Annotated in this window: 57 protein-coding genes, 1 pseudogene and 1 riboswitch (2 of these 59 cut by a window edge); of the genes and pseudogenes, 43 read left to right on the forward strand and 15 right to left on the reverse strand. The window is 54.2% G+C overall.

Going from position 1 to position 56,902, the window contains the following annotated elements; genetic code table 11:
• The 19 genes from HMPREF9162_RS11720 to HMPREF9162_RS02110 all read left to right on the forward strand — a co-directional run.
• A protein-coding gene (locus HMPREF9162_RS11720) for a hypothetical protein (RefSeq protein WP_139057069.1) crosses the window boundary here: on the forward strand, positions 1-1,302 show its 3' portion. 144 nt of this gene lie to the left of the window's left edge; 1,302 of the gene's 1,446 nt are visible here — the last part of the coding sequence; its start codon lies off the left edge, out of view; it ends in the stop codon at positions 1,300-1,302.
• A 1-nt stretch (position 1,303) separates the two neighbouring features.
• The gene (locus HMPREF9162_RS02025) at positions 1,304-2,470 is read left to right on the forward strand and encodes a nucleotide sugar dehydrogenase (protein WP_009752681.1); all 1,167 of its coding nucleotides are present in this window, start codon (positions 1,304-1,306) and stop codon (positions 2,468-2,470) included.
• A gap of 86 nt (positions 2,471-2,556) precedes the next feature.
• The gene (locus HMPREF9162_RS02030) at positions 2,557-3,510 is read left to right on the forward strand and encodes a glycosyltransferase family A protein (RefSeq protein WP_009752625.1); all 954 of its coding nucleotides are present in this window, start codon (positions 2,557-2,559) and stop codon (positions 3,508-3,510) included.
• Positions 3,452-4,498: a glycosyl transferase gene (locus tag HMPREF9162_RS02035; protein ID WP_254655339.1), complete on the forward strand. Its 1,047-nt coding sequence runs from the start codon at positions 3,452-3,454 to the stop codon at positions 4,496-4,498. Before HMPREF9162_RS02030 ends, HMPREF9162_RS02035 begins: the two co-directional genes overlap by 59 nt.
• Positions 4,482-5,363: an SDR family NAD(P)-dependent oxidoreductase gene (locus HMPREF9162_RS02040; protein ID WP_009752709.1), complete on the forward strand. Its 882-nt coding sequence runs from the start codon at positions 4,482-4,484 to the stop codon at positions 5,361-5,363. The genes HMPREF9162_RS02035 and HMPREF9162_RS02040 overlap by 17 nt, the downstream gene beginning before the upstream one ends.
• 119 nt (positions 5,364-5,482) lie before the next feature.
• A complete protein-coding gene (locus HMPREF9162_RS02045; RefSeq protein WP_009752774.1) occupies positions 5,483-6,589 on the forward strand; it encodes a DegT/DnrJ/EryC1/StrS aminotransferase family protein in 1,107 nt (368 codons plus the stop codon).
• A 35-nt stretch (positions 6,590-6,624) separates the two neighbouring features.
• Complete coding sequence (locus HMPREF9162_RS02050) at positions 6,625-7,467, forward strand: TIGR04325 family methyltransferase (protein ID WP_009438300.1); 843 nt, start codon at positions 6,625-6,627, stop codon at positions 7,465-7,467.
• 94 nt (positions 7,468-7,561) lie between these two features.
• Positions 7,562-8,545: a UDP-N-acetylglucosamine 4,6-dehydratase (inverting) gene (gene pseB / locus HMPREF9162_RS02055; protein WP_009752693.1), complete on the forward strand. Its 984-nt coding sequence runs from the start codon at positions 7,562-7,564 to the stop codon at positions 8,543-8,545.
• Positions 8,542-9,699, forward strand: coding sequence for a UDP-4-amino-4,6-dideoxy-N-acetyl-beta-L-altrosamine transaminase (gene pseC, locus HMPREF9162_RS02060; RefSeq protein ID WP_009752587.1), 1,158 nt, complete (start codon positions 8,542-8,544; stop codon positions 9,697-9,699). Before pseB ends, pseC begins: the two co-directional genes overlap by 4 nt.
• Positions 9,700-9,748: 49 nt before the next feature.
• The gene (gene pseF, locus HMPREF9162_RS02065) at positions 9,749-10,468 is read left to right on the forward strand and encodes a pseudaminic acid cytidylyltransferase (protein WP_009752547.1); all 720 of its coding nucleotides are present in this window, start codon (positions 9,749-9,751) and stop codon (positions 10,466-10,468) included.
• A gap of 80 nt (positions 10,469-10,548) precedes the next feature.
• Positions 10,549-11,439: an aldo/keto reductase gene (locus tag HMPREF9162_RS02070; RefSeq protein WP_037350088.1), complete on the forward strand. Its 891-nt coding sequence runs from the start codon at positions 10,549-10,551 to the stop codon at positions 11,437-11,439.
• Entirely contained in the window at positions 11,436-11,993 is a 558-nt protein-coding gene (locus tag HMPREF9162_RS02075) for a GNAT family N-acetyltransferase (protein WP_009752670.1), read from the forward strand. Before HMPREF9162_RS02070 ends, HMPREF9162_RS02075 begins: the two co-directional genes overlap by 4 nt.
• Positions 11,990-12,793 carry a cytidylyltransferase domain-containing protein gene (locus HMPREF9162_RS02080; protein ID WP_009438315.1) on the forward strand — a complete coding sequence of 268 codons (804 nt, stop codon included), beginning with the start codon at positions 11,990-11,992 and terminating at the stop codon, positions 12,791-12,793. The genes HMPREF9162_RS02075 and HMPREF9162_RS02080 overlap by 4 nt, the downstream gene beginning before the upstream one ends.
• Positions 12,766-14,061: an aspartate aminotransferase family protein gene (locus tag HMPREF9162_RS02085; protein ID WP_009752622.1), complete on the forward strand. Its 1,296-nt coding sequence runs from the start codon at positions 12,766-12,768 to the stop codon at positions 14,059-14,061. Before HMPREF9162_RS02080 ends, HMPREF9162_RS02085 begins: the two co-directional genes overlap by 28 nt.
• Positions 14,062-14,168: 107 nt before the next feature.
• On the forward strand, positions 14,169-15,197 hold the full coding sequence (gene pseG, locus HMPREF9162_RS02090; protein ID WP_009438319.1) for a UDP-2,4-diacetamido-2,4,6-trideoxy-beta-L-altropyranose hydrolase: 1,029 nt from the start codon (positions 14,169-14,171) through the stop codon (positions 15,195-15,197).
• A 186-nt stretch (positions 15,198-15,383) separates the two neighbouring features.
• Complete coding sequence (locus HMPREF9162_RS02095; protein ID WP_009752510.1) at positions 15,384-16,019, forward strand: bifunctional 2-polyprenyl-6-hydroxyphenol methylase/3-demethylubiquinol 3-O-methyltransferase UbiG; 636 nt, start codon at positions 15,384-15,386, stop codon at positions 16,017-16,019.
• Between the two features lie 5 nt (positions 16,020-16,024).
• Positions 16,025-16,267: a hypothetical protein gene (locus HMPREF9162_RS02100; RefSeq protein WP_139057071.1), complete on the forward strand. Its 243-nt coding sequence runs from the start codon at positions 16,025-16,027 to the stop codon at positions 16,265-16,267.
• Positions 16,264-16,962 (forward strand): SDR family NAD(P)-dependent oxidoreductase, encoded by a 699-nt coding sequence (locus tag HMPREF9162_RS11725; protein ID WP_009752661.1) that lies wholly within the window; start codon positions 16,264-16,266, stop codon positions 16,960-16,962. Before HMPREF9162_RS02100 ends, HMPREF9162_RS11725 begins: the two co-directional genes overlap by 4 nt.
• Positions 16,959-17,660 (forward strand): metallophosphoesterase, encoded by a 702-nt coding sequence (locus HMPREF9162_RS02110; protein ID WP_009752589.1) that lies wholly within the window; start codon positions 16,959-16,961, stop codon positions 17,658-17,660. The genes HMPREF9162_RS11725 and HMPREF9162_RS02110 overlap by 4 nt, the downstream gene beginning before the upstream one ends.
• On the opposite strand, the gene HMPREF9162_RS12485 is transcribed toward HMPREF9162_RS02110, so the two are convergent.
• The gene (locus HMPREF9162_RS12485; RefSeq protein WP_175282235.1) at positions 17,637-17,915 is read right to left on the reverse strand and encodes a hypothetical protein; all 279 of its coding nucleotides are present in this window, start codon (positions 17,913-17,915) and stop codon (positions 17,637-17,639) included. The two genes, HMPREF9162_RS02110 and HMPREF9162_RS12485, sit on opposite strands and share 24 nt — an antisense overlap.
• Before the next feature lie 80 nt (positions 17,916-17,995).
• On the opposite strand from HMPREF9162_RS12485, the gene HMPREF9162_RS02115 reads away from it, so the two are divergent.
• The 6 genes from HMPREF9162_RS02115 (at position 17,996) to HMPREF9162_RS12305 (ending at position 24,624) form a co-directional block, all read left to right on the forward strand.
• Positions 17,996-18,835: an ATP-grasp domain-containing protein gene (locus tag HMPREF9162_RS02115; RefSeq protein WP_254655349.1), complete on the forward strand. Its 840-nt coding sequence runs from the start codon at positions 17,996-17,998 to the stop codon at positions 18,833-18,835.
• On the forward strand, positions 18,754-19,416 hold the full coding sequence (locus tag HMPREF9162_RS02120; RefSeq protein WP_037350092.1) for a formyltransferase family protein: 663 nt from the start codon (positions 18,754-18,756) through the stop codon (positions 19,414-19,416). Before HMPREF9162_RS02115 ends, HMPREF9162_RS02120 begins: the two co-directional genes overlap by 82 nt.
• Before the next feature lie 18 nt (positions 19,417-19,434).
• The gene (gene pseI, locus HMPREF9162_RS02125) at positions 19,435-20,460 is read left to right on the forward strand and encodes a pseudaminic acid synthase (RefSeq protein WP_009752724.1); all 1,026 of its coding nucleotides are present in this window, start codon (positions 19,435-19,437) and stop codon (positions 20,458-20,460) included.
• Positions 20,461-20,598: 138 nt separating this feature from the next.
• Positions 20,599-21,984: an SIR2 family protein gene (locus HMPREF9162_RS02130; RefSeq protein WP_037350094.1), complete on the forward strand. Its 1,386-nt coding sequence runs from the start codon at positions 20,599-20,601 to the stop codon at positions 21,982-21,984.
• On the forward strand, positions 21,981-24,074 hold the full coding sequence (locus tag HMPREF9162_RS02135; protein ID WP_009752615.1) for an ATP-binding protein: 2,094 nt from the start codon (positions 21,981-21,983) through the stop codon (positions 24,072-24,074). Before HMPREF9162_RS02130 ends, HMPREF9162_RS02135 begins: the two co-directional genes overlap by 4 nt.
• A 94-nt stretch (positions 24,075-24,168) precedes the next feature.
• On the forward strand, positions 24,169-24,624 hold the full coding sequence (locus HMPREF9162_RS12305; RefSeq protein ID WP_139057072.1) for a ParB/Srx family N-terminal domain-containing protein: 456 nt from the start codon (positions 24,169-24,171) through the stop codon (positions 24,622-24,624).
• Between the two features lie 118 nt (positions 24,625-24,742).
• Here HMPREF9162_RS12305 and HMPREF9162_RS02140 read toward each other — a convergent pair.
• Positions 24,743-26,075: pseudogene (locus HMPREF9162_RS02140) on the reverse strand (sugar phosphate nucleotidyltransferase).
• Between the two features lie 310 nt (positions 26,076-26,385).
• Here HMPREF9162_RS02140 and HMPREF9162_RS02145 point away from each other — a divergent pair.
• The 5 genes from HMPREF9162_RS02145 to HMPREF9162_RS02160 all read left to right on the forward strand — a co-directional run bounded on the left by HMPREF9162_RS02145 (position 26,386) and on the right by HMPREF9162_RS02160 (position 29,356).
• Positions 26,386-26,973: an AAA family ATPase gene (locus HMPREF9162_RS02145; protein ID WP_009752517.1), complete on the forward strand. Its 588-nt coding sequence runs from the start codon at positions 26,386-26,388 to the stop codon at positions 26,971-26,973.
• Positions 26,973-27,476, forward strand: a complete 504-nt coding sequence (locus HMPREF9162_RS12665; RefSeq protein ID WP_254655340.1) for an AAA family ATPase — start codon at positions 26,973-26,975, stop codon at positions 27,474-27,476. The genes HMPREF9162_RS02145 and HMPREF9162_RS12665 overlap by 1 nt, the downstream gene beginning before the upstream one ends.
• A 456-nt stretch (positions 27,477-27,932) precedes the next feature.
• Positions 27,933-28,661, forward strand: coding sequence for a Fic family protein (locus tag HMPREF9162_RS02150; RefSeq protein WP_009752564.1), 729 nt, complete (start codon positions 27,933-27,935; stop codon positions 28,659-28,661).
• Positions 28,662-28,683: 22 nt separating this feature from the next.
• Positions 28,684-28,989 (forward strand): nucleotidyltransferase family protein, encoded by a 306-nt coding sequence (locus HMPREF9162_RS02155; protein WP_009349429.1) that lies wholly within the window; start codon positions 28,684-28,686, stop codon positions 28,987-28,989.
• Positions 28,970-29,356 carry a DUF86 domain-containing protein gene (locus HMPREF9162_RS02160; RefSeq protein ID WP_009752764.1) on the forward strand — a complete coding sequence of 129 codons (387 nt, stop codon included), beginning with the start codon at positions 28,970-28,972 and terminating at the stop codon, positions 29,354-29,356. Before HMPREF9162_RS02155 ends, HMPREF9162_RS02160 begins: the two co-directional genes overlap by 20 nt.
• Positions 29,357-29,496: 140 nt before the next feature.
• Here HMPREF9162_RS02160 and HMPREF9162_RS02165 read toward each other — a convergent pair whose 3' ends face one another.
• The 7 genes from HMPREF9162_RS02165 to HMPREF9162_RS02195 all read right to left on the reverse strand — a co-directional run bounded on the left by HMPREF9162_RS02165 (position 29,497) and on the right by HMPREF9162_RS02195 (position 36,613).
• Positions 29,497-30,384: a fructose bisphosphate aldolase gene (locus HMPREF9162_RS02165; protein ID WP_009752682.1), complete on the reverse strand. Its 888-nt coding sequence runs from the start codon at positions 30,382-30,384 to the stop codon at positions 29,497-29,499.
• Between the two features lie 228 nt (positions 30,385-30,612).
• Positions 30,613-31,518 (reverse strand): succinate--CoA ligase subunit alpha, encoded by a 906-nt coding sequence (gene sucD / locus HMPREF9162_RS02170; protein ID WP_009438285.1) that lies wholly within the window; start codon positions 31,516-31,518, stop codon positions 30,613-30,615.
• Between the two features lie 13 nt (positions 31,519-31,531).
• A complete protein-coding gene (gene sucC / locus HMPREF9162_RS02175; RefSeq protein WP_009752629.1) occupies positions 31,532-32,722 on the reverse strand; it encodes an ADP-forming succinate--CoA ligase subunit beta in 1,191 nt (396 codons plus the stop codon).
• A gap of 139 nt (positions 32,723-32,861) precedes the next feature.
• Positions 32,862-33,935: an aldose epimerase family protein gene (locus HMPREF9162_RS02180; RefSeq protein WP_009752544.1), complete on the reverse strand. Its 1,074-nt coding sequence runs from the start codon at positions 33,933-33,935 to the stop codon at positions 32,862-32,864.
• 71 nt (positions 33,936-34,006) lie between these two features.
• Entirely contained in the window at positions 34,007-34,234 is a 228-nt protein-coding gene (locus tag HMPREF9162_RS02185; RefSeq protein ID WP_037350096.1) for a ferredoxin, read from the reverse strand.
• A gap of 283 nt (positions 34,235-34,517) precedes the next feature.
• Positions 34,518-36,254: a phosphoenolpyruvate--protein phosphotransferase gene (gene ptsP, locus HMPREF9162_RS02190; RefSeq protein ID WP_009752643.1), complete on the reverse strand. Its 1,737-nt coding sequence runs from the start codon at positions 36,252-36,254 to the stop codon at positions 34,518-34,520.
• Positions 36,255-36,346: 92 nt separating this feature from the next.
• Positions 36,347-36,613 (reverse strand): HPr family phosphocarrier protein, encoded by a 267-nt coding sequence (locus HMPREF9162_RS02195; RefSeq protein ID WP_009658598.1) that lies wholly within the window; start codon positions 36,611-36,613, stop codon positions 36,347-36,349.
• 283 nt (positions 36,614-36,896) lie between these two features.
• Here HMPREF9162_RS02195 and HMPREF9162_RS02200 point away from each other — a divergent pair, with 283 nt between their 5' ends.
• From HMPREF9162_RS02200 to cytX, 3 genes are all read left to right on the forward strand, one after another.
• Complete coding sequence (locus HMPREF9162_RS02200; RefSeq protein WP_009658691.1) at positions 36,897-37,709, forward strand: hypothetical protein; 813 nt, start codon at positions 36,897-36,899, stop codon at positions 37,707-37,709.
• Between the two features lie 26 nt (positions 37,710-37,735).
• Positions 37,736-38,713 carry a PRC-barrel domain-containing protein gene (locus HMPREF9162_RS02205; protein ID WP_037350098.1) on the forward strand — a complete coding sequence of 326 codons (978 nt, stop codon included), beginning with the start codon at positions 37,736-37,738 and terminating at the stop codon, positions 38,711-38,713.
• 28 nt (positions 38,714-38,741) lie between these two features.
• A riboswitch (TPP riboswitch) is annotated at positions 38,742-38,850 on the forward strand.
• Positions 38,851-38,907: 57 nt separating this feature from the next.
• A complete protein-coding gene (gene cytX, locus HMPREF9162_RS02210) occupies positions 38,908-40,086 on the forward strand; it encodes a putative hydroxymethylpyrimidine transporter CytX (protein WP_009438314.1) in 1,179 nt (392 codons plus the stop codon).
• A gap of 15 nt (positions 40,087-40,101) precedes the next feature.
• Here cytX and HMPREF9162_RS12580 read toward each other — a convergent pair whose 3' ends face one another.
• On the reverse strand, positions 40,102-40,281 hold the full coding sequence (locus tag HMPREF9162_RS12580; protein ID WP_009438222.1) for a hypothetical protein: 180 nt from the start codon (positions 40,279-40,281) through the stop codon (positions 40,102-40,104).
• Between the two features lie 75 nt (positions 40,282-40,356).
• Here HMPREF9162_RS12580 and thiM point away from each other — a divergent pair, with 75 nt between their 5' ends.
• From thiM to thiW, 3 genes are all read left to right on the forward strand, one after another.
• On the forward strand, positions 40,357-41,181 hold the full coding sequence (gene thiM / locus HMPREF9162_RS02215) for a hydroxyethylthiazole kinase (RefSeq protein WP_009438258.1): 825 nt from the start codon (positions 40,357-40,359) through the stop codon (positions 41,179-41,181).
• Positions 41,182-41,364: 183 nt separating this feature from the next.
• Entirely contained in the window at positions 41,365-42,174 is an 810-nt protein-coding gene (gene thiD / locus HMPREF9162_RS02220) for a bifunctional hydroxymethylpyrimidine kinase/phosphomethylpyrimidine kinase (RefSeq protein WP_037350100.1), read from the forward strand.
• Between the two features lie 43 nt (positions 42,175-42,217).
• The gene (thiW, locus tag HMPREF9162_RS02225; protein WP_009658620.1) at positions 42,218-42,706 is read left to right on the forward strand and encodes an energy coupling factor transporter S component ThiW; all 489 of its coding nucleotides are present in this window, start codon (positions 42,218-42,220) and stop codon (positions 42,704-42,706) included.
• Positions 42,707-43,844: 1,138 nt separating this feature from the next.
• Here the strand turns inward: thiW and HMPREF9162_RS02230 are convergent.
• The gene (locus tag HMPREF9162_RS02230) at positions 43,845-44,840 is read right to left on the reverse strand and encodes an IS5 family transposase (RefSeq protein WP_175282240.1); all 996 of its coding nucleotides are present in this window, start codon (positions 44,838-44,840) and stop codon (positions 43,845-43,847) included.
• A gap of 231 nt (positions 44,841-45,071) precedes the next feature.
• On the opposite strand from HMPREF9162_RS02230, the gene HMPREF9162_RS02235 reads away from it, so the two are divergent.
• The 5 genes from HMPREF9162_RS02235 (at position 45,072) to HMPREF9162_RS02255 (ending at position 49,875) form a co-directional block, all read left to right on the forward strand.
• Positions 45,072-46,577, forward strand: a complete 1,506-nt coding sequence (locus HMPREF9162_RS02235) for an aldehyde dehydrogenase family protein (protein ID WP_009752642.1) — start codon at positions 45,072-45,074, stop codon at positions 46,575-46,577.
• A gap of 181 nt (positions 46,578-46,758) precedes the next feature.
• Complete coding sequence (locus HMPREF9162_RS02240; protein WP_009752705.1) at positions 46,759-47,394, forward strand: hypothetical protein; 636 nt, start codon at positions 46,759-46,761, stop codon at positions 47,392-47,394.
• A gap of 55 nt (positions 47,395-47,449) precedes the next feature.
• On the forward strand, positions 47,450-48,049 hold the full coding sequence (locus tag HMPREF9162_RS02245; RefSeq protein ID WP_232208081.1) for a hypothetical protein: 600 nt from the start codon (positions 47,450-47,452) through the stop codon (positions 48,047-48,049).
• A 64-nt stretch (positions 48,050-48,113) separates the two neighbouring features.
• Entirely contained in the window at positions 48,114-49,199 is a 1,086-nt protein-coding gene (gene mqnE, locus HMPREF9162_RS02250; RefSeq protein WP_009752658.1) for an aminofutalosine synthase MqnE, read from the forward strand.
• 46 nt (positions 49,200-49,245) lie between these two features.
• On the forward strand, positions 49,246-49,875 hold the full coding sequence (locus tag HMPREF9162_RS02255) for an LUD domain-containing protein (RefSeq protein WP_009752513.1): 630 nt from the start codon (positions 49,246-49,248) through the stop codon (positions 49,873-49,875).
• Positions 49,876-50,292: 417 nt separating this feature from the next.
• Here the strand turns inward: HMPREF9162_RS02255 and HMPREF9162_RS02260 are convergent, their stop codons facing one another.
• From HMPREF9162_RS02260 to HMPREF9162_RS02275, 4 genes are read right to left on the reverse strand one after another with little or no spacing between them, the layout of a single operon-like run.
• Complete coding sequence (locus HMPREF9162_RS02260) at positions 50,293-51,699, reverse strand: hypothetical protein (RefSeq protein WP_009438226.1); 1,407 nt, start codon at positions 51,697-51,699, stop codon at positions 50,293-50,295.
• 14 nt (positions 51,700-51,713) lie between these two features.
• Positions 51,714-53,009, reverse strand: coding sequence for a DUF4253 domain-containing protein (locus HMPREF9162_RS02265; protein ID WP_009658590.1), 1,296 nt, complete (start codon positions 53,007-53,009; stop codon positions 51,714-51,716).
• An 18-nt stretch (positions 53,010-53,027) separates the two neighbouring features.
• Positions 53,028-53,435 (reverse strand): hypothetical protein, encoded by a 408-nt coding sequence (locus tag HMPREF9162_RS02270; RefSeq protein WP_009438266.1) that lies wholly within the window; start codon positions 53,433-53,435, stop codon positions 53,028-53,030.
• Between the two features lie 9 nt (positions 53,436-53,444).
• Positions 53,445-54,530: a hypothetical protein gene (locus HMPREF9162_RS02275; protein ID WP_009658661.1), complete on the reverse strand. Its 1,086-nt coding sequence runs from the start codon at positions 54,528-54,530 to the stop codon at positions 53,445-53,447.
• 372 nt (positions 54,531-54,902) lie between these two features.
• On the opposite strand from HMPREF9162_RS02275, the gene mqnE (HMPREF9162_RS02280) reads away from it, so the two are divergent.
• A complete protein-coding gene (gene mqnE / locus HMPREF9162_RS02280) occupies positions 54,903-56,000 on the forward strand; it encodes an aminofutalosine synthase MqnE (RefSeq protein ID WP_009752633.1) in 1,098 nt (365 codons plus the stop codon).
• On the forward strand, positions 55,997-56,902 hold the 5' portion of the coding sequence (gene mqnC / locus HMPREF9162_RS02285) for a cyclic dehypoxanthinyl futalosine synthase (protein ID WP_009752646.1). Its footprint extends 120 nt past the window's final position; only the first 906 of its 1,026 coding nucleotides appear in the window; it begins with the start codon at positions 55,997-55,999; its stop codon lies off the right edge, out of view. The genes mqnE (HMPREF9162_RS02280) and mqnC overlap by 4 nt, the downstream gene beginning before the upstream one ends.

Consider the following 56,902-nt stretch of genomic DNA (forward strand, 5'->3'; position numbering starts at 1 on the left):
CTTGGTACGGATAAAGGACATGGCGTCATTGATTATGATTATGGAGTCTTGACGAGAGAAGAAATACAAAAAGAAATAGCGATGTCTTGTCCACCTGCGGTTTATGATTCAGTATATGGAGGTTTGTATCGTTTTCTTGATATGGCGTATCGTAACGGTACACGCCCTATTTATGAGTATGTAAATCTATTTAATTTGTGGCTGTCTTTTTATTATGGTCTTTTTCAAAAGAAAAAACCGGATGTGTTAATTTTTAGCGATATACCCCATTTTGGCGTGGATTCTATTGCAAAGGATCTTGCCAATGCGATGGGAATTCCGGTCGTTATGGTTCAGCAGGCGTTGGGGCAGGATATGTTTTTTGCATTTTCCAATATAGAGGATATTGGCATCTATGAGAGCCTTGCTAACCGTGAAGAAGTAGAGATTGAGCTTAAAAAGGAGTTTGAAAAAGACCTGTTTTATATGAAGAATACGAATGTCGTGGTGCCGGGTAGCAGCGAGAAAGGCTCTGGGAAAGAGCGCCTTAAGAAATTATGGAAGAAAATCCAACATAATCGAGGCAGAATTTATACAAAGGGCCGCCTGTTTGCTCTTAGAAAAGCGGGAGGTTATTTTTCGACGAAGGAGGAAAGGCTCGCATCCCTACTGGAAGCAAAAAGGATGTTTGGGAAGTGCAGTGTTGACCTTACAGAGAACTTTGTCTATTTTCCCCTTCATTTGCAGCCGGAACTAACGACTTCTGCGTTGGGTGGAAAATTCTGTGATCAGATTTTGGCAATTGAAAGACTGCGTGAGTTCATTCCGGAAGACTGGAAAATTTATGTAAAAGAGAATCCTAAACAATCGTATTACATGCGGGGGGAGTTATTTTTTCGTCGCTTGAACAACATTAAGAATGTCGAGTATGTGCCGCGCAGTGTGAATACGTATGATTTGATACGGGGGGCGAAATTCGTTGCAACGATTACGGGGACGGCAGGCTGGGAAGCTGTCTCCGGGGGGAAACCTGTACTTGTTTTTGGACTTGCATGGTATCGGTCTCTTCCGGGAGTTTTTGAATATCGGCACTGTAAGTATAACGCTGAGGAAATTGCAAACTTCTCAATTGATCATGAAGCCGTGAGCGCTGCCTACAATGCGCTCTTGAGCAAAGCTTATCCCGGCATCATCGAATGCGGCCACGAAAAGGCGTTGGAGATATATTCGGAAAGGGAGAATCATAAAAAAATTTATGATTCTATGGAGAAGATTCTTGCCAAGGTTGCGGAGATGCTCCCAAATTATGGAGGAGGGCAGTAGATTGAACATTGCCGTTGCGGGACTAGGTTATGTGGGACTGTCCAATGCAATATTGCTTGCACAGCATCATCATGTGATTGCATTGGATATTATTCCCGAGAAAGTCGCTATGCTGAATCGTGGAGGTTCGCCGCTTCGTGATCCGGAAATAGAAGAATATCTTTCCATGGGGGCGCTGGATTTTCATGCAACTTCAGATGAAAAAGAGGCTTTTTCAAAGGCTGACTATATTCTTATCGCAACGCCCACAGATTATGATCCCAAGCAGAATTTTTTTGATACATCTTCTATCGAAGCGGTGTTGGAAAAAGTCGTGGAACTTGCACCGTCGGCAGCCGTTGTTGTCAAGTCTACGGTACCGGTCGGCTATACGAAGGAGATTCGAAAAAAATATCAAGGTGTAGAGATATTCTTTGTCCCGGAGTTCCTGCGTGAGGGGCGGGCACTCTATGATAATCTTTACCCTTCGCGGATCATCATCGGATCGTCGTCAAAACGGGCGCACGTATTTGCGACGCTTTTGCTGGAAGGGGCGAAAAAGAAGGATGTGCCCGTGCTTTTCTTGGATTCGACAGAAGCGGAGGCTGTAAAACTTTTTTCTAATACCTATCTTGCACTGCGTGTCGCATATTTTAATGAGTTAGACAGTTATGCAGAACTGAGAGGGCTTAACACAGCGCAGATCATTGAAGGCGTATCGCTTGATCCGCGCATTGGCGGAAACTATAATAATCCTTCCTTTGGATACGGCGGATATTGTCTGCCAAAGGATACGAAACAGCTGTTGGCGAATTATCATGATGTCCCTCAAAATCTGATCACGGCGATTGTCGAGGCGAACCGTACACGCAAGGAGCATATAGCGGAGATGATTCTGGCACGTCGTCCAAAGACGGTCGGCATTTATCGTCTCACGATGAAGAGCGGTTCGGATAATTTTCGTGCCAGTGCGATTGAAGGCATCATAAAAAGACTAAAAGAGGCAGGGATAGAAATCCTCATTTACGAACCTATGACAGAAAGAACAGAGATTTTTTGCTGCCCGGTGACAAAGGATTTTGAGACGTTTGTGGCCTCTTGTGATTGTATCGTGGCGAACCGATGGGCGGATGAACTAGCGCCTGTCCGGGAGAAGGTTTATACGCGGGATATTTTCCATAGAGATTAATTTAGCTTCTGTAATTTATAGGATAGGGGCTTAGAGGAAAAGTTCGAGTATATGATATTGATAAAATGCGCAAAGGGAGACTTGGTATGAAATACCGCGATCTGCCATGGGATCATGATGAAGAGGCACATAAAGAGTTTATATCACAGTTAGCACCTGTCGTTCTTTTTGCCTATAATCGTCTTGCACATACTCAAAAAACAATTGAGGCATTAAAGGCGAATATCTACGCGAAGGATACTGAGCTTTTTATCTATTCAGATGCGGCAAAGAATGACGAAGCAAGAGTTGCAGTTCATGCGTTGCGTGAATATCTTCATAGCATAAAAGGCTTTCGCTCTGTCAATATTATCGAACAAGATGAAAATCAAGGGCTTGCCAAGAGCATCATTACGGGAGTAACAGAGATTGTTAACCGTTACGGCAAGGTTATTGTTTTAGAAGATGATATCGTAACATCACAATATTTTCTCAAATATATGAATGATGCCCTGAAGCTGTATGAGAAAGAGCCCGCAGTAATGGAGATCTCTGGCTATATGCCGGAGATTGAGCGAGCGGGGCTTGGCGAGACGGCTTTTTTACGGTTTGCAGACTGTTGGGGATGGGCGACATGGCGGGATGCATGGTCGTACTTTGAACAAGATCCGGAAAAGCTAATATCGTCCTGTACCAGAGAAGATATTAAGAATATCAATTTTGATGATTCGACAGATATTTGGCAGCAGGTCGTTGATAATAAAGAGGGGCGTCTTCATACGTGGGCGATCTTTTGGCATGTTGCCGTTGTGCTGCGGAATGGGCTTATGCTTGCTCCAACACAAAGTCTGACGCAGAATATTGGTATGGATGCGACAGGCGAACACTGCGGGATAGAGACTGCCTACCATACAAAATTATATGACCAGCCGGTTAGCAAATTTTCTGTTGAAGTTTTAGAAGACCAACAAACACGTGAAGCACTGAAAAAATTTTTTTACGATGTTCGCCCTTCTTTATGGAAAAGAATACGAAGAAAAATACACGCATTTTTTTGTTGACAAGAGACGTGAAAATGGAGAGCTTATGAACTACTTCTGCACACTGTTTGATTCGAACTATTTGACGCGGGGATTGGCTCTATATGATTCATTGGAGAACACCGGGGCGCCGTTTATGCTCTATGTTTTTGCTTTTGATGATTTGGCTGCCGATATTTTGGACAAACTTTCATTCGCGCATCTTACAGTGATACGGCTGCAGGAGTTTGAGGATGAGCGGCTGCTTGCCGTAAAATCTACGAGAAGTCGAGGCGAGTACTGCTGGACATGTTCTTCGTTCTCGATCCTTTATGTGCTCCGGAATTTTAATGTGCCGGAGGTAACCTATCTCGATTCAGATTTGTATTTCTTTCAGTCCTCGCAAATACTGTTGGACGAATTTCATGCCTCGGATAAAGACGTACTGATTACGAGCCATAGGTATACGCCGGAATATGATCAGTCTGCGACATCTGGGATTTACTGTGTGCAGTTTATGACGTTTCGAAATACGGAAAATGGGCTGCGTGTATTGAACTGGTGGTGTGACCGCTGTGAGGAGTGGTGCTATAATCGGTTGGAGGATGGTAAATTTGGCGATCAAAAATATTTGGATGATTGGCCGACACGGTTCCCCGGCATGATACACGAACTGAAACATATAGGCGGGGGAGTCGCGCCGTGGAATATACAGCAGTATAGTTGTACAGAGGGACCCACAGTTGATGGAAAACCCGTTGTTTTTTATCATTTTCACCAATTACAATGGCTGAATTTGCATACATTTGATTTGAGCAGTTATCGACTTTCTCCGGAGGCTATCCGGTATATTTATCTCACCTATCTTGATGCGCTGCAAGAAGCACTGAAAATTGTACGGGATACATATGATCCTGCGTTTTCGAAAGGATTTGCTGCAAAAGAACACGGAATTCTAGCAAGACTTCGGCATTATAAATCCGTTGTTGCTAGGATACTCAGGGGGGGGTACAATGTCGTTCGCAGGTAAAAATGTCCTCATTACAGGGGGCGTCGGATTTATCGGCAGCAATTTAGCGCGTCGACTTGTCAGGGAGGGAGCCAATGTCACCCTGCTTGACTCCATGCTCGACGAATACGGAGCAAATCTTTTTAATATCAAGGATATCAAGGACGATGTCGTACTAAATTTCTCGGACATGCGCGACGAGCACAGTCTGCGCTATTTGGTACGGGATAAGGACTACATATTTAACCTTGCCGGTCAAGTGAGCCATCAGGACAGTATGCGGGAGCCCTTTATGGACATGGAGGTCAATACGAGGGCACAGCTTACGCTCCTGGAGACGTGCCGTTATTATGCTCCTCAGACAATCATTGTCTTTTCAAGTACGCGGCAGATCTATGGGCATCCGCAGTACCTGCCGGTGGATGAGAATCACCCGCTCGCGCCTCCCGATGTGAACGGCATCAATAAATTGGCTGCGGAACACTATCATCAGCTTTACACGAAGGTCTACGGCGTGCGCACTGTGTCGCTGCGGCTTACGAACACATACGGCCCCGGACAACTGATCAAAAATGCACGGCAGGGCTTTATCGGCTGGTTTGTGAATCGTGCGGTTACGGGGGAGACGATTCAACTCTTCGGTACGGGAGAGCAGCTGCGTGACTTCAACTATGTTGATGATGTTGTGGAGGCGATGTGCCTTGCCGCGCTCCATGAGGATGCCTATGGAGATGTGTTTAACCTGTCCGGAGAGCGGGCTTCTCTGAAGACCGTTGCCGAGACGCTCATACGCCTCTCGGGGAAAGGGAATTTGCAGATTGTTCCATTCCCCGAAGAACGAAAAAAATTGACATCGGAGATTTTTACGGCACCAGTGAGAAGATAGAAAAACGTATCGGTTGGAAGCCTAAAGTCGGACTGGAAGACGGCCTTCGGCGTATGGTAGAATACTATATGAGATATATGGATGAATATCTGAACTAACGGCGGGGAGGATATGATACAATGATTATGGCGAATAACCTTCTGCGGCAGTTTTCTCTCCATGCGGAAGAATATGAAAAGAAGGCGGTCGAGGTTCTGCGCTCGGGATGGTATGTTTTGGGCAATGAGGTGACTTCGTTCGAAAACGAGTGGGCAACCTATATCGGAGCTAAATATTGTGTCGGGCTTGCAAGCGGTTTAGATGCTCTTTGGATTTCTTTTCGTTTACTGGAGATCAAGGAAGGCGACGAAGTCATTGTATCGGCTAACGCGTATATCGCGTGTGTGATGGGGATTACCATGAACGGAGCGACCCCCGTCTTTGTCGAGCCGGATCGTTATGATAATATTGATGCGGAGAAAATCGAGGCTGCCGTTACGCCGCGGACGAAGGCGATCCTCGCCGTGCATCTCTACGGTCAGGCGTGCGATATGACAAAGATTATAGATATTGCTCGGCGACATCATCTGGAGGTCGTAGAGGACTGTGCACAGAGCCATGGCAATCGGTGGCAAGGAAAAATTGTCGGCACATTTGGGCGTGTCGGATGTTTTAGTTTTTATCCGACGAAAGGATGTGGAGCATTCGGCGATGCCGGGTGCATCGTGACCGATGATGAAGACCTGGCGAAAAAGTTCCGGGTGTTTCGCAACTATGGGAGCGAAAAGAAATATCATAACACCGTAGTCGGTTGCAACAGCAGGTTGGATGAACTGCAGGCGGGACTATTGCGCGTCAAATTGGCGCATATGGACGAATTAAATGCGGAAAGAAACCGGATTGCAGACCGATATTTAGAGGGAATTACAAATCCTCGCGTGAACTTGCCTCAAATGTGGCCGGGCGCAGATTCCACGTGGCACCAGTTTGTGATCCACACGGCGCTGCGGGATGAACTGCAAGAATATCTTACCGCACGCGGCATTGGCACCATGATCCACTATCCGATTCCGCCCCATCTTTCTGAGGCCTATCGGTACCTGGGGCATCAAAGAGGCGATTTCCCCATTGCCGAGCGGTATGCCGACGAAGTGCTCAGCCTCCCTATGTATAACGGCATGACGAAGGATGAACAGGACGAAGTGATCCACGCGGTGAATAAATTTTCACCGGCGGATGATTTATAGGGTGGAAGACCCTGCGGTTAAAAGAGGGATGACGTTTGCTGAAACAAATTATCAAGGCGCTAACCCCGCCGGTACTCCTGCAATTGCGACATCTTGTGCAGCCTTTTTACGGGATCAAAGGAGATTTTGCCTCATGGGAAGAAGCAGAGGCATTTCTGCGGGATCGTGGATTGAAAAACTACGAGGCCGATAATATTCTTCAAACAGTGTGGGAATCCATTCGTCAAGTACGCGAAGGAAATGCCGTATTTGAACGGGACGGTGTTCTGTTCTATGAACAAGCATATAATTATCCTCTTTTAGCAGCCCTGTTGTATGCGTTAAGGAACCTTGGCGGTGATGTTGATATTTTAGATTTTGGCGGCAGTCTAGGCAGTACCTACTATCAAAATCGCGAACTGTTATCCGCCGCATCAAATGAAGTTCGTTGGAGTATCGTTGAACAGGAAAAATTTGTCAGGTTGGGCCAGGAAAAACTGCCTGAAATAAGTTTTTTCACGACGATTGATGAATTTTTGGCAGCCGGAAAATCTCCGGACCTATTATTACTTTCCGGTATACTGCAGTATTTTGACGATCCTTATGCATATGTTGCACAAATGCTCAAGGCGAACTTTCAATACATTATCATCGATCGGACGTTTTTCAATTTTGACACGGATAAAGATCGGCTGGCGATACAATATGTTTCCCCAGAGATTTATGAAGCACAGTACCCGGTTTGGCTGCTTTCCTACGAAAAGATGATGCGCATCATGACAAAGGCCGGCTACCGGGAAATTTTCCATTGGGATTCTTTTGACCGTATGCCTGTTCGGATAGGATGGGGAAGGACAAGAGCACTTTCGTCGAAAGGGATATTGATGAAGTATGTGTAAGATAAATTAATTGTACCGCATATATAGTATTCACATAAGGGAGATTTTCTTTAGGAAAATACAATACGGAATAGACGTTGAAAGGGGTATTATCTTGTTCAATGATAAATCTATTTTAATCACCGGGGGAACAGGGTCATTCGGGAAAAAGTTTATTGAAATCCTGCTTGCAAGATATGCTCCGAAGAAGGTCATTGTATTTTCGCGGGACGAGCTGAAGCAGTTTGAGATGCAGCAGGTGTTTAACGACAAGTGCATGCGGTATTTCATCGGCGATGTGCGCGACGAGGCGCGGCTGAAGCAGGCGATGTACCAAGTGGACTACGTTGTACACGCGGCGGCGCTCAAGCAGGTGCCGGCGGCGGAGTACAATCCGATGGAGTGCATCAAGACGAACGTGAACGGCGCGCAGAACGTCATCGACGCCGCGATTGCGTGCGGCGTGAAGAAGGTGATCGCGCTCTCGACGGATAAGGCGGCGAACCCGATCAACCTGTACGGGGCGACAAAGCTCTGCTCGGATAAGCTCTTTACGGCGGCAAACAGTATTGTGGGAGATCGCCAGACACGGTTTTCCGTCGTGCGCTACGGCAATGTCGTCGGTTCGCGCGGGTCGGTTGTGCCGTTCTTTAAGAAGCTCATCGCGGACGGCGCTGCGGAGCTGCCCGTGACGGATGAACGCATGACGCGCTTTTGGCTGCGCCTTGAGGACGGCGTATCATTTGTGCTAAAGAATTTCGAACGCATGCATGGCGGCGAACTCTTCATCCCAAAGATTCCATCGATGCGAATCACAGATCTCTGTGAGGCGATTGCGCCCGGTGTGCCGACGAAGGTGATCGGCATTCGCCCGGGGGAGAAGTTGCACGAGGTGATGTGTCCTGCCGACCTCTATTACGATACGATTGAATTTGATGATCATTTTGTTATTCAGCCGTCGACACCGATCCTTGGCGTCGACTATACAAAGAATGCACTTGGAGAAGAGGGGCATCCGGTTTCCGACGGCTTCGCCTACGATTCCGGTTCTAACCCTCACTTTTTGACGGTAGAGGAACTCCGGGAGATGAATCCATGATTTACTATGGGCGGCAGAGTGTTGATGAAACGGATATTGCGGCGGTCGAAGCCGTTCTCCATTCGGACTTTCTGACGCAGGGGCCTGCGATCGAACAGTTCGAGCGTTGCGTTGCGGATTACTGCGGCACAAAATATGCGGTCGCGGTCTGCAATGCGACGGCAGCGCTGCATATTGCATGCCGTGCGGCAGGACTTGGTGCGGGCGATATCCTCTGGACGAGTCCGATCACCTTTGTCGCGTCGGCGAACTGTGCGCGGTATTGCGGTGCGGATGTCGATTTTGTCGACATTGATCCGAATACTTATAACATGAGTGTTGATGCGCTTGAGGAAAAACTCTGCCGGGCAAAGGCGGAGAATCGGCTGCCGAAGGTCGTTGTTCCCGTCCATCTCGCGGGTCAGTCCTGTGAGATGAAACGCATCCGGGAGCTCGCCGAGGAGTACGGCTTTACAGTTCTTGAGGATGCCTCACATGCAGTGGGCGCGGATTATCTCGATACGAAGGTCGGCGGCTGTGCCTTTTCGGATATGACGGTGTTCAGCTTCCACCCCGTGAAGATCGTCACGACGGGCGAAGGCGGCATGATACTGACGAACAATCGGGATCTCTACGAGAAACTCACGCTCTATCGGAGTCACGGCATCACGCGCGATCCGGAGAAAATGACGCACACCGCTGACGGCGCGTGGTATTATCAGCAGATCGACCTCGGCTATAACTATCGCATGACCGACTTGCAGGCGGCGCTCGGATACAGTCAGATGCAGCGGCTGGATGCGTTCGTTGCGCGCCGCAGAGAACTTGCCGCGCACTATGACGAGCTGCTCCGTGACCTGCCGCTCAGGACGCCGCACGTTATGGAGGGGGCAGAACCCTCGTGGCATATCTATGTCGTGCGGCTCGATTTTGCGCGGATCGCTAAGACCAAAGAGCAAATCTTTAGCGAGATGAAAGAGCAGGGAATCATTCTGAATCTGCACTATATCCCCGTCCATTTGCAGCCGTATTATGAAAATCTCGGCTTTGCGCAGGGAGATTTCCCGCATAGCGAATCCTATTATGAGGAGGCGCTGACGCTGCCGCTCTATTATGACTTGACGGATGCGCAGCAGGATGAGATCGTGGCGGCGCTCCGAGATGTTCTAGCGTAGCGCTCTAGATACAAGTAAAACACAGTCGATCCGGCAGGAAGGAAAGCATATGAATCATATTGCGATTATCACTGCACGCGGCGGGAGCAAGCGCATCCCAAAGAAAAACATCAAAGATTTTTGCGGGCGTCCCATCATTACCTATTCGATTGAAGCCGCTCTGAAAAGCGAGCTCTTTGACGAAGTGATGGTGTCGACGGACAGTGAAGAGATTGCGGCTGTTGCTAAACAATATGGAGCCGTTGTGCCGTTCATGCGCAGTAAGGCGACCTCCGATGATTATGCTACGACTGCCGATGTTTTGCGTGAAGTCCTAGATCGCTACAAGGAAAACGGACGTGTGTTTGAAGCGATGTGCTGTATCTATCCGACAGCGCCGTTTGTGACTGCCGGGAAACTTTGTGCGGCATATCAGGATTTTGTCGCTACAGGCGCAGAGATGCTTCAGCCCGTCGTGTCGTATTCATATCCGCCGCAGCGGTCGTTTTTGCTGCGCGACGGTCTCCTTGTGTGGCAGTTTCCGGAGCATATCCGCACGCGCTCGCAGGATTTGGAACCGTGGTATCATGATGCCGGGCAGTTTTATTTTTATCGTACGGAGGCGTTTATGGGCTCTATAAAAGACAATTGTACGCGGGGGGGGCACACTCTTCGCTGTATTCCCTTCGTACTGGATGAGATTGAGGTACAGGATATCGACAATCTCTCCGACTGGGAACTGGCAGAAGCGAAGTACCGTATTTTGCAGCGCCGTAGAAAAATGCCGTAAGGCAGAGAGCGAGTAAGACTTCTCTCTTTGGACAGATTGTGAGATATTCTCATGAATGTCGGAAGGAGGAGTCTTTTTTGATGGAAAAAAAGAGCGCGCAACTTTGCTTGGGAACGGTACAGCTGGGAATGGAATATGGTATCAAAAATAGTTTAGGGCGTCGACCGGTTCGGGAGGAGGCGTTTTCGATACTCGATGCGGCGCTGTCGGTAGGTATTGAGACGTTCGATACGGCAAGTTCTTATGGCGTTGCGGAGGATATTCTAGGCGCGTTTCATTTGGCAGAGAAGGGCGGGAAGATTGTTTCGAAATTACGAGCCGGCTGCACGAGCCGCGGAGAGGTCGTGGGGGAAGTCGAAACCTCGCTTGAACGACTCCATGCAAGGAGAATTTCGGCGTATCTGCTTCATGATGCGGGGGATATGGGAAGAATTTTCATTATGGAGGGACTCCGGCAGGCGCAGGAAGACGGTCTGATCGAGTCGATAGGCGTATCTGTCTATACACCGGAGGAGGCACTTCTTAGCGCACGGGATCAACGCATTGACTGTGTGCAGGTTCCGTATAATGTGCTTGACCAACGGTTGGATCAATGCGGTTTTTTCGAAACAGCAAAGGAAAACGGGAAGGCAATCTATGTACGCAGCGTATTCCTGCAAGGTCTGTTGCTCATGGATCCTGAGACCGCCGAGGCGCGTGTCGTAGGCGCAGGGCAATATGTGGAGCAGTTCCGGCGTATTTCCACCGACTACGGCTATACGGCGTCTGAGGCGGCGTTTCTCTATGCGGTGTTGCATCCGTATGTCGATTATGTCGTTTTTGGTGTGGATACGGCGGATGAGGTGTCGGAAAATGCCGCAATCATGGATCGTGCCGAGACTGCCAAGCCGCTTTGTGACGCTCTGCAAACGGCGTTTCAAGATGTGCCGCAGGAAGTTCTTGTACCAATGTTATGGAGGTCGAAGACATGACTTTTCTTCAAGGAGCGAAGGTTTATCTGCGTGAGGTTCAGATCGAAGATGTCAACGATGATTATTATGTATGGATGAACGATTGGGAAATTAATCGGTACATGGAAACACATTTTTTCCCACAGGGAAAAGAAACAATTTGTGCCTATGCAAAGGAACATATAGGAAAGAGCAGTGAGCCGTGGTGGGCGATCTGTGAACGGGAGACGGATCGGCACGTAGGCAACATAAAACTAGGACCCATAAATTATTATCATCGGACGGCGGATGTTAGTTACTTTATCGGTGATAAGAAATGTTGGGGGAAAGGATATGGGAAAGAGGCTCTTAGTCTTGTCACAGCATTTGCTTTTGAGGTGTTGAATCTCGAAAAAATTATGGCGGGGGCTTATGCGCCGAATATCGCAAGTCAAAAGATGCTGGAAACGACCGGATTCCGATGCGAAGCGACCTTTAGAAAACAGGTTTATTTTGAGGGGCGGCGCATCGATACATACGAGTTTGGCTTGACGCGTGAAGATTATGAAGCGTGGAAAGAAGGTCGTCGCGTATGATCCTTGCCATCGTACAGGCGCGTGTCTCGTCGAGCCGGCTGCCGGAGAAGGTACTGCGCCCACTCATGGGGCGCGCGATGATTTTATACGAGCTGGAGCGGCTTTCCCGCAGCAGGAGCATTGATCAAATCGTACTCGCGACGAGCGAAGATGAGCGCGATGATCCTCTGGCAGAGACCGTGCGTGATGCAGGTTTTGCTGTCTTTCGCGGGAGCCTCGGCGATGTGCTCGGGCGGTATGAGGCGTGTGCAAAGGCGTTCGGCGCGGCGCATGTCGTGCGCATCACGGGCGACTGCCCGCTGATCGATCCTGCGATCGTAGATGCAGTTATTGACCGTCACCTCAGCGAGGGGAATGATTACACGAGCAATACGCTCGGGGAGGCGACCTATCCGGACGGACTTGACACCGAAGTGATGCGCTTTGCGGCACTCGAACGTGCACATAGGGAAGCCCGGCTGCCTTCGGAGCGCGAGCATGTCACGCAGTACATCGTCAAGCATCCGGAGCTGTTCAAACATGGCGGACTTCGGTATGCAGGGGAGAGCTTAGGACATCTGCGCTGGACGGTGGACGAACCGGAAGATTTTCGCTTTGTTGAGAGCGTATATGAACGGCTGTACCCCGAGCGCAAGGATTTTGCCATGCGGGATATTCTCGGCCTGCTCGAAAAACAACCTGATTTGACACATTTGAACGAAGGATTTACACGTAACGAGGGAATGAAAAAATCGCTCGAAGAGGATAAATTGTGGAAAGGTGAGGTATCGTCATGCCGGAAATCAGAAAAAGAAGTTTAGAAAAATCCAATGCCCTATGGCAGGAAGCGCAGGATAAAATCCTCTCGGGCTGCCAGCTCTACAGCAAGGGGCCTGAGACACATATTGAGGGCGTGTCGCCCATCTACATCGATCATGGCAAGGACGCGCATGTATGGGATGTGGACGGGAACGAGTACATCGACTACGACATGGGGCTGGGTCCCATTCTGCTCGGCTACCAATACAAGGCGGTCGACGATGCCGTCATCGCGCAGCTGCGCCGCGGCATGGGCTATTCCCTCGTCGCGCCCGAGGAAGTCGAATACGCACGGCTTTGCGTAAAGCATATCCCGAGCGCAGGCAAGGTGCGATTCCTCAAAACCGGATCAGGGGCGACGGAAGCGGCGGTACGGATCGCACGCGCCTACACGGGGCGGAAACATATCCTGCGCGGCGAGTATCACGGCTGGCATGAGTGGACGGCGGCGGCGGAAAGTGTGCGACAGGGCGGACTCCTCGCGGAACTTCGGAACTATGTCCACAAATTTGATTATAACGATTTGGACAAGGTGCAGGAATACTTTGAGACCTATCAAGGTGAGGTTGCCGCAGTTATCACCGAGGCCGTGGAGAACGAGGCGCCCAAGGGCGATTTCCTGCAGCAGCTCAAGGACCTCTGCCATGCCAACGGAGCACTTTTGATTTTTGACGAGGTAGTCAACGGATTCCGCTTCAGCATCGGCGGTGCGCAGCAGTATTTCGGCGTGACGCCGGATATCTCCACGTTCGGCAAGGCGGCGGCGAACGGTATGCCGCTCTCCATTGTGGCAGGCCGTAAGGACATCATGGAGGAAGTCGACAAGAAAATCTTCATTTCGACAACGTTTGGCGGCGACTGCCTATCCCTTGCCGCAGGCATCGCCGTGATGAAGGAACTCGAATCCGGTGAAGTGAACCGCGCCATTTGGGAAAAGGGGCAATACCTGCAAGACAATTTCCGCAGGCTGGCGAAGGATATCGACGTGCCGATCGATCTCAAGGGCTACCCGTGCCGCATGAGCCTCGAATACACCGACTACGAGGGAAAGCGCGACTGGCTTTACAACTCCATCTTTATGCAGGAGAGCGTCAAGCGCGGCGTGCTGCTCGGCTGGAACATCTTCCCGTGTTATACGCATACGCGCGAAGACCTCGATTTCACGCTGAACGTGTTCGAGGACGCGATGAAGGTCTACCGCACAGCGCTGAAGAGCGGGCATCCCGAGACCTATATGGAGGGAAAGCCGCTCAAGATCGTGCTAGGATAAATATCTCACAAATATGGAAACAAAAGAGCGCAGGGCTACAATGTACTGCGCTTTTATGTTATAATAATGGACAGATTTTGTGTGGCTTATGAGCGAGGGGACGACGTATGAACACTGTTATTCGCGTGGACTCCTCCGAGCGGATCGGCAGCGGGCATCTCATGCGCTGCCTGACGCTTGCAGGTCATATGCGCCGGGAAGGAAAAACCGTGCATTTTATCTGCCGCGACCTTGTCGGCAATCTATCGCGGATTGTTACGGCGCAGGGCTTTGCACTGCATCTGCTGCCGCCGCATGAGCATGACGCGGCGCTCACGGACTATGCGGTATGGCTCACTGCGCCGCAGGAAGTCGATGCGCAGGAAAGCGCTGAGATCATCCGGGAATTGCAGCCCGTTGAACGACTCGTCATTGATCACTATGCGCTCGACGCCGCGTGGGAACGGAGGATGCGCCCCCTTGTGCAGGAGATTTTCGTCATTGACGACCTCGCAAACCGCCCGCATGATTGTGACATCCTGCTCGATCAGAATTTTTACCGGGATATGGAGCGCCGCTATGACGGACTTGTGCCGGAGACGTGCAAACTCCTCCTTGGACCAAAACACGCGCTTTTGCGCCGGGAATTTTACGAGGCGCGGAAGACGCTTCGCCGAAGAGATGGGAAGCTGTGCCGCATCCTTGTGTTTTACGGCGGCAGCGACCAGACGCGTGAAACGGAAAAGGCTATAGCGGCGCTTTTGCAGCTGGCTCTTCCCGGCGTCGAGGCGGACGTTGTCGTCGGGGGCGGCAATGCACGTCAGGAGCATATACGAAGCCTCTGCGAAGCGCATGAGTTCCTCCACTATCACTTGCAGGTCAGTAATATGGCGGAACTCATGGCAAGCGCCGACCTCGCACTTGGGGCGGGCGGCACGACGACATGGGAACGTTGCTTTCTTGGGCTTCCCGCCATTGTGACAGCTATCGCTGAAAACCAATTCGAGATTTGCCGCGATTGTGCGGAAGCAGGGCTTATTTATTATTTGGGGAAATGGGATGAAGTAATGCAGGAGGATATTGCGGCAGGCATCAAAATGTTTTCGGCTCCGGAGAAGCTGCACAGCTTTCAACAGGCGTGCAGCCTGAAGGAATAGTGAAGGAAAGATTTCCGGTATTTTTGGCAAGAGGTGCAGAAACGGCTTCCGGCGGTTTAAGAATGGTTGGATGGCATCCGCCGGGGCGGTTTATTGGCATCCGGAAAAGGGATGGATGATTTAACGCGTGGGTGGCGTGAATTTGGTGAAGTTGTGCGGCTTCCCGAAATTTAGGAGGTTTTTTGTATGTGGGAAAATCTTAAAGGCGTCAAAAAGAATGTATACGGTTTTTATCAGCTTGATCCGATTCCCACGCTGGAAGAGTTGGAGAAGCACTATCGGGAAACGTACTACCAAAAAACGCAGTCAGCTACATATTCGCAGGAATATGATTCCGAAGAATTGGAATATATCCGCGGCAGCTTGGAGGAAAAAGAATATTTGCTGAAGGAATTTCTGCGCACTGATCAGCGGACTTTTTTGGATATCGGCTGCGGCGAGGGATGGGCGCTTGCTTTTTTTCATGAACATGGCTGGAAAGTGGAGGGCGGCGATTTCTCAAGCTATGGCATAGAGAAACACAACAAGAAAATGATGGAATTCTTTGAGCAGGGCGATGTCGATGCCCTTTGCGATCACCGTATTGCGTCAGGAAAAAAGTACAGTGTCGTTCATATTGATAATGTTCTTGAACATGTGACAGATCCCAAGACGATTCTGCAAAAATGTGCGAAATTGATGGAAGATGATGGAATCCTTTACGTCGATGTGCCGAATGACTTCAATCCCTTGCAGGCATATTTGGTAGACGGTGGATTCATTCACGAAAAAAATGGATTGCCAAGATGGAGCATATTTCATATTTCGGCAAGGACAGTTTGACGAATTTGGCAAAAGACTGCGGTTTGAAGCCGAAAATTGTTTTGGGGACGGAAATCATTGAGTTTTTCGGGCTGAATCCTGATACAAACTACTATGACCATCCGGAAAAAGGGCATAACTGCCATGCTGCAAGACGCCATTGGACAAAACTCCTGCGGCAGATTTCCTTGGAAAAAAAGATCACCTTGTCAAGAGCACTGGGAGATATGGGCTTGGGACGCAATTTGATCGCGGTCTTTGGAAAATGATTTTTGGCGGGTGGTGTGATGAGAAGTATCGTTTTGACTGGTTTTTCGAGAGGCCTGGGGGCGAGTTTGTTTCAAAAGCTGATTGGCTTGGAGGGTATACGCCTTTTTGCCATGGGACGAATCGGCTCGGAGAAAGTACAACAAACGGTGTATTCTTTTTTCCTTGGGATTTAGAAAAACCTGAGGATGTCCCTTCGGTAGAGGGTATTGTGGCGGAGGGGGGAGACTCCTTGATGTTCATAAACAATGCGGGTACAGTGGAGCCGATTGGCGAGATCGGGGAACTTTCCGAGGAGACTCTCCGCAAGGCCGCGCAAATCAATTTTGTTTCGCCGATGCTTTTTTGCAACCGGCTCGTTGGGCTTTGCCGCAAGAAGCGACAGAAGCTTAAGATCATCAACATCTCTACGGGAGCGGCGAATTATCCGATTGCGGGCTGGGGTTCCTATTGTTCAACAAAGGCGGCGTTCAAGATGTTTCTCGACGTCCTGGCAGAGCAGGAAAAAGGAGGGGGATGCGTCGAAGTCGTCCATGTTGACCCCGGCGTAATGGATACGGGGATGCAGGAAAAAATACGTGCCGCAGATGCAAAGTCGTTTCCGCGCCTGGCTGAGTTTCAGGCACTTAAGGCGGAAGGGAAGCTGCGCAGGCCGGAAGAGGTTGCAGAAAACATTATCCGGAAGTATATCCTATGAGCAAGATCGCTGTTCTTTCCGATATTCACGGCAACAGCGCGGCTTTGCAGGCAGTGCTTGGGGAAGCTGCGCACCGGGATGTGGAGGAGTATTTTGTTCTCGGAGATTTCGTAGGCTACTATCATCGTCCGTTGGAGGTTTTTCAGCTGCTCGATCATCTGTCGTGCAGGATCTCTGCGATTCAGGGCAATCATGAGAGAATGTTGGCAAAGGTTTTGCAGGGCGAATTTTCGTGGGAAGATATAGGCAGGAAGTACGGTCATGGATTGGAGATGGCTGCAAAACAGTTGAGGCAGGAAAAGCTGGCTTGGCTGCTGAATCTGCCCGAGCAAAGAATTTTGAAACGGGCAGGAAAGCGATTTTTGCTTTGCCATGGATCGCCGAATGATGCAGATCGCTACATTTATCCGGATGCGCCGCCGGAAGCATTTGACTTCCCGGGCGCTGTGGCAGATTATGTCCTGCTGGGGCATACGCATTATCCGATGCTGCGCTTTAGCGGAAAATATTGTGTTGTCAATCCCGGCTCTGTCGGGCAGGCACGCACGCGCGGAGGCGTCGCAGACTGGTGTGTTATCAACACGGACAACGATGTCGTTACCATGCGGCAGACACCGTATGATGCCGACGATGTGATTTGCGACTGCATACGATATGATCCGGATGTGCCATATTTACAAGAGGTTCTTCGGCGCTGAGAAGTGAGGAAAAATATGCTGTTTCATAAAATACTCATTACCGGATGCGGCGGAGACATTGGCCTTGGCATCGGACGTATCCTGCAGGAGGAAAAGATCGCCGATGCCGTTGTCGGCTGCGATATGGAAGAAGACCACGCCGGCAAAGTTTTTTTGACCGATGCTTTGTCGCGGAGCGTGCGTCGTCGGAACGGTATATGGATGCGCTTTTGCAGCTGGTTGTGCGGGAACAGATTGACCTTGTGATACCGACATCGGAGCCGGAGCTGCGCCTCTTGTGTGCAAATGATTTTTTTGGCAGGAAAGAGTTGTTTCTCACAGCAAATCAAGAGGCGATGGATATCGGCTTTGATAAATACCGGACGGCAGAGTTCCTGCGGGGGCATCGTCTGCCGCACCCGTGGACGCAGCTGGCGGATACCGGAGAGCGGCCCCAGCAGTTCCCATGTATCCTCAAGAGCAGGACGGGATGCGGCAGTAAAACGGTTCGCGTCCTGACGGAGGAAGGTTATCATCGTGGGATGAATTTTTCGCAGGATGATATGTTCCAAGAACTGATTCCGGAGGACGAGGGGGAATATACTTGCGGTCTTTTTCGCAGTGGAGCAGGTGAAATTCGTACGATTGTTTTTCGGCGGAAATTGCGCGGGGGACTTACAGGCAGCGGTGTCGTTGTCGAATCTCCGGCGATAGAAAAACTGCTGAATGTAATTGCGGAGAGGTTAAACCTCTGCGGCAGTATCAACGTGCAGCTGAGACTGAATGCCGGCGTGCCATATGTATTCGAAATCAATCCGCGTTTTTCGAGCACCGTTCGGTTCCGGCATCAACTTGGTTTTTCAGATGTCGTGTGGGCACTGCGGGATCATATAAATATGCCGGTCGGAGATTATCATGCCTTGCCGCAGGGAATCCGGTTTTATAAGATTTTTGACGATGTGATTGATTGGAGAACGAATATGGGGAGACTAGACAAAGAATGCAATGAAAATAGACTTAAATCCACGGGGGGGGACGCCTCTAAGCAGGTTCTTCATCCGTACCCGTTTCGCGTGTCCGCATTCCGATGCGTCGGCAGCGTGAGGGTGCGGCGATGGGACAGTATAAAATTGCTGTTGTTACGGATGAGAGTTCGTGGAGCGATCTTTACATCGACTGTCTTGTGCGGGAGCTGAGCGCGTTAGGGCACAGCACCGTTTGTTTGCACCGGTTTGATCGGGTGAACTCGTATGACTTTGTGTTCTTGCTGAGCTGTCAGGAAATCATTAAGAAAGAGCATCTGCGGCTCAACCGTCATAATCTAGTCGTTCATGCAAGTGCGCTGCCGCAGGGAAAGGGTTGGTCGCCGCTGACGTGGCAAATCCTTGAGGGAAAGTCACGGATACCGGTGACACTTTTTGAAGCCGCGGAACATGTGGATGCGGGGCGTATTTATTTACAAGAGGAACTCAGCTTCGACGGTACGGAACTGATTGACGAGCTGCGTGCGGCGGTGGGGGAGGCGACGTGTTCCCTTTGTCTTGCCTTTATGCGCGATTACCCGCATATCCTGCAAAAGGCGCGCGCGCAAGAGGGGGCGGAATCCTTTTATCCGCGTCGCCGACCGGAGGACAGCAGACTTGATCTCGACCAAACGCTGCGCGCACAGATCAATCTTTTACGTGTGGTAGATAATGAACGCTACCCTGCCTTTTTTGACTGGAAAGGCAAGCGTTACCGTCTTTTGATTCAAAAAGACGAATCGTCGCCGGAATGACATAATAGGAGAATCGCTATGAAGACGAAAAAAGGACGCCCTTTTATCATCGCCGAGATGTCGGGCAATCACAATCAATCACTCGAGCGGGCGCTGGAGATTGTGGATGCCGCGGCGGCAACCGGTGTAGATGCGCTCAAGATCCAGACCTATACCGCGGACACGATGACGCTCGACATTGATACGGGCGAGTTCTTCATCGCGGATCAAGAAAGCCTGTGGAAGGGCGAGTCTCTCTATCGTCTTTATGAAAAAGCCCATACCCCGTGGGAATGGCACAAGCCCATCTTTGACCGGTGCAGGGAGCACGGCATTATCGGATTCAGTACGCCGTTTGACGACAGTGCGGTGGATTTTCTGGAGGAACTGGGCGTTCCGTGTTATAAGATCGCATCGTTTGAAAATGTCGACTTGCCGCTCATCAAAAAAGCGGCACGCACGGGAAAGCCGATGATTGTTTCTACAGGCATGACGAATCTTGCGGAACTCGAGGAGCTGGTCACAACCGCACGGGAAAACGGATGCACAGACCTCACGCTGTTGAAATGCACGAGTAGCTATCCGGCGACGCCCGAGGGGACGAATCTCATGACCATCCCCCATATGCGGGAGCTTTTTGGATGCAGCGTCGGGCTCTCGGATCATACGCTCGGCATCGGCGCAGCAGTGGCAAGCGTTGCGCTTGGCGCCGACGTGATCGAAAAGCATTTTACACTCTCCCGCGCCGAGGGCGGCGTGGATTCCGCATTTTCCTTAGAACCGCAGGAGATGGCGCAGCTCGTTCGAGAATGCGAGACGGCGGCGCGCGCGCTCGGCAGGGTTAGCTATACCATGCAGACGCAGGAGAAAAAATCTCTTCAGTTCCGCCGCAGTCTCTATATCGCAGAGGACATGAAAGCGGGCGACGTGCTCACCGAGGAGAATATGCGGCGCATCCGCCCCGGATTCGGGCTCGCGCCGAAATATTATGATGCCTTGCTCGGGCGGAAGGTGAAACGCGATGTGAAGCGTGGAACGCCGCTCGCATGGGATTTGGTGGAGTAGCGCTTTCCGAGACCTTTCGGTTATTTTCATTAAATACTATCTTTTTTTACATTATCTCATTTTAGAGGATCGTAACACCGTACAATCCTTGAGATAGGGAGCTAGTATAAGTATGTTTTATTGAGAGAAGGATATAGGGTGGAAAAGGATCAGCACAAAGTTAGTGCAGACAATATTATAAAAGTCCGTGATGATCGCGAACCGATAGTGTTTCGTTTGACCTCCGATAAAAAGAAGTTTTCGTTGGAAGCTGGTCGGTGTTTAACATGGTGTTCCGAAGGCGTTTTTGAGAAAGGCGATCTTCGCGCGCGTGTAGAACCATGGCTGACTTCTCTTTTTCAGTCAGAGCATTTATCTTTATTGATAGGCAGCGGGCTTACGACTGCGATTCAGTATGCCGCGTGCGAGAAAACTAACAACTGTATGAATGAAGAAACAGAGTTTACGGTCTTTTCTGACGAGATAAAAGGGGCAGCCAACCAAAGCGCTGAGGCCGCTGGTCGCGGAGCCTCTAATATTGAAGATCAAATTCGTGTTGCTAATGAATTAATTAAGGGGCTCAATATAATGAAGGGGGATAACGAGGGCGTTATTCCCGCTAAAAAAATAGAGACACTTTCCTCTGATTTAGAACACGTCATAGAGACGTTTGCGAATAATATTTTAGCGATTGAGCGCGATATATTTTCGGCAAAGAAGGGAAAAGGAGATGCTGCTTTTAGTAAATTGGTACTCTTTTTGATGAGTTTTGCCAGTCGAGTTGGGACAAGAGATCGCTTAAATATATTTACCACGAATTATGATCGCTTGATTGAAGCCGGGGCTGATATTGCGGGGCTTCGATTAATAGATCGCTTTGTCGGTGCGATGTTTCCAATATTTCGGTCCTCGCGGTTAGACATAGATATGCATTATAATCCTCCCGGCATTCGGGGAGAGCCAAGATATTTAGAAGGTGTTGCGCGATTTACGAAGCTGCATGGGTCATTGGATTGGCTGAATATAGAGGGGCATATTCGCCGTATAGGACTGCCTTTTGGAGCACAAGGCACGGTGCCGTTCCTCCAAAATGCGGGTCTTGATGAACATTATACTAGTATGATGATATATCCGAATGCGGCAAAAGATCGTGAAACGGCAGAATATCCGTACGTGGAACTGTTCAGAGACTTTGCCGCAGCGTTATGCCGTCCGAACAGCACTATTGTTACATATGGATATAGTTTTGGGGATGATCATATCAATCGTGTCATTCAGGATATGCTGACAATACCGTCTACGCATTTGGTCATTATTGCTTACGATGACGCCACGGGGCGTATTATGGATAAATATCGCACATGGGGGCGTGAGAGCCAAATATCTTTAATTATTGGCAAGGATATTGCTAATATTGACGATTTGGTTGATTACTATTTACCAAAACCTGCCATTGACCGCGTTTCGATGCGAATGGCGGATATTTTGCGGCGCAGAATAAACCGACCTTTTGATAAAGAGCAGGGAGGAGGGGAGTTCGAATGAATAGCCCCGTGGAAAATGTAGAATCGATGCAGATCGGCAGCGTAGATTTTGTTTCTCCCAATGAAATTAAAGTGCTCCTTGATTTAGGGGCGCCTAATGATGTTGCCTTAAACTCCGGCGTGCCGCGACCATTTCCTCGCGTGAATACATATGTCCTCGTACCGGGGGAAGGCGGCTTTCTCGTAGCACAGATTGAGTGGATAACGATTGAACACTCGCAATTTCCGAAACGGAGAGGCATTCAAGATTTCGGAATTTTGGATTTGCCTTATCCGCTGAGAAAAATGAGTGTTATTCCTATTGGAATACTGCGTGAGGGGATGGATGAAAAGAAAAACCGTGAAATATATAAGTTTTCTCGTGGTATCGAAGTATTTCCCACAGTAGGCGATCCGGTTCTCCTACCGACACAGGAACAGCTCCGATCTATCGTTGAATCCGGCACTGATCGCCGGGTACATATTGGGGTTAGCCCCATAGCAGGAAATGCGATAGTTGCTGTTGATCCGGATAAATTGTTTGGCAGACATTTAGCAGTCCTTGGCAATACGGGAAGTGGAAAGTCCTGTTCTGTTGCCGGTCTGATTCGATGGTCTATTGAATCGGCGAAGAAGAATTTAGCTAATAAGGGAGTGCCCAATACGCATTTTATTATTCTTGATCCAAATGGGGAGTATACAAAATCGTTTTCAGATATGGAAAATGTTCGCGTATTTGGAGCCGAAGAAAACAATAAATTAAGAATCGAACAATTAGAGGTTCCCATATGGCTTTGGAATACCACGGAATGGGTGGAATTCACACAAGCTAGCGCTAAGGCACAAAGACCTACGCTGGTTCAGGCACTAAGATGTGTGAGAGATGGTAGCCTCACTACAGAAAATAAGCCGCGAAAAAGGGTGAAACAGTGGATAAAGAGTGTAATAAAAATTAATCAACTTGAAATGGCAGATGGAATACCGTGGGCCGGTAGAGGGAAAAGTAAGGGGTACTCTGAAAGGCTTCGCGTATGGGAACAAGATCTCAAAGATTATAGTGATCAAGCACTTTCTAAATCAGAGCATGAAGCACTCGCATTATTGCAAGCTGCGATTAATGCCGTGTATATGTCAAATGTCAATAGTGAAGAATGGCCATTATATCCGGCAAAAAGTATTGAGCGGTTTCAAGATGGGCTTATAAGAACATATACGGTATTTGGTGGTCTCGTTACCGATATACTGCCAATTGATGCGGATATTCCACGACCGTTTACAGGGGAGGATTTACTTGATAGTATCATAGCAAACGCTGAGCTTATGAATACGTCAGAATATATAGAAACGATGCTTGTTCGTATTAAATCGCTGCTTTCTGATGCAAAGCTAAACCCTATTATTGGTTCAGGGAGTGGCTCCTTGAATGATTGGCTCAATACATATATATGCCCTTCAAACAAAGAGAAAAAAGAGCCTGAAAAGAAGAGTGGCTCTGTCACAATAATAGATTTATCGCTTTTGCCGGCAGAGGTTACACATCTTATTACGTCTGTTATCGCGCGCATCACACTGGAGGCGTTGCAAAGGTATCGGCGTCAAAATGATGGAAAAGTATTGCCGATAGTTTTGGTGATGGAAGAAGCGCATACGTTTATCAAGAGATACAATGATAGTGTGGAGGACACAAATACTGCGGCGTTATGTACGAGCGTGTTTGAGAAAATAGCACGGGAGGGCAGAAAATATGGCTTAGGGCTTGTTTTATCATCACAGCGTCCTAGTGAATTATCACCTACCGTTATTTCACAATGTAATAGTTTCCTGTTGCATCGAATTTCAAATGACAGGGATCAGGAAATGGTGCATAGGCTAGTCCCCGATAATATGCGAGGAATATTGCGGGAACTTCCTCTATTACCTTCCGGAAATGCGGTTTTGTTGGGGTGGGCATCTGAGCTGCCTGTTACTGTGAAAATGAACTATTTGAAAGAGAAATTTAGGCCAAAATCAGATGACCCTAAATATTGGGATGCGTGGATACAGGAAAAACCATTGGTCGATTGGAGCAAAATATCTGATGAATGGGAGGGGGCTATTAAGAAGAACAAATAACCTAAATGGGTAGTGGCAGTTGATTTTAATTGTGACGAGCATTTAAGAGTACAAGACGTTGTTGGAGATCTTAGTGCGGATGGAGAGAAGAATTATGAGACTTACAGTTTCGGAATTTCAACTAGAGTATAATGCATTTATGCAAGGAAGTATGTCGCAAATGTTATCGCGTAATTTCTTTGCATGTAATCACGATAGATTACCGGAATTTTTCTCAGGTAAGTTTCTGCCGGAGGAGGACTATCGGCTAGAAAATAGCGAGCGATTGCCTGCTGGTACAGCATGTGAGATTCCCATCGACCACATATACGGATTTTCATGGCTGTTCGAAAGTTTTGATACGCCCCAGGCAAGAGACGAAGGACGTCCATTGCCGGAGCGGTTAGCCAATATTTTTTGTAACTCTCCCGATAAGATCATACAACCGATCCCATTAATAGATATTGGGAACGAGCGATATATTGCCAATGACGGCAACCATCGTATATATTCTGCTTATTTGCGACAGTGGAAAACTATACCCGCATATATTGAAGGTCGTCTTCGATGAAACTTTAACATAACTCGTGATTATCGCAAGCGGCAGCGTGTGGAAATAAGGAAAACATACAGGAAGCATATTGGGCGTTTAGACAATATAAAGTGTGTGGGGCTGATCGTATTACGCACTATGAATGGTGGTTGCAATCCGGTGAACTCCACACCACCTTATCCTCCACATCGATATCCTCGCCGACCTGCACCTCCATGACCTTGAGCAGGGTCTCGGCGCGGATGGTATGGAAGGCGCCGCGGGGGATGCGGACGGTTTGTCCTTCGGAGACGGCGAATTCGTTGCCGTCGAGTTTGACGTGACCGCGGCCTTCGATGACGGTCCATGTTTCGTCGCGGCGTTCATGCATGTGGTAGGTGAGGGCGTGTCCGGGGCTGAGGGTGATCTTGATGGTGAGGCTGTTCGTGTCGGCGTCGAGGATGTGGAACTCGCCCCATGATTTTTCGGTATACATGACGGGGGTATGGAGTTTTTCGACGTAGGGCTTCATCATGCTGGAGCGGTGTTTGTCCGCGATGAGAATGCCCTCGGGGCTGGCGGCGACGACGACGTTTTTGAGCCCCATGCATAGGATGGGCATGGACGCTGTATTGACGACGTGGACATTCGAGCAGGTCTCGTCTAGGGTGACGCGTCCGATGGTGTCTTCGGGCATGACGCCGGCGAGGGTGTTCCACGTGCCGATATCGAGCCATGTGCCGCTGTAGCGCCGGACGGCGATGTTCTCTTCCTTCTCGGCGACTGCATAGTCAAAGCTGATTTTCGGCAGTTCCTCATAGCGGTTGTAGAGGTCTTCATAGCCGTCAAAGGGGAAGATTTCCTGCATCTTGCCGAGTACATAGCCGAGCCTGAATGCGAAGATGCCGCTGTTCCACAGCGCACCTTCGTCGATATATTTCTCTGCGGTCGCCTCGCGGTTTTTCCCGGAAGGAGGCGACTTTGCTTTGTGTGTCGCCTGTTTCGGGGAGGATGTAGCCGTATTTTTCGCTGGGATAGGTAGGCTCGATGCCCATGAGGAGGAGCGGCGCAGCGCCCTCTCGTTCGACCTCGGTGAGGAGGTCTGTGACGGCGCGGAAATAGTCGGAGGCGACGTAGGGGTCGGCGGGGCAAATGGCGACGGATTCTGTGAGCGGTACGCCGCGTACCTCGTGCAGATAGGCGCAGACAAGGGCGATGGCGGGGAAGGTATCGCGGCGGCACGGCTCGACTGAGATGCTCACATCCGTGCCGAGCTGGCGGCGGATGAGCGAGATCTGCGTGCCGGCAGTTGCGATGGTGATGGGAACGCCGGGGGCTGCCTTGCGTACTTGGCGGCAGACGCGCTGGATCATGGATTCGCGCGTGCCGTCTGCGCGGCGCAGGAGACGCAGAAACTGTTTGGAATATAGGTCGTTGGAGAGCGGCCAAAGGCGTTTGCCTGCACCGCCGGAGAGTAGTACGATCTGCATGGAGTTCTCCCTCTTTGAACGGTCTCGAAATCTTACGGCATTATGATAACAGGCGGCGGCGAAAGAATCAAGACGAGGATATTTGAGCAGCGCGGCAGCATAGAACGATTCTCTTATGCTATAATAAACGCATTGGTATATCTTTGATGTAAAAGGGCGTGGTTATTACGGAATGTGATTATGTGATTTTGTCCAAATCATCGGTATCGCCGCTGCTGGCGATCCAATGTATGCCGGAAAACGCCGGATTTCCCTTTGACTTTGTGGCGCAGCTCGCAGGCTGTGGACACGCGATAGGTGGAGATTTCTCATGGGAAAGATTCTTGGTATTCGGATTCAAAATTACGGTTCGCTGAAGGATGTCAAAATGGGGCGCCTGTTCAGCGATCAGTCGGGCGAAGATTTGGATAATATGGTGGCGATCATCGGCTCGAGCGGTACGGGAAAGAGTACGCTTGCGGACGCGTTCGGCTTTATTTCGGACTGCCTTTCGACGGATGTAGAGACAGCGTGCGATGCGAGTCACCGCGGCGGCTATGATCAGCTGGTCTCGCAGGGGGCGGACGCGCCCATCCACTTTGAGATCTACTACCGCGAGACGTCGAATGCGCGCCCCATCACCTACGAGCTGACGATCAACAAGGATGATGAGAACCGTCCATATGTGGAGGAAGAGCGTCTGCGCCAACGGCGGCAGGGCAATTCGTACGGGCGCCCGCTCTCGTTTCTCTATTTGATCCGTGGGCAGGGCTATGCGTTCGAGGGCGCGGACGGCGGCCAGGAGGACGGCGGCAGGGACTACGGGCGGCGCGTCGAGGTCGAAATGGTTGATCCGCGCAAGCTCGGGATTGTGACACTCGGCGCGATGAAGCAGATTCGCGCATCGAAAAGTTCCTGATGTTCCTCAGAAGCTGGTACCTCTGCTACTTCACGCCCGATGCAGCACGGCAGATGCAGTCCGCGGCGCCCGCGCAGTACCTTGACCGTACGGGGAGCAATCTCAACAATGTGGAGCAGTATATGTACCGGGACAACCCGAAGACGTTCAAGCGTGTGCTCGACGAGATCCGGACGAAGATCCCGAACATCGAGAAGATCGAGCCGGTGAAGATGCTCAGCGGGCAGATGGTTTTGCAGTTTTGGAAAAAGGGCTTTACCGAGCCGTTTTTCTCGCAGCGTATGTCGGACGTAGGAGTGTCTGGCGGATGTGATCTATCACGGCGGCAGGGAGCGGATGAAGAAGGACTGCCCGACCTATGTGGAGCGCGGCAAGCGCAAGCGCGAGTGGGCGGTGAACATCGGGCGGCACATGTGCCCGGATGCAAATGTATCGCCGAGTTTTCGATATTTTTTGAACGAGATCCGAAAGCGGATTTTGCGGGCAACAGAGTAAGTGTATGAGGCGTGAGAGCCGGAGAGAGTCGGTGCAGCGGCGTAAAAACGTACGCATGCGCCGGCTCTTTTTGTATGGCCGGCGGGACTTAAAGGGGGCTATTATATTAATGAAAGAAATGCTATAATGGAAGAGCAAAAATAGTGAGCATATATCGGTCAAAAGAAAATACGTGGAAAGCGCTTGTTGGCAGTACTTCAAAACAAGTATTCTGACAATAATGTGATTTCTGTAAACATATAAAAAATATCTAGTATACGTATTTATTTTAAGCCGGATTTTGTCAAAGAGTGTACACCGCAGAATTTTATTCGTCACGGTGGAGCAACTGTGCGCGGAGTCCTTGACAATTTACGGCAAATTTAGTTATGTAGGGGGATATTGTACGGGCACAAAATATACGACCTCGAGCGTATTCGGCACATTGGGATATCTGCCGAACATCGAGTATAAGGAGATTCAATGTGGAATCGCTGCTTGACATTATTGACCAAAAGAAAAAGGTGCTGGACGCGAAACGACCGCTCACACGGGGCGAAATTGAACGTCTGACAGAGGCATTCGCGGTGGAGTACACGTATAATTCGAATGCTATTGAGGGCAATACGCTGACCCTGCGCGAGACAGACATGGTGCTGCACGGGCTGACGATTGCGCAAAAGCCGCTGCGTGAGCATCTCGAGGCGGTCGGGCATAAGGAGGCGTTTGACTTCGTGCTCGAGCTCGTGCGGGATAACGTTCCGCTCTCAGAGCAGGTCATCAAGCAGATTCATGCGCTGGTGCTGGAGGATAAGCGCGCGGATCGCGGCGTTTACCGCAGAGTCCCTGTGAGCATTATGGGCGCGAAACACAATCCTGTGCAGCCGTATTTGATCCGGTCGGAGATGGAGCTTTTGCTGCTCGTTTACGGAGATCATATGGAGCGGCATATTGTGTCGCGGCTCGCGCAGTTTCACCTCGAATTCGAGGCGATCCATCCCTTCATCGACGGGAACGGGCGCACGGGACGTCTCCTCGTCAATCTGGAGCTGATGAAGGCAGGCTATCCGCCGATCGATATTAAATTCACGGATCGGATGCGCTATTATCAGGCGTTTGACGACTACCACGAGAAGGGGACGATCGACAGTATGGAGGAGTTGTTTGCGGGGTATGTGAATGCACGGTTGGACGACTATCTCGCGATGCTTTGAACTTTGGAGAGGAGGGGCAGAAATGATTTTGACGATTGATGAAATTAAGGAAAAAATTCGTCCGATTTGTGAAAAATATCGGGTGGTTAAATTGTTCCTGTTTGGCTCCTATGCGCGCGGTGAGGCGACGGAAGAGAGCGACGTGGATTTTCATATGGTTGCGCCCAAAGGTATGGGGCTTTTTAAGATGGCGGGGTTTCGACTTGATTTAGAGGAATTGCTGGATAAGGAAGTGGATCTGATCAGCCGGTTATCGGAGGACTGTTATATTTTCAAGGACGCAGTAGAAAGGGATGAGATTTTACTTTATGAAAGTGGGCAAGCGTGATGCGCAGGTGCTGTTGTCGATTCAAAAGTACTGCGACGAAATCGGAGAAACGATGAGATTCTTCGGAGATAATGAAGAGGCGTTCATGAACAGCTATGTCTATCGGAATGCATGTGCTATGCCCATGCAGACGATCGGCGAGTTGGTCAAGAGCTTCTCTGATGAGTTCTTGGCACACAGTGAGGAAATCCCGTGGAAGCTCATCAGAGACATGAGAAATATATTTGCACATGCGTATCATCAGAATATCAATTTTACTATTGTATGGGAGACAATGCAGCACGATATTCCCATGCTCAGGGCATTCTGTGCCGATGTTCTGAAAGAAAACGATTACGAACTCGTACAGGTGAAATCCCTGCGATAAAAGAAGATAGGCTGTATTTCACCGCATCCGGAGAATCTGTGACTATTATTCCACACGAAAAAGGGCTTGCCGCGCATACATGAATCATGCATGTGTGCGGCAAGCCCTTTTGTGTCGCCGGAAGCTCCGTGGAGAGCGGATTAGGTAATGGATGCGGCGTAGATACCGTCGACGGCTTTCTTCAGCACGCTGTTGAACTCGGCATCGCTCTGCCCTGCGCGCAGATCCTGCGAGAGCGCGCGGGAGAAGCTGGCGATGAGTCCGTGGTTGCGGGCGAGCTTCTCATTTGCCTCGTCCTGCGGATAGCCGCCGCTGAGGGCAACGATGCGGACGACGTGCGGATCCTTCATGAGCTCTTCGTAGAGGTTGTCCTCGGTCGGGATCGTGACCTTGAACATGATCTTGGCGTCTGCAGGCAGTTTTGCAAGATGCTCCTTCATGAAGCCGACCATGATCTTCTCCGCCTTTGCCTTCTCGGGGCAGTGGATGTCCACCTCGGGCTCAAGGATGGGTACGAGCCCTTTGCCGACAATCTGCATACCGACTTCAAATTGCTGGTCGATGATTGCCTTGATGCCCGCCTCGTTCGCCTCTTTGATGACGGAGCGCATCTTCGTGCCGAAGATGTGGCGCTCGTTTGCGCGGTCGAGCAGGGCGTTGAGTCCGTCGATGGGCTTCATGAGCTGGACGCCGTTCTTCTCGTCGGCCAGTCCCTTGTCCACCTTGAGGATGGGGATGATGCCCTTTTTCTCCCACAGGAAATCTGCGGTGAGGATACCGTCGATCTTGCGGTCCATTGTATTCTCAAAGAGAATCGCGGCGAGGATTTCTTTCTTGTCAAACGAAGGGCTCTTGATGATGCGCGTGCGCATCTCGTGGACGCGCGTGAACATCTCCTCTTCGCCGTGGTAGGCGCTCTCGTCCACGCCGTACGCCTTCAGCGCCTTCGGCGTCGAGCCGCCGCTCTGGTCGAGGGCTGCGATGAAACCTTTGTCGTGTTGCATCCGCTTGAGTTGATCTTGATTCATTGGGCATGCCTCCTTTTTTCTAATATCTATATTATAGCGCAGGAATGGAAGAAATTCAACGAAATTGAAAATAAATTTCATGGGATAGTATAAAGGGAAATTATAGATATGGGAGAGGGGCATCGTTCAACTGCATACAAAAATGGAGCGGCGCATTTCTGCGCACGCTCCATTTTCATCCGTGATTCACCTATATTCTCTGATTTCGTTCTCTGTCGCTGCACGACCTCAGCAGGTGTGGCACTTTTCGTAGAGCCCCTTTTCCTTGAGGAGTTTGACCATGGTTTCACCAATGTGGGCGACGGTGTCTGCGACGGGGATGCCTGCAGCGTTGAGCGCGGCGACTTTATCGGCGGCGGTGCCTTTGCCGCCGGAGATGATGGCGCCGGCGTGTCCCATGCGCTTGCCCGGAGGCGCCTGACGCCCTGCGATGAAGGCGGCGACGGGTTTTTCGGGCATATTCTCCTTGATCCACTTTGCGGCCTCTTCTTCGGCGGTGCCGCCGATCTCGCCGATCATGAAGACGGCGAGGGTATCGGGGTCTTCCTTAAAGAGCTTCAGGACGTCGATGAAGTCCATGTCTTTGACGGGATCGCCGCCGATGCCGACGGTGGTCGTCTGTCCGATGCCGGCATTCGTGAGCTGGAATGCCGCCTCGTAGGTGAGGGTGCCGGAGCGCGAGACGAGTCCGACATGACCGGGCTTTGCGACACTGGTCGGGGTGATGCCGAGCTTTGCCTGGTTCGGCGTAAGTAGTCCCGGGCAGTTCGGCCCGACGAGACGGCTCTTTTTGCCCTGCATGTAGCGGCGCACCTTGACCATGTCGAGGACGGGGATGTGCTCGGTGATGCAGATGACGAGCGGCAATTCCGCGTCGACGGCTTCCATGATGGAGTCGGCGGCAAAACGCGCGGGGACGTAGATGACGGAGGCGTTCGCGCCGGTTGCTTCAACGGCGTCTCTGACGGTGTTGTAGACGGGGACGCCCTCGACGACCTGTCCCGCTTTGCCCGGGGTGACACCCGCGACGATCTGCGTACCGGCGTCGAGCATCTGCCGCGTATGGAAGAGGGCGGCTTTGCCTGTGATGCCCTGTACGATGGCTTTGGTATTTTTATCAATCAAAATGGACATAGCTGAACCTCCCTTACGCCTTCGCCTTTGCAACGAGTTCTACGATCTGTTTTGCGCCGTCTTCCATGGAGGCTGCGGCGAAAACATTGCCGATCGGTGTGTTCTTCAAAATCTCGCGTCCTTCGGTGACCTTCGTGCCCTCGAGACGGACGACGACGGGGACGGGGAGGGATTTGCCGTCTTTGGAGATGAGTTTTGCGGCTTCGATGATGCCGTTGGCGATGTTGTCGCAGCGGTTGATGCCGCCGAAGATGTTGACGAAGATCCCCTTTGCCTGTCCGCCTTCGAGCATGATGTTAAAGGCGGTTGCGATCTTCTCGGGGGCGGAGTCGCCGCCGACGTCGAGGAAGTTCGCGGGCTCGCCGCCGCAGTGCTTGAGCATATCGACGGTCGCCATGGCAAGACCCGCGCCGTTGACCATGCATGCAACGTCGCCGCCGAGGTTGACGTAGTTGAGTCCGTGCGCGGAGGCTTCGAGTTCCTTCGGATCTTCTTCGCTGTCGTCGCGGAGCTCGGCGATGTCGGGGTGGCGGTAGAGTGCGCTGTCGTCAAAGTTGAGCTTGGCGTCGAGGGCAATGACGTCGTCGTCCTCGGTGACGACGAGCGGGTTGATCTCGACCTGCGAGCAGTCCTTGCCGATGAAGGCGGCGTAGAGACGCTGCATGAGCGTCGAGGCTTTGCGCACTGCAGGTGCGGGGATGTTGATGGCGTATGCCATGCGCGTCGCCTGGAACGGCATGAGCCCGACGACAGGGTCGATGTACTCCTTGACGATCTTCTCGGGGTGCTCTTCGGCGACCTTTTCGATCTCGACGCCGCCCTCCTCGGAGCCCATCATGACGATGCTGGCGCTGAGGCGGTCAATAACGAAGGAGAGGTAAAATTCTTTTTTGATCTTCGATCCCTCTTCGATGAGCAGGCGGTTGACGACCTTGCCCTCGGGTCCCGTCTGATGCGTGACGAGCGTCTTGCCGAGCAGTTCGCGCGCGTAGCGGCGCACTTCGTCGGTCGTCTTTGCGATCTTGACGCCGCCCGCTTTGCCGCGGCCGCCCGCGTGGATCTGTGCCTTGACGACGATGACGGGGGCGCCGAGCTTTTCGGCGTTGTCGACGGCAGCGTCTACGGTGAATGCGGGCAGTCCGTTCGGGACTTTGACGCCGTATTCGCGCAGCACCTGTTTGGATTGATACTCGTGAATGTTCATTTACCCAATCCTCCCTTTTGTGAGTAGAACCTATATATAACTACTATATTAACCCCGTTTTGCGGGATTGTCCACTGATTTTCACCGATATGTCGATTGAAAAAACTAGAGGAGATATAAATGGATTCTATGAAAAATTTTATATTGTGTCGAGTTTGTAGACGGTCTCGGCGGTGAACAGCTCGTCCATGGCGAGCACGGGCTGCGGGAATGCGGGATTCGCCGGCGCATTCGGGAAGAACTGCGTCTCGAGGCAGAATCCGCTTCGCCGCGGGAAGACAATGCCTCCTTTGCCGGGCGGGGTATCCCCGCGCAGGTTGTTGCCGGTGTAGAACTGCACGCCGATGCGGTCGGTGTAGCAGGAGAGAATGAGCCCTGTTTTCGGGGAGGCAACACGCGCGGCTTTTTTGAGATGTGAGTACGGCTCGGGCGCAAAGTCGCCGCGCAGCACCCAGTTGTGGTCGTAGCCGTGCGCCATTTGCACCTCGTCGTAGTCCGCGTCGATGCGATCGCCGATGCGGTGCGGTTCGGTGAAGTCCATCGGTGTGCCTGCAACGGGGAGGATACGCCCGTCGGGGAGCGATTCTGCGTCCGCCCATGTGAAGGTATCGGCGCAGAGCTCCGCCGTGTGGTCGAGGACGCTCGGGGCGGTGCAGCCCTCGAGGTTGAAATAGCTGTGGTTCGTGATATTGCAGATGGTTTCGGCATCGCTGACGGCTTCGTATCGAATGGAAAGGGCATCGTCATCCGTGAGGCGGTAGGTGACCTTTACCTCGAGATTGCCGGGGAAGCCGCCTGCACCGTCGGGGCTGACGGTGGTGAAACGGACGCCGTCGTGGACGATGTCCGCGTCAAAAAGATGTGTGTGCAGGCCGTGCGTTCCGCCGTGGATGTGGTTTTGTTTCTTTGACCCGCTGTTGAGTTCGAGCAAATAGGGACGTCCGCCGACGGTGATGCGCCCGCCCGCGATGCGGTTCGCGTGCCGCCCGACGACGGCGCCCATGTAGGCGGTGTCGCGCACATAGTCCTCGCCGCGGGTGTAGCCGAGGATGATGTCGATGGGATGTCCGTAGACGTCTTTTTCAAAGCGCACGAGGCGCGCGCCGTAGGTCGTCACGGCGACGCGTGTGCCGTTTGTGTTCGTCAATGTGTAGAGATCGATGTTTCGACCGTCGGGCATTTTGCCGAACGGCTCCAGCTTCAGTTCTGTCATGGCATTTCCCCCCGAAAACGTGACATACCGGTGAAAAGATGAAACAAATCAATATCTATTTTGATATAAAATTAGTCCGGCGGCACAGCCTGCACCCAGATAATTGCGCCGACGGGACAGTCCTCCGCCGCCTCGAGCGCGTCGTCGGTCTCTATGGACTCCGGCTGGCGCACGATCTCTGCGGCGCGCGCCGTGCGGTCGATACGAAAGACGGCGGGGAGGCGCTCGGCGCACATGCCGCAGGAGACGCAGAGGTCGGTGCGGATATGAAGCACGACTCTCCCCCCCTTCTCACGCATCTTTAGATTGTTCTTGATATTTTCATCGGGTATGTTTTAGCGCCGCTTGGGCATCCGCCCTGCTAAAAAAGCGGGGCTTAAAACCGGCTGCGGCGGATACCCAAACGGCACACGCATTACGGCGCAATCCGCCATATAGCACCGCCCGCCCCGTCTCATATGAAACAGAGCTGTTACACTTGCGCGTGCAACAGCTCCGTCTTGATCGTCAAATATAACACACGCGCATAGGATACCTCATGCAGCACATGGCGTCTGTGAGAAAAGCAACAGGAGAAGAAATTTATCCTTCGGCGACGGCGCCTGTCGTATCGCCGAGCATTTTGTGCACATAGGCGCGGATGTCGACGCCGTGCTCCATCTTCATGACGTCGGCGAGGAGATCCTTTGCCTGCGTCAATGTGACGGAGCGGATCATCTCCTTGACGCGCGGGATGGACGGCGCGCTCATGGAGAGTTCGGTGATGCCCATGCCGAGCAGCAGCACGGCGGCGTACGGGTCGCTCGCCATCTCGCCGCACATGCCCGCCCAGATGCCGCGCTCGCGCGCACTTTGGATCGTGCGTTGGATGAGACGCAGGACGGCGGGGTTGAACGGGTTGTAGAGATGCGCGATCTGGGCGTTGCCCCGGTCGACCGCAAGCGTGTACTGGATGAGGTCGTTCGTGCCGATGCTGAAGAAGTCGACGTAGGCGGAAAGGAGCGGGGAGACGACGGCTGCCGCCGGGGTCTCGACCATGATGCCGACCTGTACATCATCGGAATACTCTTTGCCCTCGTGGGCGAGCTCGACTTTCGCCTGCTCGACGAGCTTTTGCACGCGCTGGATCTCGCTGACGCTGATGACCATCGGCACCATCATGGCGGCTTTGCCGTAGAGTCCCGCACGCAGGATCGCTTTGATCTGCGGCAGGAAGAGGTCGTGCCGGTCGAGGCTGATGCGCAGTGCACGGTAACCGAGGAACGGGTTCTCCTCGGGATCGATGTTGAGGTAGGGGAGCGGCTTGTCCCCGCCGATGTCCATCGTGCGGATGACGCAGATATGATCGCCGCATTTCTCGACGGCGGCGCGGTAAACTTTGAACTGATCCTCTTCGGTCGGGATGGTCGAGGAGCCCATGAAGATGAACTCCGAGCGGAAGAGTCCGACGCCCTCCGCGCCGTAGGTCAGCGCGTTGTCGACATCCATGTGGGTGCCGATGTTCGCCGTCAGCTCAATGCGCACGCCGTCCTTTGTGACGGCGGGGAGATCCTTGAGCGCGGCGTAGTGGGCGGCGAGTTTTTTCTGCTCGTCGATCTTCGTCTCATAGAGTGCACGCTCGGCTTCGGTCGGGCGGATGACGATGTCGCCGCGGCTGCCGTCGAGGATGACCTCGTCGCCGTCGCTGATGAGCTCGATCTTATCGCCGATGCCGAGGACGGTCGGGATTGCGCGCGCCTTGGCGATGATGACGACGTGGCTCGTCGCACTGCCCGAGCCCAAGATGACGCCCGCGATCTGATCTGTCGGCATTCCCGCGACGACGGACGGCTCGATCTCCTCACCGCAGAGAATGAGCTGTCCTGCGCCGGGCTCGGGTTCCTTGACGCCGAGGATATATTTGGCAATGCGCTTGCCCACATCGCGCAGATCGACTGCGCGTGCGGCGAAGTATTCATCCTCCATCTGCTCAAAGACCTGCGCCTGCTCGTTGGCGGCATCGAGGATGCCCTGCGGCGCACTGCCGCAGGCGTCGATTTTACTCCGGATATTGTCCGCCATCATGGGGTCCTGCACCATCATGCGGTGTGCCTCAAGGATCGCGGCCTGCTCCGCCTGATCCTCTTTGCGCAGGCGCTCGATGGTTGTGAGCAGGGTCTCCGTGACGGCTGCAATCGCCGCTTCCGCTTTGCTCTCTTCCTCCGCGAGCGTTCCCGGGTGGTAGGCGGCGAGATAGCCGTCGAGGTTTTGCCCCGCGAGCATGACTGTGCCGACGGCAATCCCCGAGATCACACCTTTTCCACGGATGGTCTCCGACATATATATCCCCCTCTTTTCTATGAAAATTCCCGATGAAAAAAGCGCCTCGGGGCAAAGCTGTGTACTGCAAAACCCCGGGGCGCCGGCATATGTTACTCTTCGCCGAATTTCGACTTGATGAGCCCTGCAAGCTCCGCGACCGCCGCTGCCTCGTCCTCGCCCTCGGCGATGATGGTGAGTTCGGTGCCCTTGACGAGCCCCATGCTCATCAGCATGAGGATGCTCTTGGCGTCAACCTTTTTGCCCTTTGCCTCGAGCTGGATCTTGGACTTGAACTTCGTCGCGGTCTGAACGAATACCGATGCGGGACGTGCATGGATGCCCGTCTTGTTCTCGATTGTCACCGTTTCCTGCGTCATATGAACCTCTCCCATCCGAAAAATGATAAGCACATATTCCCCATCGCGCCCGCATACAGCCGCGCACGGCGGCGTGCGGATGCAAATGAATGTCACGGTCATTATACTATAAAATACCCTCTAAAATAAAGGGTGGAAATAAAAATGTTTTTCAAGAATATTTTGCAGAAAAAGGAAGGATTTTTCTCATTCGTGTCGAAAGAGTTCTAGAATGCCTGTGCGGTGAATGCGGCATAGGAAACGCGGCGTGGAGATCGAAGGAAAAAGGGGAGGCGGCGCAGTGATGCAGATCCGGCTTTCCTCCGTTGTACTGGCGGCACTTCTCGGCGTCGGGCTTGTCGCGGGGCTGATCGCGTTTAGCCCTGCGCTGACGCGGATGTACTATGTGCATCTGGCGCTGCTGATCCTCGGTGCGGGCGCGTGTGTGACAATCTATAACCGAAGAGCCGCACATCGGGTGCGCCCGCGGGCAGATGCGGCACCGCTTGCCTTTGAGGAGGATCCTGACGCCGTGCCGGAGCCGATCACGGATGCGGCGGCTGCCGGAGCACCGTCCGCGGATCCGGCGGTGTGCATGGAACCGGAGCGCTCCGTATCGATGCACGATGCTGACGCTCCTGTCGATCACACGGCGGACGAAGCACGTTCCGCTGTGTCTCTTCCGATCCCTGACGTGCCCGCTGTCGCTGCGGCGGAGGAACGACTGCCGACCGATCTGGATGCGCTGCTTGACATCGCGTACGAGTCGGCGGCGCAGAACCCCGCGCATGCCATACGTGCGTACCGGGAGGCGCTCGCGCGGCATCCCGGAGACTCCTATATGCCGTATCTGGTCATTGAGCTCTCGACGCTCTACAAGAACATGGGCGACTACGGCGCGGCGCGCAGCCTGTTCAACCACGCGCTCACGCTGCCGAGCATCGCGCGGAACCCCGTCATGGTGCAGGAGTTCCAAAGATCCCTGCGGTACATGGACGCGCTCTCCCTTCTGCTTGCCCTGCGGGGCACGCCGACGCTTCCCTTTGGCGACGTGCCGAAGGATTTGATCGACGCGGCGAACCGACAGGCGGACGAGGCGCCCGCTTCCCACCCTTGACATTTTTGAAAAATGGAGGAATAGAAATGAAGAAAAGCGTTGACATCCTAGGACTTCCCGTCATCAGCATCACGGAGGGGCGTGAACTCGGCATGAGCAAGACCCTGCTCATCGATGCGCCGAACCGCGTCGTGGCAGCGGTCACGATCGAGGACGAGGACTGGTATCGCGGAGTCAAGCTCATTCCCTACGATAATGTCATTGCGGTCGGTGAGGATGCCGTTACGATCAACAACAGCGAGAATATCCTGACGCTCGATGCGGCGGGGGATTTTGAGACGCTGCTCGACGACAACATCCGGGTCATCGGAACGAAGGCGATCACGCGCACGGGCGTGATTCAGGGGATCATCTCCGAGATCTTCATCGGCGAGGACGGCAGCATCGAGAAATGCGAGATCACGACACCCGAGGGCATGACGTCCGAGGTTACGGCGGATCAGGTTTCCATCTTTGGGAAGGAAGTCACCGTGATCTCCCCGGAGGGCGATGCCGGAAAAAAATCTGACGCAGCGGCAGCACCGGCGGCACCCGCTGCGCCTGTGCCTGCGGTGGAAGAGCTCCCCGCAGTCGAGCCGGTCGTTGACATTCCCGCGGCAGAGCCCGCGCCTGAAGTCCCCGCGGCAGAGACTGCTCCCGTAGAGGAAGCTCCCATTGCAGAAGAAGCCCCTGCGGCTGAGTCCGCAGCGGAGGAGCTGCCCGCAGAAGAGCCGATCGCAGAGGTTCCTCCGGCAGAGGGGCCTGCACCGGAGCCGGTTGTTGAGAGTGCTCCGGCGGAGGAGCACGCTCCGGCAGAGCCTGCCCACGCAGAGGAGGAAAAGAGCGCGGAGCGTGTGAACGAGGATCGTCACCGCCGCTTCCTCCTCGGCAAGAAGGCGACGCGCACAATCAAGATGGACAACGGCGTTGTCATCGTTGAGGCGGGCGCGGACATCACCGAGGAAGTCCTGCAAAAGGCAAAGCTTGGGAATAAGTTCATTGAGCTGTCGATGAGTGCACAGTAACCGGCAGCCGGTGCTTGGAGGATTTTCTCCACAATATAAAGGGGAGCTGCCACGAGGCGGCTGAGAGGGGACGTGTGCGTCCCGACCCGCAACCTGATTTGGGTAATGCCAACGTAGGGATATACCGATGCAGTCGAACGCGGCTATGTCTCTTGGCATGGCTGCGTTTTTGTATCTGTATCGGACGGAGGTATATGATGGAGCGGCAGACAGGTCTCGGCGCGAATGCGCTGATTTGGTTCGGCGCGGGCGTATCGCTCGCGGAGATTTTAACGGGGACGTTCTTTGCTCCACTTGGGTTTGCGGACGGCGCCGCGGCGATCGTGCTCGGTCACATCGTCGGCTGTTTCCTGCTGTTCCTCGCGGGCGTGATTGGTGCGCGTGCGCGGCGGAGCGCGATGGAGACGGTGAAGATGGCGTTCGGCGGGCGCGGGGGGCTGCTCTTTGCCGTGCTCAATGTGCTCCAGCTCGTCGGGTGGACGTCGATCATGATCTATGACGGAGCACTCGCGGCGGGCAGCATTATGGACGCGGGGCACGCGCTTTGGTGTCTCGGCATCGGCGCGCTCATCGTCCTTTGGATCCGCATCGGTATTCTGCGCATCGGGCCTGTGAATGCGGTCGCGATGACAGGGCTGTTTCTCCTGACCGTCCTCCTCTGCGTGACGATTATGGGCGCGGACGGTGCGGCGGCGTCCGCGGCGGGGGAGACGATGAGCTTTGCGATGGCGCTCGAGCTCTCGATCGCGATGCCGCTCTCGTGGCTGCCGCTCATCAGCGACTACACGCGCGCGGCGGAGCGTCCCGTGGCAGCGGCTGCGGTGAGCGCCGTGGTTTACGGGCTCGTGAGCTGCTGGATGTACTTCATCGGGATGGGCGCGGCGATCCTCGCGGGGACGTCCGACATCGCGCAGATCATGCTGCACGCGGGGCTTGGCGCGGCGGGACTCGGTATCGTCGTGCTTTCGACGGTGACGACGACATATCTTGATGCCTATTCGGCGGGTGTGTCGAGCGAGAGCATCGTGCGCGGCATCTCCGGGCGCACGGTCGGCATCGTGGTTGCGATCGTTGGGACGGCGGCTGCGGCAGTCTACCCGATGGACGATATTACGGGATTTCTCTACATCATCGGATCGGTCTTTGCGCCGATGATCGCGGTGCTGATCGTGAGCAGCTTCGTCCTGCACGAGGACGCGTCGGAGCGCGCCGTGCACGGAGCGAATCTCGCCGTCTGGTTCGTCGGGTTCCTCTGCTATCGCGGTCTGATTATCGTCGATACGCCGATCGGGAGCACACTGCCGACCATCGCGCTGACGATGGCGCTTGCGTATGCGGTGAATAAGGCGAGGGGAGCGCGGACGACGCGGTAAAATTCTTGAAAGTGTCTATGTGCGGCTCAGGGCATCTTTCTCGCCGCTTCGCAAACGATGCGGCAGAGACGGTGTCGTCTTATAGTAAATGATGCCCCACAGTCTCTTGCGCTGCGCGCTGCGGACTGCAAAGCGGCATTCTAACACTGCCCCGTACTGATAAAGAACATGCCGTGCCGCCCCTTCGGGGTTCAATGCTTCGCGGCGTCGATAAGACGCCCGTTCGCCGCGTCATACAGATCACACGTCACGCCACGAAAGGATAACATAATGGCTTTCAACGATCTTTTACCCTCCATACGATCCGCCGCGCCGCTCGTTCACTGCATCACGAACTATGTGACGGTGAACGATGTGGCGAATGTCCTGCTGGCGGCGGGGGCGCGTCCGATCATGGCGGACGACCCGGAGGAAGTCGAGGAGATTACGGAACTCTGCGCGGGGCTGTGCCTCAACATTGGGACGCTGAACGCACGGACGATCCCCGCGATGATGGCGGCGGGACGCCATGCCCGCACGCTTGCGCGTCCTGTCGTGCTTGATCCCGTGGGGGCGGGGGCGAGCCGCCTGCGTACGGCGACGGCACGCGATCTGCTCTATGAGGTGAAGCCCACGGCTGTGCGCGGCAATATCTCCGAGGTTCGGACGCTCGCGATGGGGGCGGGACATTCGGACGGTGTGGATGCCGCGGCAGCAGATGCGGTGACGGAGGAAAATCTCGCGGCATCGGCGGCGTTCGTCCGCGCGTTTGCGGAAAAGCATCGCTGCATCGCGGCGGTGACGGGGGCGATTGATCTCCTGACGGACGGGGAAATCTGCTATGCGGTGCGTAACGGGCGTGCGGAGATGAGTCGTGTGACGGGGACAGGATGTCAGCTCTCGGCACTCACTGCGGCGGCGCTCGCGGTTGTTCCTGCGCGACCGCTCGATGCCGTGCTGACGGCAGTCGTCTTGATGGGCGTCGCCGGGGAAATCGCTTGGTCGCGTATGGGGGCGGGGGACGGCAACGCCGCGTACCGTACGAAGATCATCGATGCGATTTATCGGATGGATGAAGAGACGCTGAGGCGGCACGCGAAGGTGGAACGACTTTGAAATTTGTATCGCCGATTCGGCATCTGCCTTGCCAAAAAAGCGGGGCTTAAAAATGGCTGCGGCAGACACCTCTTCGGCACGAAAGTTCTGTGTGACGGATCCTGCATGGCGGCGCATCGTGTTCCGCCGCATAAAATAAAACAACGCGAGGGAAAAACGCATCATATTCAAGGAGATGAAACCATGTACCAACAACCCACGGTCCTCACCATTGCCGGCAGCGACTCGAGCGGCGGGGCGGGCATCCAAGCGGATCTCAAGACGATGACGGCGCACGGCGTCTACGGCATGAGTGCGCTCACCGCGCTGACGGCGCAGAACACAAAGGGCGTGACGGACATCCTCGCCGTGCCGCCCGCATTCCTCGCGGCACAGATCGACGCCATTTTTACCGACATCCCGCCCGATGCGGTAAAGATCGGCATGGTCGCGGATGCGACGCTGATCCGCGTGATTGCCAAGAAACTTGCGGAGTACCGCGCACGCAACATTGTCCTCGACCCCGTGATGGTCGCAACGAGCGGCGCGCGGCTCATCGCTGAGGAGGCGGTTGATGCGCTTTGCAAAGAACTGGTGTCGCGCGCCGATCTCATCACGCCGAACATCCCCGAGGCAGAGGTGATCGCCGCGATGGACATCAAAAATACCGCCGATATGGAGTATGCGGCGGCGAAAATCTATGCGGATTACGGGACATCGGTGCTGATGAAGGGCGGGCACGCAGTGGATGATGCGAACGATCTGCTCGTCGATGCTGCGGGTGCACGGTGGTTTCGGGGGCGGCGCATCGCGACGGAGAACACGCACGGCACGGGCTGTACGCTCTCGAGCGCGATCGCCTCGAATCTCGCGCGCGGCATGGACATAGACGCGGCGGTTACACGAGCAAAAGAATACCTCTCGGGTGCGCTCGCGGCGGGACTTAACCTCGGGAAGGGGCACGGCCCGATGGCGCATACCTTTGATCTAAAGAGCGCGTTTATCCCATCCTGACGTCCCGGAAAACGCCGACATCCTCCATGTGAAAGGAAATCTCATGTTTGACACACCGACTCGAAAACTCACCCTCGCGGGCATCCTCGTCGCGATTGCCGTTCTCGGCGGCGTGTTCAGTTTCCCCGTGCTCGGCAGCCGATGCGCGCCTGTACAGCATCTCGTCAACATCCTAGCCGCCGTGTTCCTAGGACCTCTATGGGGTGTCGGTGTCGCCTTTTCCGCAAGCCTTTTGCGCAACATCGCGGGGCTGGGCAGTCTCATGGCATTCCCCGGCAGCATGGTCGGCGCGCTCGCCTGCGGCGTTGTCTATCACTATACGCGCCGTCTTGGACTGACCTGTATCGCCGAAGCGCTCGGCACGGGCATTCTCGGCGCGCTCGCCGCCTATCCCGTCGCAGCGCTCCTCATGGGACTCTCGCCTGCGAGCTACACCGTCTACATCGTCCCGTTCCTCATCTCCACGGGCGCGGGCAGCATCGCCGCCTACATTCTCCTGCGCTTCCTGCTGCCAAAACTGCCGCGGGGATAAGGAACGCGACATCTGCACATAAAAATAGGGCTGCATCACATGCGCCGGGACGCGCCTGCAGCAGTCCTTATTTTTTATGCTTTTTTCTCACCCCGTACGATTTTTCCAAAATATAAGAGCAGCCCGATAAAGACGACAAGCCCCAGTCCTTCCGCGATGTTGGAGAACCCGGCGTCTACAATGGAAAGCGGGGCACATTATAACATAGAAAAAAGGGAAGTAAACGCCTATTAGGACTTTTCTACGATATAAACACAGGAAAATCTAAGAAAAGGGGAAAATTAAGGTCAACGGAACTAGATAAAATTTTGCAATACAAAACCGCCGGCGGGCTTTCTCGTCACCCGGCGGCGGTTATGCGGAAAATACAGGAAGTGATTGACAACTCTTTTGCATCCAAACGTCCTTTGCTTCGTTCCTCATCGCCGCTAGCATGCGCCGGGGAACTTTCCTCACGAAAACTTTACGAACCACGGTAAAACCGCGGTGGCGAACCTCATTGTGCGCTTGACACTCAGGTTCCTCCGCGCGTGACACGTTCTCACGCGGCGCACCCGTTCGCCGCTGCATCCGCCCCAGCGGACTGCCGCGTCCTCCTGCCGCCTCTTATGCGTTGCCCGGTACATCCGATCCGCCCTTCCACGGAAGGATCATGCACCCGCTGCGGGGAGTTGTACGGCTGCTCAATATCCCATTGGAATCTCCTCCCAGCCCGTCGGGGACGCAGCCGATGTGTGCCGCACCCGCGGCTCTTACCGTGACATCGACTGAATCCCGCACACACAACGAATCGTTGGTCAACACTGTGGGAAAATCCCGGAGCTGCGCACTGTATGTTTACGGTTCATACGGGCGGGTTGCCTGTCCTGAATCAGGCTTCCTTTTACAGGCTCCTTTACTGATTTCAGTATATCAAATTTTAGAAAATTGTCAATAGCCGGAAAGAAAAATAAAGGAGATTTTCGAAATAGGAAGAATTAAGGAATCACTGATAAATAGTGGATAATCACAGCCAGCTGATCCGCAGACACAAATTTCACAAATTGCAATACAAAAGAGCGTGCAACACTGCTCTCATTGCCCCTTTTTCTTCCCCGAATCGCCCATTTCACCGGGAAATTTTGGAAAAAGGGCGCACTTATCCCATTGTCATGCAGAACGCCCTCTGCCTTCCTGCCCTCAAACACATGACGAGGTTCGCCGATGCAAAGAGCAGATAGTAACGGAGCAGGTTCTTCTTGATGCCACGATACCTTGTCCTGCCCGCTTGGAACAGCCGCTTCACAATGAGGAACGGATGCTCCACCTTGCAGCGGATGGAAGTTTTCTCGTGTTCGATCTTCTTGTCCCAGTTGACTCCTGCATACGCCTTTGTTGTGCGGTTCTTTGAAGGTCTTTTCGCAATACGGTAATCCACGCTCGATAGATGAGGATCTTCAAGGATTTCTGCGCGCTTTTCCACGCCGAGATACCCAGAGTCCCCATAGACGCTGTGGTCATCCGCTCGGATCAATGCGTGCGCCTGCACGATGTCATGCACGTTGGCTGCTGTCCCTGTGATTGTATGAACGTAGCCTGTTGCCGCATCCGTACCGGAATGAATCTTCATGCCGAAGAACCATTGATTCCCTTTCCTGACGGAGTGCATTTCAGGGTCGCGGGTCTTCGTGGTGTTCTTGGTCGAGCTTGGTGCATGGATGATGGTGGCGTCAACGATTGTACCGCCGTGCATGATGAGTCCTGCGGCGTCCAGCCGCTCTTTCACGTCGTCGAACATCTTGCGGGTGATGTCATGCTTTTCCAGCAGGTGTCGAAAGTGCAGGAGTGTCGTAGCATCCGGTGTCCGTTCGATGGAGAAGTCGATCTTCAGGAAGCGCTTCATGGCATAGCTGTCATAGATTGCATCCTCGATTCCCTCGTCCGAGAGACCGAACCAGTTCTGCATGAGATACATGCGCAGCATCGTTTCGAGCGGGATTAACTTCCTGCCACGCTCTTTCTGGACGTAGAACGGCGCAATGAGTTCCATCCATTCTTTCCAAGGGATGATGGATTCCATGGCATCCAGGAAGGCTTCACGCTTTGTTGTTCTGTTACGGTTTGCGTATTCCATGTCTGTAAATGTTTGCTGCACCATTTTTGTCTCTCCCTCATCGTTTATTGTTTTTCTCTATTGTAATCTTTCAAGGCAGAGTTGCGCAACATAAGAATTTATCAGTGTTTCCTTAAATATACAGTTTTACCTGAATCAGATTTGTTTGTGAAAATCGTAACAAATGAAAAATATTTTCAATTAGTATTGAAAAGGAATCCCGGTTGCACTATAATAAAAGAACATTTGGATAAGTATTCTTAGGAAAGAGTGATGATATTGAGCAAAATCGCAGAAGAAATCAAAAACGGCAGCTATCGCGCCTGCTGGGGGCTCTTCATCGACGGCGAATGGATCGCCGCCGAGGGCGAGAAATCGTACGAAGTGACAACGCCTGCCACGGGGAAACTCATCGGCGTCTGTGCCGAAGCGTCGAAGGCGGACGTCGATAAGGCGGTCAAGGCGGGCTGGAAGGCGTTCCCCGCGTGGAAGAAGACGAGCCCCGCCGAGCGCGCTGATATTTTGCTGAAGATCGCCGACCGCATCGACGAGCACGCCGAGGAGCTCGCCTACATCGAGAGTCTCGACAACGGCAAGCCTGTCCGCGAGACGCGCGCCGTCGACGTTCCTCTCGCGAGCGATCACTTCCGCTACTTCGCGGGCGTCATCCGCGCCGAAGAGGGCACCGCATCGCAGATCGACGAGAATACACTCTCTATCGTTCTGCGCGAACCGCTTGGCGTCGTCGGACAGATCGTCCCGTGGAACTTCCCGTTCCTCATGGCGGCGTGGAAACTCGCCCCCGCGCTTGCCGCGGGCAACTGCATCGTATTTAAGCCCTCGAGCGAGACCTCGCTCAGCGTGCTCGCCCTCGCGGACATCATCAAAGACCTCCTGCCCGCAGGCGTGTTCAACCTCGTCACCGGGCGCGGCTCCACGACGGGCAACTACATCCTCGAGCACGAAGGGCTGAAAAAACTCGCCTTCACCGGCTCTACCGAGATCGGCTACGACGTCGCAAAGGCGGCGGCGGATCGCCTGATCCCCGCGACGCTCGAGCTCGGCGGCAAATCCGCGAACATCTACTTCGAGGATGCGCCGTGGGAAAAGGCGGTTGAGGGCGTCTGCCTCGGTATTCTCTTTAACCAAGGGCAGGTTTGCTGTGCCGGATCGCGCGTATTCGTGCAGGACACGATTTATGACAAATTCCTCGCGGCAGTCAAGGAGAAATTCGAAGCGGTGAAGGTTGGTCTCCCGTGGGAGGATGCGACGCAGATCGGCGCGCAGATCAACACGCACCAGCTCAAGAACAGTCTCGAATACATCGACATCGCAAAGAAAGAGGGCGCACGCATCGTCTGCGGCGGCGCACGCGCCGAGGGTGCGGGGCTCGAAGGCGGCGCATTCATGCAGCCGACCATCATCGCCGACGTCACGAACGACATGCGCGTCGCACGCGAGGAGATCTTCGGCCCGGTCGTCTGCTTCATCAAGTTCCACGACGAGGCGGAGGTCGTCAAGATGGCGAACGACAGCGAGTACGGGCTCGGCGGCGCCGTCTGGACGAAGGACATCAATCGAGCCTTCCGCGTCGCACGGGCGGTCGAGACCGGGCGCATGTGGGTCAACACCTACAACCAGCTGCCCGCGCATGCACCGTTCGGCGGCTACAAGAAGTCCGGCATCGGCCGCGAGACGCACAAGGTCATCATGGACGCCTACACCCAGTCGAAGAACATCTACATCAGCCTGAGCGAAGCGCCGTTCGGACTGTATTAAAGAAATAGGCGCGGAGTATTTTGCTCCGTATGCAGGGCGCCGCCCTATCCCATGCGGTAGGACGGCGTTTTTATGTGAAAAATGCGCTATTGACTTTTTCCGGAATTCGACACAATATAAAGAGAGACCGTGCACATGACGGTGCAGGCGGACACAACGAAGAATATGATCGGAGGATAAGATGAGACTGCAGAAAACGATGTATGGAACGGCGATTGCGGTGCTTTCCTGCGCCGCGTATCTCGGCGCGGGATATGCGCCTGCGGCGGCGGCGCCTGCCGCGGCAGAGACGCAGACAAAGGCGGAGACTCCCGCGTCTCTCGCGCTCTCGCCCGTGACGATCACCGATCACGATGAGACGCTGACGATGCTGCTGCCGGCGCAGATTTCGGAGTTCAAGAAAGAAGAGCAGTCGTTTGCGGAGATCGGTTTTACCATCGGGAAATATCTTGCGCGCGCCGAGGGAGCGGGGCTCGACGTGCTCGTTCAGCATACCGTATTCGGAGATGCCGGCGACAGTGCGGCCGGCGTGCCGACACTCGACGAGGCCGTGGCGGGCGCGCGCGATGCGATTGCGGCGGCCTATCAATACGATCAAATGATGCGGGACGAGCGGATCGATCTCGGCGGTATGCCGGGGCACCTCTTCTCATATGCGTATACGGTCGGGGGGACGCGCTATATCGACGACAGCGTCGTTGTGACGCTCGGCTGCAATCAGTGGAACATCACGCTCTCGCGGCGCGCGGACAACAAGACGGCCGCGCCGCATATGAATGAGATACTAAGTTCTATTCGAGTGGGCGCCGCGCAATAGAGAGCGGCGCCGGTCTGTGCGTATGAGTCTTATGCATACGGAGAAGGAGAGTTCTATGTCCATGTTAAAGAATATACGGGGCCTCATCGCGCTGTGTCTGCTCGTGTTTGCCGCTTGTTTCGGCGGGGCGGCGCAGGCTGCGGCAGAGGACGGTACGGCCCCGCTCGAACTGCATCCGGTCACGCTCACGGATCACGGCACGACGCTGACGATGACACTGCCGCAGGTGCCCGATTTTGAATCTCATGAAATGCCCCTGCCTAACGGGTTCTATATGAACGAATTTTCTTCGTATCGGAAGGATATGGATTTCCGCGTGCACGTCCAGCATATGATCTACGGGCACATGAACGGCGGGGAGCCGGTTGAGCCGCAGCTGGAGGAGACGGCTAAGGGGATGCGCAAAAACTTTAGGACGCTTTATAAACTTGACCGGTTCGACCGCGATGAGACGCTGGACCTGGACGGTACGCCGGCGCGCTTGCTCTCGTTCAGTTTTGCGATGGATGGCAAACGCTATACGGACGATTATCTTATGGTCGTTTTTGGGCAGGAGGAGTGGAGCGTATCGCTCACCCGTCCTGCGGGGAGCGTATCGGTCGAACAGCGTATGGACGAGATGCTGACCTCCGTTCGGGTGACGGCGGCAAAATAATCCGAGGCGGGATTTGAAACGTATCCGGCGGTATGCCGCAGACTATTTTTAGGAGAAGAAGCGATTGCACGGCGATTATTTAGAGATTGAGCGGAAGATTGAGCGCGGGGAGCGGCTGACGCACGAGGATGGCGTGCGTCTTTTCGCGTGTCCGGACATTGCCCGGATCGGGGCGCTCGCCGACCGCGTGCGCCGCGAGAAATGCGGCGACATTGTGTACTACAATGTGAACTGTCATGTAAACCTGACGAATATCTGCACCGCGCACTGTAAATTCTGCGCATTCGGGCGCGATGCCGAGGATAAGGGCGCGTACGAGATGAGCGTCGATGAGGCGGTCGCCCACGTCGCGGACGCGATGCGCGATCCGCATCTCGCGGGACTCCATGTCGTGAGCGGACTGCATCCGGACTGGACGTTCGACGACTATCTCCTGCGGCTCGCCGCCCTGCATAAGGCGTTCCCATCGCTTTATCTAAAGGGCTTTACGGGGGTTGAGATCACGCATTTTGCAAAGAGTTCGGGGCGTACGGTGCGCGAGGTGCTCCTGCGGCTGCGTGAGGCGGGGCTGCAGTCGATTGCGGGCGGCGGTGCGGAGATTCTGACCGACCGCGTGCGCGGCGAACTCTGTCCGAACAAGGCGACAGCGGATGAGTGGCTTGAGACACACCGTACGGCACATACGCTCGGCATCAAGACGAATGCGTCCATGCTTTACGGACACATCGAGACGATCGAGGAGCGTGTGGAGCACATGATGCGGCTGCGCGATCTCCAGGATGAGACGGGCGGATTCCAGACGTTCATCCCGTTCCCGTTTCTGCCGTCGAATACGGAGCTGGGGCGGACGGTGCGGCAGACGTCGATGTGGGACGATCTCAGGACGATTGCGATCTCGCGTCTGATGCTCGACAACTTCCGCAACATCAAGGCGTACTGGGTGATGCTGACCGTGCCCGTGGCACAGGTCGCGCTCTGTTTCGGTGCGAACGATATCGACGGCACGGTGCACAAGGAGACAATTCTCCACGATGCAGGTGCGAAGAGCCCCCGCGCACTCTCGGAGGATCACATCATCCGTGTGATCCGCGAGATCGGACGCACGCCCGCCGCGTGTGACTCGAATTTTAATATCATCGAGACGTATTGAGAGGGAGCGGGATCGCCGTGGGGCATTCACCGTCAGAGGAGGAACTATGTCGGCATACGAGGAGCGCATTGTGCGTACGATGGAGGCGTTCCGCCGGAATCGCTACGATGTCTCGCGGTTCGCGGAGCGCACAGCAGCGGCGGACTATCTTGCCGACGAGATTCGCGGCAAGCGCGTAGGATTCGGCGACTCCGAGACGCTGCGGGCACTTTCGCTCTACGAGCGTCTGAGCATGCATAACGAGGTAATCGACCCGCCGCGCGCGGGGCACGTCGGCGGTATCGAGGCATTTCTCGCGGCAGGGAGAGAGGCGCTGATGACGGATGTGTTCCTGCTCTCGGCGAACGCCATCACCGAGCAGGGGCAGATCTTCAACATGGACGGTGCGGGCAATCGTGTCGCGGGTTCGCTTTTCGGACATGAAAAGACCTACTTCGTCGTCGGCATCAACAAGCTTGTCCCCGACATCGAGGCGGGGATCGAGCGCATTCACCGCGTCGCCGCCCCGCGCAACGCGCACCGCAAGGGCAAGAAAACGCCCTGCGCGAAGGACGGCACGCGCTGCTATGACTGCGCGGCACTTGAGCGCATCTGCAATGCGCTGACCATCCACTACAAGAAGATGAGCTACCGCCCGATGGAGCTCGTGCTGATCGAGGAGGAACTGGGGCTATAAATTTGGATACACAAAAGGGGCTGTTGCACGAAGTTTTTGACCTGACCCCCAAAAGTTAGACTTAGAGGATCTAACTTTTGGGGGTCACTACATCTAGCTTCGTGCAACAGCCCTTTGTCATTATGTCAGCGGTATCGCTACAAGTGCCTCTTCCACCGCTTACGCGGTCCCCCTCCCCCGTGTCGCACGGGGGAGGCTAGGGTATGGTATCTTAGCTTCCCCCGTCACAACGGGGGAGCGGTCAACGTCATCCAATCGCACGTCGCTAACGCTCGTGTTCTTGGGTCGTTTTCCCATACGACCTGTTTCCCGATCAGCTACCCCCTTTGGGCTTGCTTCTCGGACAGGTCAGTAAGTGGCGAGCGCAGCGAACCGATAGGGGTGTTCGTGCAACAGCCCCTTTTTATATGCGAACGGTTACGTCTCATCATCCTTCGGATTCCCGTCCTCATCCAATGGAATGTAGACACCCTTCTCCTGCCATGGGTACTGGTACTTGAGCGTGACCTGATTGTCGAGCTCAAAATGCACCGCGGCAAGTGTGCCCGTGCCCGCCTCGTCCGTGCGACTGAGCCAGCCGCCATCATCGAGGCGTTCCTTCTGCGTGCGCAGCCATGCGGGGCTGCGCTTCGACAGCCCTGCCTCGTTCATGTGAAAGACGAGCCGCACGGATGTATCGCCCACGGGATAGTCGAAGCTGCAATAGGGCGCGTTTCGCTCGTAGTTCTTCGGATCGGGACGGAAAAGCTGGCGGAAATACGCAAGCCCCGCCTCATTTACCGTCATGCAGGCGATGGCGCGCTGCTTTTCGTACATTTCTCCATCGGCATCCACGCCGTCACGCAGCCCCAATGTTTCGCCTGTCGCAGCCGCCTCTTGCAGCTCCTCGTCAAACGTGGGATCAATCCAGTGGTAGGACATCTGCTCGATGGTCGCACCCTCCTCGATCTCACGCGCAAGCGTCAGGAATTCATGATCGTCCGGCACGAGCGCAAGTCCTTTCTGTACCGCCTCGCGCGCCCCGTCACGGTTGCCGAAATGGCTGCGTAGTTTTCCAAGCTGCAGATACGTCCACGGGTAGTCCGGCTCCTCACATACGCCCCTTTCTGCCGTGCACAGCGCATCGTCCAGTCGTCCGCAGTACATGAGGGCGACGGCGTAGCGGTAGTAGTATGTCCCACAGCCGTTTGCATTTGCCGCAGCCGCCGGCATCCACTGCGTTGTACGGTAGTAGTACTCGTAGGCATCAATATTGTTGCACGCATACGCATACCACAGCGCGATATCGAGATTGGCGCGTGCCTCCGCGCGTGTGAAATTCCCCTTGATTGTTCCGTTCTTGATGTACGATTCCAGATAGTGCAGCATCTTATAGAAATAGCCCGTTGAGCCGTCGTCCATCGCCTCAAGCTTCTTGACCGCTGCAGGGGAGAGCAGCGGTTTTCGTGCGGCATGGATGACACGCAGCCGCTTTTGACAGGCATCGATCATCTGCATTGTGTCCGTATCGTTCGGGAGAGCGGCAAGTGCTGCCTCGAAGCAGGGGAGGGCGCAGTCCTCACGGTCGAGGTAGTAGTAGGCATAGCCCATGCGGAAGTTCCAGAGATGGTCACCCGCGAAATAGTCCGCGTGGGGGGCGAGGAGGCCGATCGCCTTTTCAAAATAGGCGCGATCCTCTGCGCTCGCCGCATTGTTATAGGCGCGCGCCAGTTCGCTGTCCAGTTCCGGCGTGCGTTCCTCGGCGGGGAGTGCCTCGATCTCTGTGATGATTTTCTGAAATTCGTTGTTCTCGTGCCAAACTTGGCACTGTTCGAGTAGTGTCATGAAAAAACCTCTGCTTAGTCCCACCAGAAATACCAAATGTCTGACTGCTCAAGATCGTGCGCGAGACGTGTGACGGTCATGCCGGGCGCGCCCTGCTCGACGATGTCGGCGCAGAACGCATACTGCTCCTTTGCAAGCTGTAGTGCGCTCTCCTGTGGTACGGGGGCGGGCACGCTGTACTCAAGGGTGTCATAGGTGAGGACGGCGGGCACTGCACCGTGCCGTTCGTGCCAGTATTTCGACACCGCCATCAGTGCTGCGGTGTCGGGACAGTCGTTCCACCCGCCGAACGGAAGATACGCAAACACCGTCCACGGATGCTGCACGGGGATCTTGGCGAGAATCATCGGCTGCGTTTTCTGCGTCTCGTAGTCCCAATAGCTGATAAAATGGTTGACGGGATGTTCCTCCTCATCGAACGTTTCCGCGCGGTTCTGCTCAGAACGCTCTCCGAGCCGCTCCGTCAGGATCGCTTTACCGTCCCCAATGGGCTGTGCAAGGATTTTCCTGCGATATGTGTCCACCGCTTTGGCATCGAAATCGTAGTCCTCAAAGTCCCCGCGCTCCGCTCCTGCATTCATCGTCAGAATCTCCCACAGCGTATCACTCGGCACGATGAGCAGGGGAACATAGCCCTCGCGTACGCCGAGGCGACGGGCGTAGCTATATGCCGCCGTGATCGGATCATCGTCTGCCAGCGGCGGGAAATATGTGCAGTCACAGCCGAGATAGCGCATGAGTGCAGCTGTGCGCACGTCCGGTTTAGCATTTTTGCTCCGTGTGATTTCTCCTTTCGTTTTGGGAGCGTTCCTCCTCCATGCGTCCCATCGCTGTGCGATGAGCTGTGCCATTGCCGCATAGTAGTTTTCATCGAATGGGACAAAGAGGTATGCCTCCTGTTTGAACTCGTTCGAGTGGTAACGCGCCGCACCGAAGTAGGAGAGGGCATAATTGTCGATGTCCGAGGGGAAGGAGGGTGCCTCACCGTCGTAGTAATACTCCGCGAATGCCTTGCCCTCCGGGCTGAAAAAGCCGCGCCTGAGGAGCCCGTGCAGATTATCGCGGAGAAAGGAGCGCAGATCCGTCTCGGCAGGATATTCGCAGACGGCACGTATGGTTTCCCCATATTGACGGACAAACCACTCCGCCATCAGCTCGTGCTCGATGCACCAGCGCAGATAGATCGCGATGTGGTTGTACGCCGTGATCTCGTCCACGGGCAGCTTCTTTTTGCGCAGACTATCGAGATGCCACGCTGCCTTGTCCATCACGCGATTGTCGAAGTCCTTGGGTGTGTAACCGTTTTGCATTAGGGGGCTCCTTTTCCGTTATCCTTTGTTCCTGCTGAGCAGAAGACTGTCCAGCATCGTCTCCACAAGAGTGGTTGGTGTGACGGCAAATCCATCCGTCGTGATCGTTTGATTGAAGAATGCCACGGAACGGTCATGGTCTAAGAAATGGTTCTGTGCGAGATGCTGTTCGATGTCATCCAGCAGAAAAGCACACTGTTTGAGCACTTCGTCGGCGAACGCGTTGGCATAGTGGATGCTTTTCATCATGCGTTTGTATTTTGTCTTCGGGTAGGTATCTTGGAACGTCTGTCGGAGCAGTGCGATCATCTGCGCAAAGTCTGCGTTCATATCGATCCGATCGGATGGGATGATCTGTTCACGGCAGAGATGCTCGATCAGCGCGCGGCATTTTGTTTCGAGTGCGGCGCAGTCTTTTTCACGCATAGTGTTTCCTCAGGTCTGCTGGTGCTGCATGGAGACGATGCGGCAGTCGGGGCAGAACTCAATGTAGAGCGTGCCCTCCATATAGTCCGTCAGCGCATCCCAATGAATCTGCATGAGATACTTCATCGGCTGCCCGCAGTCGGGGCAGGTCGTGTATTCCCAGTCCTGCCACCAGAGCGCAAAGCCGCCGAGCGTGCAGGTGTCCTCGAAGCGTGCGCCGTAGAACAGAGGAACGGGCGTCTCGCCGAGGATGAGATTGTTTTCAAAAATCCTGACAAGCTCCTCTTCGATATACGTGGTATCACCCGCATCTTCGTAGGAAAGCACCTCGCTGCCGCCGTCGAGCGTATAGCGGCTCAGTATCGGCTCTGCATATGCGACGCAGTTCGGACAACAGGTCGCTGTGAGAATGCCGTCGATGCCGAGGAAGTGCAGACGCGCATCCCGTCCGTCCAGTATGAGCATATCCGCCATGCGGCTGCCGCAGTGCGGGCAGTTCTCCTCCCGTGGTCGGGCAATGCGGACGGGCGAGCGGCGGACCTCTTCATCTGATGCGGCGTGCACCAGCGTATAGCAGGTGTCGTAGTTCAGCGTGCGGCGTCGCCCCTCTGCGTCGAACGTCCAGCCGCCGCACTGCGCATAGACTGCGGGATCAACGTGCAGCTTCCCGCGCCACGGGCGCGGTGCACGTTCGAGTGCGAGGAGTGCCGCAAGGGATTGGTCATCTCCCTGCATACCGAGGCACATCATAAGCTCGTTCGCCTCATGTGCGACATCCGTCTCCATCAGTGCCGCGATCAGTCCGTCCCGTACATCCGTCGGTGCATGATAGTAGAGTGCCGAGGGCCAGAAGGAACGTGCCGCGAGTGCCGCGCGTGGGATCTCCGGTACGAGCCGTCCGCGACAGCAGAGCAGATACCAGAAATCATCGGGGACATCCTCGATCTGTGCGATGATCTCCTGTTCCTTGGCCGCGACCTCCTCGGGCGTCCATGCGAGTGCCGCACGGCGATTCGCCGCTGTCCTGCACCTCCAGCAGAGCCCCTTATAGCCGAGCTCCGTGCCGCAGTCAGGGCACTGGTAGGGAAGCGTCATGATCGGCTCCTTTCCGTGATTCCTGTTGTGGGAATATTCATCTGTTTTATGATAGTATAGATGTATTACGGCTTCAATAGGTCTTTCGGGTAAAGTTTGGCAACAAGACCTGCCTTGATACGGGTCAAGGCAGTGCGCTCTACAGAATTTGCAAAATCCCGCCGCATTTGGTACACTTGCGGGAGTGTTGTAAGGACTCGCTGATAAAATAGACCCTCAGATTGGCGTAGATTTTTTCGTCCGAACAAGGAGGCAAACCGGACGCATAGCCAAAGCTATGTGGAGGATCGCGGGCACAGTGCGGGCAAAAAAGATGCGTCAAGATGGCGGTGCTGAATTTATCAGTGCTTCCTTAAGGAGAGAATATCGTACATGAGTGATCGAAAGAAAGCCCGTGCTGCCGCCGAGCGCGGGGCGCGGCTGACGAAGGAGGATGCGCTCGCCCTCTACGAGGACAACGACCTTCTCGCGCTTGCCGCGTGGGCGCGTGCGGCGAAGGAGCGCGCGAGCGGGAAGAACGTCTACTATACGGTGAACCGCCACATCAACCTCACGAATATATGCAGCGCGAACTGCCCGCTCTGCGCGTTCCAGGTGGAGCAGGGCGATACGCGCGGCTATATTATGGAAACGGATGATGTCGCGCGTGTATTGGAGCTGGCGAAAAAGACACCGCGTCTCACGGAAATCCATATCGTGAGCGCGCTGCATCCCGACCGCCCCTTCTCCTACTACGAGAGCGTGGTGCGGCAGGTGCGCGCGGCACTGCCCCATGCGGACATCAAGGCGTTTACGCCTGTGGAGGTTGTGAACTTTGCGAAGACGGAAGGGACTTCCGTCCGCGCCATCCTGCGCACGCTGCAGGCGGCGGGGCTGTCGTCGCTCCCCGGCGGTGGTGCGGAGATTCTGTCCGACCGCGTCCGCGCCATCATCTGCTCGAACAAGGCGACGCGTGCCGAGTGGCTCGACTGCATGCGTACGGCGCACGAACTCGGCATCCGCACAAATGCATCCATGATGTACGGGCACATCGAAACGGTGGAGGAGCGCATTGACCATCTGCTTGCCCTGCGCGAGCTGCAGGATGAGACGGGCGGCTTTCAGGCGTTCATGCTCTTTCCGTTCCATCCCGAGAATACGGCACTTGGTGCGGAGAAGAAACTCGTGCGCGTCGGTTCGTGGGAGGATATGAAGATGCTCGCTCTCTCGCGCCTTGTCCTCGATAATGTCGCGCATTTCAAGGCGTTTTGGGTCATGCTGACGCAGCCCATTGCGCAGCTTGCTCTCGGCTTCGGCGCAGACGATCTCGACGGAACGATCGGTGAGGAGAAGATCATTCACGCGGCGGGCGCACAGACGCAGACGGGCATCACGCGGCGCGAACTGGACGCGATGATCCGCGAGGCGGGCTATGTGCCTGTGGAGCGCGACACATTTTATCAGCCGATTGCGGCAGGGGAGGGCGCATGAGACTATCGGAGCGGGAGGCGGCAGACCTCCTCACGAGCGGCGATCCCATCGACCTCGGACGCGCGGCGGACGCGGAGCGCGCGCGGCGGTTCGGCGATACGGTGACGTTCATCGTTGACCGCAACATCAACTATACAAATGTATGCGTGAACGAATGCCGTTTCTGTGCATTCTATACAAAGGTGGGCGCGGAGGACGGCTACCTCCTGCCGATGGAGGAGATTCTCGCGAAGGTCGGTGAGACGGCAGAGGCGGGCGGCACGCAGGTCATGATCCAGGGCGGTATTCATCCCGACCTGCCGCTTTCCTACTATGAGAATATGCTGCGTGCGATCCGTGACCGCTATCCCTCCATCGTGATCCACTCCTTTACGGCGACGGAGATTCTGTACTTTGCGGAAAAGGAGGGCATTACCATCGAGGACACGCTGCGCCGGCTGCAGGATGCGGGGCTTGCCTCGCTCCCCGGGGGCGGTGCGGAGATCCTCGTCGATCGCGTGCGCAAGCTCATCGCACCGAAAAAGATCATGACCGAGGATTGGCTGCGTGTGATGCGGACGGCGCACAAGATTGGGATGGAGTCGACGGCGACGATGGTGATCGGCTTCGGCGAGACGATGGCGGAGCGCGTGGAGCACATGGAGCATATCCGCCGTTTGCAGGAGGAGACAGGCGGATTCCGCGCGTTCATCACATGGACGTTCCAGCCCGGCAACACCGCGCTCGGCGGGGAAAAGACGTCGAGCTGGGATTACATGCGGACACTTGCCGTAACGCGCCTATACATGGACAATGTGCCGCATATACAGGGATCGTGGGTGACGCAGGGCGAGCGCATCGGACAGCTCACGCTCGGGTTCGGCGCGGACGATCTCGGCAGCATCATGCTCGAAGAGAACGTC

The organism is Selenomonas sp. oral taxon 137 str. F0430, from assembly GCF_000183625.1.
Taxonomy (GTDB): Bacteria; Bacillota; Negativicutes; order Selenomonadales; family Selenomonadaceae; genus Centipeda; species Centipeda artemidis.

Coding starts and splice junctions, on each gene's coding strand:
- HMPREF9162_RS02195 (WP_009658598.1), bottom strand. CDS start 36,613: ATGACGCAGGAAACGGTGACAATCGAGAACAAGACGGGCATCCATGCA.
- HMPREF9162_RS02110 (WP_009752589.1), top strand. CDS start 16,959: ATGAGCAAGATCGCTGTTCTTTCCGATATTCACGGCAACAGCGCGGCT.
- HMPREF9162_RS02115 (WP_254655349.1), top strand. CDS start 17,996: ATGGATATCGGCTTTGATAAATACCGGACGGCAGAGTTCCTGCGGGGG.
- ptsP (WP_009752643.1), bottom strand. CDS start 36,254: ATGTCGGAGACCATCCGTGGAAAAGGTGTGATCTCGGGGATTGCCGTC.
- pseF (WP_009752547.1), top strand. CDS start 9,749: ATGAATCATATTGCGATTATCACTGCACGCGGCGGGAGCAAGCGCATC.
- HMPREF9162_RS02235 (WP_009752642.1), top strand. CDS start 45,072: ATGATATTGAGCAAAATCGCAGAAGAAATCAAAAACGGCAGCTATCGC.
- HMPREF9162_RS02275 (WP_009658661.1), bottom strand. CDS start 54,530: ATGACGCTTCCCTACCAGTGCCCTGACTGCGGCACGGAGCTCGGCTAT.
- HMPREF9162_RS02255 (WP_009752513.1), top strand. CDS start 49,246: ATGTCGGCATACGAGGAGCGCATTGTGCGTACGATGGAGGCGTTCCGC.
- thiD (WP_037350100.1), top strand. CDS start 41,365: ATGTACCAACAACCCACGGTCCTCACCATTGCCGGCAGCGACTCGAGC.
- HMPREF9162_RS12665 (WP_254655340.1), top strand. CDS start 26,973: ATGTTCCTCAGAAGCTGGTACCTCTGCTACTTCACGCCCGATGCAGCA.
- thiW (WP_009658620.1), top strand. CDS start 42,218: ATGTTTGACACACCGACTCGAAAACTCACCCTCGCGGGCATCCTCGTC.
- sucC (WP_009752629.1), bottom strand. CDS start 32,722: ATGAACATTCACGAGTATCAATCCAAACAGGTGCTGCGCGAATACGGC.
- pseC (WP_009752587.1), top strand. CDS start 8,542: ATGATTTACTATGGGCGGCAGAGTGTTGATGAAACGGATATTGCGGCG.
- HMPREF9162_RS02030 (WP_009752625.1), top strand. CDS start 2,557: ATGAAATACCGCGATCTGCCATGGGATCATGATGAAGAGGCACATAAA.
- HMPREF9162_RS02045 (WP_009752774.1), top strand. CDS start 5,483: ATGATTATGGCGAATAACCTTCTGCGGCAGTTTTCTCTCCATGCGGAA.
- HMPREF9162_RS02070 (WP_037350088.1), top strand. CDS start 10,549: ATGGAAAAAAAGAGCGCGCAACTTTGCTTGGGAACGGTACAGCTGGGA.
- HMPREF9162_RS02085 (WP_009752622.1), top strand. CDS start 12,766: ATGCCGGAAATCAGAAAAAGAAGTTTAGAAAAATCCAATGCCCTATGG.
- HMPREF9162_RS12485 (WP_175282235.1), bottom strand. CDS start 17,915: ATGTCGGTATCACAAGGTCAATCTGTTCCCGCACAACCAGCTGCAAAA.
- HMPREF9162_RS02035 (WP_254655339.1), top strand. CDS start 3,452: ATGTTCGCCCTTCTTTATGGAAAAGAATACGAAGAAAAATACACGCAT.
- HMPREF9162_RS12305 (WP_139057072.1), top strand. CDS start 24,169: ATGAGACTTACAGTTTCGGAATTTCAACTAGAGTATAATGCATTTATG.
- HMPREF9162_RS02040 (WP_009752709.1), top strand. CDS start 4,482: ATGTCGTTCGCAGGTAAAAATGTCCTCATTACAGGGGGCGTCGGATTT.
- HMPREF9162_RS02205 (WP_037350098.1), top strand. CDS start 37,736: ATGAAGAAAAGCGTTGACATCCTAGGACTTCCCGTCATCAGCATCACG.
- HMPREF9162_RS02160 (WP_009752764.1), top strand. CDS start 28,970: ATGAAAGTGGGCAAGCGTGATGCGCAGGTGCTGTTGTCGATTCAAAAG.
- HMPREF9162_RS11725 (WP_009752661.1), top strand. CDS start 16,264: ATGATTTTTGGCGGGTGGTGTGATGAGAAGTATCGTTTTGACTGGTTT.
- pseG (WP_009438319.1), top strand. CDS start 14,169: ATGAACACTGTTATTCGCGTGGACTCCTCCGAGCGGATCGGCAGCGGG.
- HMPREF9162_RS02265 (WP_009658590.1), bottom strand. CDS start 53,009: ATGCAAAACGGTTACACACCCAAGGACTTCGACAATCGCGTGATGGAC.
- HMPREF9162_RS02240 (WP_009752705.1), top strand. CDS start 46,759: ATGAGACTGCAGAAAACGATGTATGGAACGGCGATTGCGGTGCTTTCC.
- HMPREF9162_RS02260 (WP_009438226.1), bottom strand. CDS start 51,699: ATGACACTACTCGAACAGTGCCAAGTTTGGCACGAGAACAACGAATTT.
- HMPREF9162_RS02145 (WP_009752517.1), top strand. CDS start 26,386: ATGGGAAAGATTCTTGGTATTCGGATTCAAAATTACGGTTCGCTGAAG.
- thiM (WP_009438258.1), top strand. CDS start 40,357: ATGGCTTTCAACGATCTTTTACCCTCCATACGATCCGCCGCGCCGCTC.
- HMPREF9162_RS02080 (WP_009438315.1), top strand. CDS start 11,990: ATGATCCTTGCCATCGTACAGGCGCGTGTCTCGTCGAGCCGGCTGCCG.
- HMPREF9162_RS02135 (WP_009752615.1), top strand. CDS start 21,981: ATGAATAGCCCCGTGGAAAATGTAGAATCGATGCAGATCGGCAGCGTA.
- HMPREF9162_RS02200 (WP_009658691.1), top strand. CDS start 36,897: ATGCAGATCCGGCTTTCCTCCGTTGTACTGGCGGCACTTCTCGGCGTC.
- HMPREF9162_RS02245 (WP_232208081.1), top strand. CDS start 47,450: ATGTCCATGTTAAAGAATATACGGGGCCTCATCGCGCTGTGTCTGCTC.
- HMPREF9162_RS02095 (WP_009752510.1), top strand. CDS start 15,384: ATGTGGGAAAATCTTAAAGGCGTCAAAAAGAATGTATACGGTTTTTAT.
- HMPREF9162_RS02185 (WP_037350096.1), bottom strand. CDS start 34,234: ATGCGTGAGAAGGGGGGGAGAGTCGTGCTTCATATCCGCACCGACCTC.
- sucD (WP_009438285.1), bottom strand. CDS start 31,518: ATGTCCATTTTGATTGATAAAAATACCAAAGCCATCGTACAGGGCATC.
- HMPREF9162_RS02155 (WP_009349429.1), top strand. CDS start 28,684: ATGATTTTGACGATTGATGAAATTAAGGAAAAAATTCGTCCGATTTGT.
- mqnE (WP_009752633.1), top strand. CDS start 54,903: ATGAGTGATCGAAAGAAAGCCCGTGCTGCCGCCGAGCGCGGGGCGCGG.
- HMPREF9162_RS02270 (WP_009438266.1), bottom strand. CDS start 53,435: ATGCGTGAAAAAGACTGCGCCGCACTCGAAACAAAATGCCGCGCGCTG.
- HMPREF9162_RS02120 (WP_037350092.1), top strand. CDS start 18,754: ATGGGACAGTATAAAATTGCTGTTGTTACGGATGAGAGTTCGTGGAGC.
- HMPREF9162_RS02075 (WP_009752670.1), top strand. CDS start 11,436: ATGACTTTTCTTCAAGGAGCGAAGGTTTATCTGCGTGAGGTTCAGATC.
- cytX (WP_009438314.1), top strand. CDS start 38,908: ATGATGGAGCGGCAGACAGGTCTCGGCGCGAATGCGCTGATTTGGTTC.
- HMPREF9162_RS02180 (WP_009752544.1), bottom strand. CDS start 33,935: ATGACAGAACTGAAGCTGGAGCCGTTCGGCAAAATGCCCGACGGTCGA.
- pseI (WP_009752724.1), top strand. CDS start 19,435: ATGAAGACGAAAAAAGGACGCCCTTTTATCATCGCCGAGATGTCGGGC.
- HMPREF9162_RS02165 (WP_009752682.1), bottom strand. CDS start 30,384: ATGAATCAAGATCAACTCAAGCGGATGCAACACGACAAAGGTTTCATC.